Genomic DNA, 57671 nt, shown 5'->3' with positions numbered 1-57671 from the left:
GATGCCCGCGCCCATGAACGTCGCGATCTGCGCGACGTCGAGCCCCATCGACTCGGCGTATAGGGGCCCGATCAGGCGAAACGACGAGTTGGTCAGGCCGATCGTCACGCAGCCGATCGTGGCGAGCGGCGAGATCGCCCAGACGACCTTGAGCTTGAAGCGGACCTCGTCGGGCGGTTCGGGAACCGACCGGTCGGCCAGCGAGACGGGAACCAGCGACAGCGCGAAGAACATCGCGACGATCGCGAACAGCTCGAACCCGCCGGCCCCGAACAGCGGCAGCAGGTACTGCGCCCCGGTCACCGCGCCGAGATCGATCAGCCGGTAGATGCTGAGGATCCGCGCCCGGTCCGAACTCTCCGCGTTCGAGTTGATCCAGCTTTCCATCACGGTGAACAGGCCGGAAAAGCAGAACCCCATCATGAACCGCAGGGCGATCCACACCCACGGATCGATGATCAGGACCAGGCACAGGGTTCCCGCGGAGGCGACCGCAGCGAGCGCCGCGAAGACGCGGATGTGTCCGACGGCCTTGACGAGCCGCGGGGCATACACGCATGCAACTATGAAGCCGCCGAAATATGCGGTTCCCATCAGGCCGATGAGCCAGGGCTCGAATCCGGCGATGGAGCCGCGCAGGGCGATCATCGTGCCCTGCACGCCGTTGCCGGCGAGCAGGATGCCGGCGGTGGCCAGAAGCGGGGCGAGCGGGCGCAGCGGAGTCATCGAAAGAGGCTTATAGCAGAGCCATTGGCGACCGCTATCTTGACGGGCGCATTCCAATGGCTATGCGCCTTGCTGTCGCCTCTCATCACCGTCGGCTCGGTCCGTGCCCGTTGGGGATGCCGCGTACCCCCCTCTCCATCTCTCCCCCACAAGGGGGGAGGGGAGTTAGACGCGGCCTCGGGCAGTCCCTCGGTCCGCCGATTGCCACGGATCCGCGGCAAGGGGCGCACGGCTTCTGCGCTCCCTCCCCCTTTGTGGGGGAGGGTCGGGGAGGGGGGTACGCGGCCTCACCGCCCGGCACGGGGTCACCGATGAGATACGTGAGCCTCGCGGGGCCTGATCCGCGGGCATGGATCGCGCTGCTCATGCCGACCTATCGCCCACCCGCGGACTTGACATTCCCGGACCCCTATGCGCCTCTCCGCCGCGATTTTCCCCGAAATCCGCGAGGACGAAATGCACGCTTACCGTACCCATTCCTGTGGCGAGCTTCGCGAGGCCGACACTGGCCGGACCGCCCGTCTGTCCGGTTGGGTGCATCGCGTTCGCGACCACGGCGGCGTGCTGTTCATCGACCTGCGCGACCACTACGGCATCACCCAGTGCGTCGCCGATCCCGACTCGCCGGCTTTCGCCGCTGCCGAGCGGCTGCGCGCCGAATCCGTCATCCGGATCGACGGCACCGTGCGCCACCGTCCCGAGGAGACGGTGAACCCCAACCTGCCGACCGGCGCGATCGAGGTCTTCGTAACGGAGATCGAGGTGCTGGGCGCTGCCGCCGAGCTGCCGCTGCCGGTGTTCGGCGAGCCGGAATATCCGGAGGAGACGCGCCTCAGGTACCGCTTCCTGGACCTGCGCCGGGAACGCCTCCACGCCAACATCGTCAAGCGCTCGCGGATCATCACCTCGTTGCGCAGCCGGATGGTCGAGAAGGGCTTCATCGAGTTCCAGACGCCGATCCTGACCGCCTCCAGCCCCGAGGGTGCGCGCGACTACCTGGTGCCGTCCCGCGTCCACCCCGGCAAGTTCTATGCGCTGCCGCAGGCACCGCAGCAGTTCAAGCAGCTCACCATGATCGCCGGCTTCGACCGGTACTTCCAGATCGCGCCCTGCTTCCGCGACGAGGACGCCCGCTCCGACAGGTCGCCCGGCGAGTTCTACCAGCTCGACATCGAGATGAGCTTCGTCACCCAGGACGATGTGTTCGAGGCGGTCGAGCCGGTGCTGCGCGGCGTTTTCGAGGAATTCGGCGGCGACAGGCCGGTGACGAAGGAGTTCCCGCGCATCCCCTATGCGGAGGCGATGCGCAAGTACGGCACCGACAAGCCGGACCTGCGCAATCCGATCGAGATGCAGGAGGCGAGCGAGACGTTCCGCGGGTCGGGCTTCAAGGTCTTCGCCGGGATCCTTGAAAAGGATCCGGCAGCCGAGGTCTGGGCGATCCCCGCAAAGGGCGGCGGCAGCCGCGCCTTCTGCGACCGCATGAACTCCTGGGCGCAGGGCGAGGGCCAGCCGGGGCTCGGCTACATCATGTTCCGGGACGGTGAGGGCGCCGGCCCGATCGCCAAGAACATCGGCCCCGAGCGCACCGGCGCGGTTCGCCGCCAGCTCGGCCTTGCCGACGGCGACGCAGCGTTCTTCGTGGCCGGCAATCCGAAGTCCTTTGTCGACTTCGCCGGGGCCGCGCGCCGCAAGGTCGGCGAAGAACTCGGCCTGATCGACAAGCACCGCTTCGACTTCTGCTGGATCGTTGACTTCCCGATGTTCGAGTGGGACGAGGACGCCAAGAAGGTCGACTTCTCGCACAACCCGTTCTCGATGCCGCAGGGTGGCCTGGAAGCGCTCGAGACGATGGATCCGCTCGAGATCAAGGCGTTCCAGTACGACATCGTCTGCAATGGCATCGAGCTCTCGTCCGGCGCCATCCGGAACCACAAGCCGGACATCATGCGCAAGGCGTTCGCGATCGCCGGCTATGGCGACGACGTTCTGGAGGAGAAATTCGGCGGCATGCTGCGCGCCCTCCAGTACGGCGCCCCGCCGCATGGCGGCATTGCGCCGGGCATCGACCGCATCGTCATGCTGCTGTGCGGCGAGGAGAACTTGCGCGAAGTGGTGATGTTCCCGATGAACCAGCAGGCACAGGACCTGATGATGGGCGCACCCTCGGAGGTCTCCAACCAGCAGCTTCGCGAACTCCACATCCGTCTGGCGCCGCCGCCGAAGGGGTGACGCCAGTTCGCTGTATTCCGCCGGACATGGTTGCGGTTTAATCGGGCGAACGGAAGCGGGAGGAAACCTTGGCCGATCTGTCCGATGAACTGCGCAGCGGGGCGCTCGTCTATCATCGGCTGCCGCGTCCGGGCAAACTCGAGATCCGCGCGACCAAGCCGCTCGGCAACAACCGGGACCTGGCGCTCGCTTACTCGCCGGGCGTCGCCGCGGCCTGCGAGGCGATCGAACTCGATCCCTCCGAGGCCGCCAACCTGACGGCGCGTCAGAATCTCGTGGCCGTCATATCGAACGGAACCGCAGTCCTCGGTTTGGGTGCGATCGGCCCGCTCGCCTCCAAGCCTGTCATGGAGGGCAAGGCGGTCCTGTTCAAGAAATTCGCCGGTATCGACGTCTTCGACATCGAGATCGACGCATCCAGCGTCGAGCGCATGGTCGACGTCATTTCCGCGCTGGAGCCGACCTTCGGCGGCATCAACCTGGAGGACATCCGGGCGCCGGAGTGCTTCGAGGTCGAGGCGCGGCTGCGCGAGAGGATGAACATCCCCGTCTTCCACGACGACCAGCACGGCACCGCGATCATTGTGTCGGCGGCCGTCCGCAACGCCCTGAAGCTCGCCGGCAAGAAGCCGGGGGAGGTCAAGGTGGTGACCTCGGGCGCCGGCGCCGCGGCGCTCGCCTGCCTCAACCTTCTCGTCGAGACCGGCGTGCGGCGCGAGAACATCTGGGTCTGCGACATCGACGGCGTGGTCTACTCCGGCCGGCAGACCAACATGGATCCCTGGAAGGCGAAATTTGCACAGGAGACGGAGGCTCGGACACTGGCCGACGTGATCGCCGGCGCCGACATCTTCCTGGGGCTGTCGGTCGGCGGCGTTCTGAAGCCGGAGATGGTCGTGCAGATGGCGGAGAAGCCGCTGATCATGGCGCTCGCCAATCCGGTTCCCGAGATCATGCCGGAAGCCGCTCTGGAGGCGCGCCCGGACGCCATGATGTGCACAGGCCGATCCGACTACCCCAACCAGGTCAACAACGTCCTGTGCTTTCCGTTCATCTTCCGCGGCGCGCTCGACGTCGGCGCAACGGACATCAACGAGGCGATGAAGCTCGCCGCCGCCACCGCGATCGCCGATCTGGCGCACGAGCCGTCCTCGGACGTCGCCGCCCGGGCGGTGGGCGGCGAGGCTCGCCTGTTCGGCGCCGACAACCTGATTCCCAACCCCTTCGATCCGCGACTGATCCTGCGCATCGCGCCCGCGGTCGCGCGCGCCGCGATGGAGACCGGCGTCGCCGCGCGACCGATCGACGATTTCGACGCGTACGACGAGCGGCTCAACCGGTTCGTGTTCCGCTCCGGCTTCGTCATGAAGCCGATCTTCGCCATGGCCAAGGACGCCCCCAAACGGGTGATTTATGCCGAGGGCGAGGACGAACGAATCCTCCGCGCCGCCCAGGTCTCGCTGGAGGAGGGCATCGGCCAGCCGATTCTTGTCGGCCGGCCGGGCGTGGTGGAGACTAGGCTCGCCCGCTACGGCCTGTCGATCCGACCGGGCGTCGACTTCGAGATCATCAATCCGGAAGACGACCCGCGCTACCGCGACTATGTCGAGACCCTGCTCGACCTGACCGGCCGCAAGGGCGTCACCCCCGATCTTGCCCGCACCCACGTACGCACCAACGCCACCGTGATCGCGGCTTTGGCGCTACATCGCGGCGAGGCGGACGCGATGGTCTGCGGCGTCGAGGGGCGCTACGAGAGCCACCTGCACTGGGTCCGCGACATCATCGGGACGGCTCCGGGCGTCCAGGACTATTCGGCGCTCAGCCTGCTCATCCTGCCGCGCGGCGCCTACTTCATCGCCGACACCTACGTGACCTACGATCCGACCGCCGAGGAGATCGCCAACACTGTCCGGCTCGCTGCCGCCCATATCGGCCGCTTCGGGATCGAGCCGAAGTTCGCGCTGCTGTCGCATTCCAATTTCGGCAGCGCCGACACGCCGAACGCCCTGAAGATGCGCCACGCGCTCCGGATTCTTGAGGAAAGCGACCCGGAGATCATGGTCGAGGGCGAGATGCACGGCGACGTCGCACTGGACGAGGCGCTGCGCAACCGGGTTTTCCCGCGCTCCCGGCTGAAGGGGGAGGCCAACGTCTTCATCATGCCCAGCCTTCCCGCCGCCAATATTGCCTATCAGCTTCTGAAGGGCCTTGCCGACGCACTGCCGGTCGGGCCGATCTTGATCGGCGGCGCAAAACCGGCGCATATCCTCACGCCGTCGGTCACCGCGCGTGGCGTCGTCAACATGACGGCAATCGCCGTCGCCGAGGCGCAACAGGCCTGACCCGCTGCATCCGCAGCCGCTCGAGGAGAATCTTGGTTTGAATATTCGCGTTGCCGGCCAGTATGTCAGGGCCTGGCTCAAGGACTGGCGCCAGTTCGGCCACCGGCAGCTCGCACGGGACTGCCCGATCTGCGGCTACCACGGGCTGTTCGTCGCCGCAGGCCATCCGCCGCGCTGGAATGCCCGCTGTCCCAACTGCGACAGCCGCGAGCGGCACCGGCTGGCCTGTCTCTACTACGACCAGGCCGGCATCGGGCCCGGCAAGGGGCTGAAGATCCTGCATTTCGCGCCCGAGGACTTCTTCCTGAACCGGATGCGGGGCGACCCGGACTACATCGCCACCGATCCGAAAATGCCCGGCGTCGAGCGCCGCGAGGACATGACGGCGCTGTCCTTCGAACCGGGCACGTTCGACATCGCCATCGCGCATCACGTGCTCGAACACATCCCGGACGACCGCAAGGCGATGTCGGAACTGTTCCGCGTCCTGAAGCCCGGCGGCAGTGCGATCCTGTCGGTGCCGCAGAACTTTTCCCGCATCGACACCTGGGAGGACGACGCGATCACCGGCGAGAAGGCCAGGGTGGCCGCCTTCGGCGCCCGCGACCACAAGCGCTTCTACGGCCGCGACTTCGAGAAGCGGCTGGCGCAGGCCGGCTTCGAGGTCGACGTGTTCCGGATGCCGCCGGCCGACGAGGTCAGGTACGGCCTGCTGCGCGACGAGGCGATCTACATCGCCCGCCGCCCGCAATAGGAGAGGGCGCTCGTCCGTTCCACATGGCCGTGACGCGTCAAAGCCCCGTTCCGCTGTCCTGCTTCATCATCGCGATGAACGAGGCCGACAGGATCGCCCCGGTCATCGAGAGCGTCAGGGGCTGGGTAGACGAGATCGTCGTGATCGATTCCGGCTCGACCGACGGAACGCAGGCGATCGCGGAGAAGCTCGGCGCGCGCGTGATCCATCACGACTGGCCCGGCTACGGACCGCAGAAGCGCTACGGTGAGGAGCAGTGCCGGCACGACTGGCTGCTGAACCTCGATGCCGACGAGGTCCTATCCGACGACCTGTGCCGCGAGATCATCTCGCTGTTCGACGGCGGCGCGCCGCCGCATCCGTTCTACCGGTTCCGCATCGAGCTGGTCTATCCGGGCGATACGCGGCCGCGTCTCTGGGCCGACTACCACAACTATGTCCGCCTGTACGACCGCCGCGCCGGCCGGTTCGCCGAAAGCCTGGTGCACGATACGGTGCAGACGGGGCATGTCGGGCCCGTCCAGCTTCGCGGGTCGGCATGGCACTATTCGTACCGCTCGTTCAGCTATCTTGTCGAAAAGCTGAATTCCTACGGTGACCTTCAGGCGAAGAGCATCCGCAAGCAGAGCCGGCTGGCGCTGACCCTGCGCCTGCCGTTCGAGTTCCCGTTCGCCTTCTTCAAGTACTACGTCGTGCGCCGCCACTTCACCGGCGGTCGCAAGGGCTTCACCTTCGCGATGATAAACTCGTTCTTCCGGTTCCTGCGCGTCGCCAAGCTGCTGGAAGCGTCGGGAAATCGGGCCGGCCGCGACTGACCGCGCCGTCTGCGGCCGCGCCCCGGCTTCGTGCGCCGGGAAATTCGGGATAGAGTCCTCCGGTATCGGTCCGCAGCAGGGATTTGCGACGCATGGATGGTAGCTGGACGAGCGCGATCGACATCTACTGCGAGCGTCTCGGCCCCGGCTTCTGGGCCGAGCCGGTCAACGCGATCAGCAACCTTGCGTTCCTGCTCGCTGCCGCCGCGGCGTTCGTCCGCTGGCGCAGGAGGGCCCACGCCGACTGGCCGGCGCTGGTGCTGATCGGCGTCCTGACGGCCATCGGCATCGGGTCGTTCCTGTTCCACACCTACGCCAACCGCTGGTCCGTGCTGGCCGACGTCATCCCCATCTCGATCTTCATCTACGTCTACTTCTTCTTCGCCATGCGGCGCTTCTTCGGCTTGTCCGTGTGGGCTGCGCTTGCCGTCACGGTCGCCTTCCTCGTCGCCTCCTTTGCGATCGATGCGGTGCTGCCGAGAGGCTTTCTCAACGGATCGGGAAGCTACCTTCCGGCCGTCGCGGCGATCCTGGTGGTCGGCGTGCTGCTGCTGGGACGCTGGCCGTCGCTGGCGCGCACCGTCCTGCTCGGCGGCGGGATCCTGGTCGTGTCGATCACCGCCCGCAGCATCGACATGGCGGTATGCGCATCGTTTCCGCTGGGTACGCACTTTGTCTGGCACGTGTTGAACGGGGTCACGCTCTACGTGCTGCTCGTCGCCCTGATGGCCTCGCGCACCGGCCGTCCGGCACTTTAGTCAGCCCGGCAGATCCTTGAAGGCTGACAGCGCACGCCGGCGCGTCTCGCCGAGATCGGCGATCGGCTGCGGATAGTCGCCTCCGGAACCGGACGCCCCGGCCTTCCACGGCTTGTGGATCATCCTGTCGGGAACACCTTCGAGCTCGGGCACCCAGGTGCGGACGTATCTGCCCTCGGGATCGAACTTCTCGCCCTGCAGCACCGGATTGAAGATCCGGAAGTAGGGCGCCGCATCGGCGCCGGAGCCCGCCACCCACTGCCAGCTCGCAGGATTGTTGGCCGCGTCGGCGTCGACCAGCGTGTCCCAGAACCATGCTTCGCCCTCCCGCCAGTCGATCATCAGGTTCTTGATCAGGAAGGACGCCGCGACCATCCGCACCCGGTTGTGCATCCAGCCGCTGTGCCAGAGCTGCCGCATGCCTGCATCGACCATCGGGATGCCGGTGCGGCCGCGCTGCCAGGCCTCCAGCGACGTCCTGTCGTCGCGCCAGGCAAACGCGTCGAACTTCTTCTGGAAATTGACGGAGGCGAGGTCGGGGTTGTGAAACAGCAGGTGCCACGAGAATTCCCGCCAGCCGAGTTCCGTCAGGAACTTCTCGGCATCGTTCCCGGGCTCGCCGGACCGGACGGCGTGCCAGACCTGGAAGGGACTGATCTCGCCGAAGCGGAGGTGCGGCGACAGCATCGAGGTGGCGTGGCAGTCGGGGCGGTCGCGGTTGGCGGCATAACCCTCCAGTCCGCCGTCGAGAAAATCTTCGAGGCGGTCGCGCGCGCCTTCTTCGCCGGGCCTCCAGGTCTCGGCCAGCCCGCCCGACCAGTCCGGACGCGTGGGCCGGAGTTTCCAGTCGGCGAGCACGTCCGTGTCGAGCGGGAAGGCACGCCGGTTCCTGATGTCCGGGGCGCCGAGCGGCTTTCTCGGCTCGCCCTGGTCGAGCGCGGCCTTCCAGAATGGCGAGAAGACCCGGTAGTGCGGACCGGAGGCGGGCCGGAGCGTCCACGGCTCGTGGAGAAGAGTGGCCGCAAACGTCTCTACCGCGCAGCCGTGTTCCGTCAGCGTCGTCTCCACGTCGCGATCGATAGCCGCCTCGGCGCTGCCGTAGCGTCGGTTCCAGTAGACGGCGCCGGCATTCGCGGCAATCGCCGCCGCCGGCACGACCTCCCGCGATCTTCCGCGTCGCAGAACAAGCGGCACGCCAAGCGCAGCGAGGGCATCGCCCAGCCTTTCCAGCGAGCCGTGCAGCCACCAGCGGCTCGCAGCGCCGAGCGGTCGGATACCGTCGCTTTCGTCGTCGAGGACATACAGGGCCACCACCGCCCCGTCGCGGAGGGTCGCGGCGTGGAGTGCCGGATTGTCGCGGATCCGCAGATCGTCGCGCAGCCAGACGAGCGTCGTCTCTTTCTGGCCTGGTTTTCCTGCGGAGATCATGGCCGAGGCGGGTGGTCGGTCGCGGGAGGGGCGCTCATGCCGCATTCTACGCGATCGGCGCTTTCGCGGATCGCCGGCTCCCGCCGTTTTTCGGGTTCAGTTCGTCTGGAGTTCCTGCGGCTTGATGACCGGCATCGAGCCGGCGTTCGGTTCCGGCGGCTCCACGTCGATTTCACCGTCGCCGCTCGGGGGCGGTGCGATGACGTCCTCGCAGTCGTCGACGATTGCAGGCGTCTCCGGCTCGCCCACCTCGTCCGACGGTTCGAACGCCCCCGGATTGCAGGGATACATCTGTTCGGGAATGCGGGTCTCGGGCGGATCGGTGATGCTGGGCACGCCCGGAACCTCCGGAACCTCGAGTCGCGGGTCCGGTGCACCCGTGCCGACGCCGTCCTGCTGCGCCATCAGAAGGGTTGCTCCAGCCGTCTGGCTGACCGCCGCCGTGCCGTGGGTCAGCATCATGGCTCCTGCGATCACCCCGGTAACGACATGCTTGCGATACATCAGCCTTGCTCCTCGGTTGGTTCCCATTGTCGACGTTTGAGACGCCGGCTGGTTCCAAATTCCCTAAGGTAAGGCTATCAGCAGGCGCGGAACGGACCGGATCGCGGCATCGGCCCTTCTGCGGGGCAAACGATACTTTCTGGCGCGCGGGGATAATGCAGATGCAACGCGACGAGCGGCGACTGATTGAAGCTATGGGGGCGGTTTCGGGTGATCGACACTATTTTCGACAGGACGAGCCCGCGTGAGCGGTCATTTTTCCGAGGCCGCGGGTCCGGCAGCGCCGAAGGTGCTGCTTATCGGCTTCTCGAACACCGCCATGCCGACCGGCTACGCCACGGTGCTCAAGTACGACTTTGCTCGCGAATGTCCCGGCGGCGAGATCGTCCGGGTCGGTCTCGGCGCGCTGCAGCCCTTCGCTATTCCTCCCTTCGTGCGACTTGCCGACCGCCAGCACGGCCCCTTCAGCCACGTTCTGTTCGAGGTCAACACATCGGCCTTCGCCATCCATCCCTACCGCACCGAAGCGATTGCCCGGGAACTGCTGGCGGACATGGTGCTCACCACGCGAGAGATCGGCGCCGGCCCTGCCTTCCTGGTGCTCTACCGCGATTTCGGGGGAAAGGTCGTGGTCGACTTCAACGCCATCACGCGGGCCTTCTGCGCAGAGTACGGGATCCCGGTGCTCGACCTCGCCGAGGGACTGATCGCCGAGGTGGGTGAGCATTTTGTTCGGTCGCTTGTCCGCGACGGCGTTCATACCACGACGCACGGAACGCGTTTCCAGGCCGAGCGGGCACTGCCTTTCCTGCTGGAGTTCGTGAACGCGCCCTTGCGCCCGGGTGCATCGCCTGCCGGTAAGCCCGTCCGTCGCAGGTTCCTCGACTTGGCCGATCTGCTGCCGGAACTGCGGCATGAGCGCGTTTCGCTGAGCAATCTGGAACTGGATCTGGTGCTGCTGGGCGACGGACAGACGGCATCCCTCGACCTGGGTCGGGAGCGGCTCCTGGAAGGGATCGTCCATCTCTATCATCTTGGCGGCGGCCGCGCCGACATCCGGCTGGACGACCGGGAAGCGGCGACGGTGCTCACCTCCATCGACCGGTTCAGCTACTACACCCGCATCGGGGTCCAGGGCTTCAACGCGTTTCGTGGTGAGCGGGCCAGCAAAGTGCGCATCGATGGCGTACGCGCCGCGCGCGACGTGGCGCTCGACCGGACGCCCAGAGACGGAGAGGCAAGCCCTTCGGTCCGGCAAAGGCTCGGTCCGCTGCTGATTGCCGAACGCGACGACTGAGCGGACTGGGGGTGGGAGGTACGTCGACCGGCCGCTGCCGGCGCGCCACTACGACTCCGGAACGTCCTCCCCGAGCATCTTCCTGGCGGCCTGCCGCATGTGTCGGCCGAACCGCTTCGCCATCTTGGCAGGCACATGAACCCGCACCGGCTCGGCGTTCTTTCCGTCCGTGCTGACGGTGAACGTCACGGTCAGCCCGTCGCCTTCCTCGGTCATTGCCACCTGCTGCACGACGGGGGCGGTGGCCGTCCCGCTTCCCTGGGGATTGTTGTCTTCCGGCACGAACGATCTCCTGTATCTGATAGTCGAACGCCTCAGATGACCGCCTGCGGCAGCGGTAGTGGCAACGGGCCGTCGCCTGACCCTCGGGTTGGACCCTGGCTTGCGAAACCCTGCATCGTCGACAGCCTATGTCGTCTGTGCCCGTGTCCTTATCAAGGCGGGACGGTGTCCTTGTCGGGCGCGAACGCGACGTGCCGCGGCGCCGTGCGGACCCCGGCGCCGTGACGGAGGCGTCACGGCACTATGAACGTGAATCCGACCCGGTCGGACGGGTTCGGATAGGATCCGTCGCGCAGGTCCAGTTCATAGGTCCGCACCTGAAACCACTTGTATATGTCGGGACAGTTCACCGCGAGCCCTGCCCATTGGGCCATCACGTCTGCTCCATCCGATTCGAACCAGTCGACGGACACGCTTGCGATAAATTTGGATGTGTCGAGGTTGCGGGTGGGTTTGATGCAGTAGATGCCGGGATGAGGGCTCGTCACCTTGTCCACCCCCTTGCTGCGCAACACGCCTCCGACGGGGGAATAGTACAGGGCGATCCGGGCGTGCCGGACGTTCGCACGCTCGCCACGGTCCTGGCGGGCCGGAACGTCGATCTGACGCCCCTTGTCCTTGGCGATGCCCGGCGCGGAAAACAGCAGCAACGCCGCAGCCGCCGCCAGTCCGATCAGTCCATTCCAGCTCATGATCTTCCCTTCGGTCCTAAGCTTTCAGACGAATTGCACCGGAACGGCGACACCGCTGCTCGTCGATCGTGCCCCTCATGCCGTTCCTTCACTATCGATCCACCGGACGGCCCGCCGGGCCGGATGACGCGACGTCCCCGGCCGACACACCCGTCCCGGGGCGGTGTCTGCAGTCTGCCGCCCGCGGACCGGGCCCGGACCCTAGCTTCCGTAGGGTCCGGATGGCAACCGGGGGACGGGAACAGAAATCTCTACGATGATCAGATCACCGGTCCGGGACCAGCGCCCGCCGCCCCGCCATTTTGCGCGTGGGTTTGGGGGGTAGGCGTTGGCATTTGAGCGGTGCGGCTGCTCGCAAAGTGGCGATTCGGCCCTATGTATCTGGTTGCCAGTTTGTGGGTCGGGCGAACGCCCTCTGCGTTTACGGCGATTTTCAAAACATTTTGACTGGTTCGTAAAAACGCGGGTAAGGAATGGGGAAGTACCGTAAGCGACATGGTCTACAGTGCTCATTCAGAATGGGGAGGTAGCCGAATGGCAAGCGCACTCAACACACTGATCGAAGCTGCCAAGAAAGTGCATGCGACCTCCGAACAGCGCGAGGAACAGCGTCGCAGTTTCGCGTATGGCAATACCGGTATTGAGAATTCCCGGATAACGCGGGCGATGGTCGATGAGCAAGCGGAGCTTCTAGCAAGGATCGACTCGCAATCGAAGTAGCGTCGATCCATCTCCATGGCCGAGGACGACTCAAAAGAGCAACGTCACAGCCTAGCGCTGGATGCAGAATTAGTCACCGATCCGCAAGCGAAAGCGGAGGCGGAGGCCAGAAATGGCCTTCGCCAGTTCGATATTGCAGAGCAAATAGCGCAGCAAGCGATAGAGCGCGGCCGATTTCGCCTCCGGCTATCGGCCCTTCTGGCGCTACACCGGGCTGCTCTGCGAGACATTAGTGCATATGCCGGCAACTTTCGACCCGCAGGTGTCGAAATCGAGGGAAGCAAGCACCAACCTCCAGGTGCGCACCTCGTGCCCGAACTTGTGGAAGAGATGTGCGACTACGTCAACGAGCAATGGGATACAACTTCCGCCTTACATCTTTCTGCATATGTGATGTGGCGATTGAATTGGATACATCCATTTGCAGATGGAAATGGACGAACATCGAGGGCTCTTTCTTACGTCGTGCTTTGTGTAAGGTTGGGATACTTACTGCCGGGATCTCCAACTATCCCGGAGCAAATAGTTCAAGACCGGAGTCCATATTTTGAGGCACTCGATGCCGCGGACGCCGCTTATGCCGAAGGGAAAATCGACGTTTCGGCAATGGAAGAAATGCTATCGGGCATGCTGGCCGAGCAGCTGAAGAGCATCTATGAGCAGGCCGGTGGCCAAATCGAGGATGAGCAGTAGGCGTTTCTCCTCTATTCGGCTAGGGACGGTCTCGGATGACCTCAGCAATTGCTGGATCGACCGGTTTACGGAATGACATCAAACTGTCGGGTGCGCGATACCTAGGCTCGACCTTGGGTCCGGTGACGTCGCCGTTCGATGGTGACGGGATAACACCATAACTCTTGCTGAGGGTATTTCTCGGCGCGCCCGGAACGGAACGCCACCATCTTCCGCAAGGACTCTGGCGAGTTCTCAGCCTCGGCGGCAAAAATGAAGCCGATACCGAAACCCTATGATGAGAGCCTTCGTCACCGACGATGCGTTGCCCTCGAAAGAAAAAGGCCTCGGCGATTTCTCGCCAAGGCCTTGAAACTGTTGGCTCCCCGGGCCGGACTCGAACCAGCGACCCAGCGGTTAACAGCCGCTTGCTCTACCAACTGAGCTACCGGGGATCAGGCGACGCTCAGGCGTCACGCGATGCGCTATAGCAAACCTTGGTGCGGATGCAAAGGTGCATCGGTGCAAGATGCACATGTGATGCCGGAGCCGGTGGTGCGGGCGGCGATTGCTGGATTTGCGGCGGCGGTCGTATATGTCGGTCGCATGCAGCAGGAATCGCCCGGGCCCGCACCGGAAGGGCCGGCCAGTGTGCCGGCATACGTGAATGTCGCCGGACGGCGGTTCCGGGTTCCCGGATCCCGCCGCGCCAGGGTGGCGGCCGGCACGCTGTGCGTGGCGGGCGGACTGCTCGGGTTCCTGCCCGTGCTCGGCTTCTGGATGATTCCGCTGGGACTGCTGATCCTGTCGGTCGACCTGCCGGCGGTGCGGCGCCTGCGCCGGCGCCTCGAGGTATGGATCGGCCGCAGGTTCGGCGCCCGGCGGGGCGGCCCGGCGAGTGGCGCGGCTTCGGCCCGGGCGGCGGCCGCGCCGACTGCTGCCGACGACGACGCCGCGCGACCCGATCCGGGATGATGCCGCCGGTGCTCACCGCCGGCAAAAGCACGTCTCCCGGGCGGACGCACTCGCCTGCCATCCGGTGCCGGCGGCCTGCCGGCGGGGCCTGGCCGTCCATTGCAAAACCTGCGAGGGCATTGAAGACTGGACGGGGGCGGAGCGCGATTCCATCGGGGGTTGGTGTGCAGGAGGGCGGCGACAACATCGCCATCATACTGGTCTATGACTGGCACAAGACGATGCTGGTGCCGTTGCAGACCATTCTGGGATCGCGCGGCCATTCGACCGAACTGCTGCGCCTTGAGGACGTTCGCGCCGGTCGCCGGCCCGTCCGGGTTCCGGACCTGCTGATCACCGCCGATGCGGGCGCCGCGCGCTACCTGAACGAGACCTTTCCGGGCATCCCGCTGCTGCACGTCGGACACGGGTTGATCAGCAAGAACCAGCCCGGCCTGCACTATGGCCTCGTCGATTACATCTGCGTGGCGGGAGAGGAGACGGCGGCCCGTCTGACGGCCCGCGGCCACACGCCGCGCAGACGGTTCTTCGCCACCGGCCTGATCCAGTCCGACCCGTTGTTTCGGGGCGACGCCGAGCCGGTGCGGATTGCAGGTTGCGCGACCAACGTCGTCTACGCGCCGACGTGGAATCCCGCGCTCAGTTCCGCCGCCATGCTCGGCCCCCGGCTGGTGGAGAACATCCGCGGGGCTGACACCGGTATCGGCATCGGCATCAAGCCGCACCCGCATATCGCCGTTGCGCAGCCCGAACTGATCGATCTGTGGGCGCAACTTGCCGCCGGTCATCCCAATGTGGTCCTCCACGATCACGACGACGACCTGATGCCGATCCTTCTCGGCGCCGATCTGCTGGTGTCCGACGTGTCGAGCGCGGTGTTCCACTTCCTCGCGCTCGACCGGCCGATCGTCCTGGTGGACAATCCGGATCGGATCGCTCACCCGCAGGCCTATGATCCGGACGGCATCGAGTGGACCTGGCGCGACATCGGCCGGCGGGTCGACAGCGCCGAGGCGCTGGCCGATGCGGTGCTGGCGGAACTGGCCGACCCGGAGGTGCGGCGGCCCGTGCGCCTGGCCCGGAAGGCGCAGCTGTTCGGCACCCTGACCGACGGTCGCGCCCGCGACCGGGTGGCCGATGCGGTCGACGAGATCCTCGCCTTCGAGCGCCGCTGCGGGACGGGCTGATGGCGGGGCAGTCGATCTATGCCAAGGTTGTCGGCGACATCCTGCACGCCGGCCACGTCCGCTTCTTTCGGGCCGCTCGCGAACTCGGCTCGCACCTGACGGTCTGCGTGGTCGGCGACGAGCGGGTGGCCGCCTACAAGGGGCGCCCGCCGCTGCAGACGCAGGCCGAGCGGATGGAGGTGATCGGGGCGTGCCGATGGGTCGACGCGGTCATCGGCGACGGCCCGAAGGTCATCGACCGCGCCTTCATGGCCCGCCACGGATTCGACGTCTACGCCTTCGGCGCCTCCGATGAACGCGAACTGGCGGTGAAGCTGGCCGATTGCGCCGACCTGCCCGAGCACATGCGCGTGCGCATTGCCTACACGCCGGGCGTTTCCTCGTCCGCGCTGTGGCGACGGATCGCGGGCTCGCGCTGATGGAGTGGCGGGCAGGGCTCGTGGAGCGGCACCGATCGTTCATGGCGCGCCCGGTCATCCGGCAGTTCCAGCGCGACGGCGGCAAGGTGTTCCTGGCCACCGAAGGCCGCTGCGCCGCAACGATTGCCGCGCTGATCGGTGCGGGCCATCGCTGCTTTGCAGAGAAGTACGTGCAGGAGGTCGCCGGAAAATGGCCGGGCCTGCGCGGGCTTGCCCCGGACCTGAGGCTGCACGGCTTCGGCAGGCTGCAGACCAACAAGATCGGACGGGCCTGCGAGGTCTTCGATCTGCTCGAGGGGGTCGGCCGCGACGCCGAGATCGCGGTCCTGCGGAGGCTCGTCGCCGCCGGCCGCAGCGTTCCGCCTGTCTGCATCCAGATCAACTGCGGCGGCGAACCGCAGAAGGGCGGGTTCGCCTTCGCCGATGCCGATCGCGCCCTGGACGCCATGCGCGAGGCCGGGCTCGCGGTCGTCGGAGCGATGGCGATCCCGCCAGTCGACGAGGATCCGGCGCCCCATTTCAGGGCACTGCGGGCGTTCGCCGACCGCCACCGGCTGCGTGAATGCGTCATGGGGATGAGCCGCGACCACGAGGTCGCGATCGATCTCGGCGCCACCTGCATCCGCATCGGCCGCGCCATCCTGGCCGGCGCGATGACCGAGGGAGGGCCGGGGCGCACCCGCGATCCCCGCCGCGGATTCCACGAGGCGGCGGGCAGGGGGCCGGGAAGCGCCAGCCTCTGACTTGCCGTCGGGGCCGCCCGGGCCGGATGCATGTGTGAGATTTGGAGGCCACGCCCGGAATCGAACCGGGGTATACGGATTTGCAGTCCGCTGCGTCACCACTCCGCCACGTGGCCTTCGGGTCGCGATACTTATTTGCGGCCCGGTGGATTGGCAAGCCTGAACTTGCCGTTGCCCCGGCTGGCGTGGCGCCCGGCGTGGCGGCATCTGGTGCCGGAGGGTGCCGCAGCGTATCTTGTCTTTCGGGACGTTTGATATAGCGTGCCGGCGGATGCCGGACGGGCGCGACGGCGTGCCCGGCCGCACGACGACGCATCCGAAGAGTATCCAGGCCGCAACGCAAGCCTAAGGTGGGGCATGATTGATTTCGCTCTGGCACGTCGCAACATGGTCGAATCGCAGATCCGCACCAACGACGTCACCGACCGCGCGCTCGTCGCGGCGTTTCTCGAGATCCCGCGCGAACGCTTCGTCCCCGCGGCGATGCGCGATCTCGCCTACATCGACGAGGACATCACGGTGAAGGAGGGCGACCGGCCCGGCGAGAGGCGATTCCTGATGGAGCCGATGCCGTTCGCCCGCCTTGTGCAGCTCGCCGCGATACAGCCGGGCGATCTGGTCCTGGATGTCGGCTGCGGCACCGGTTACTCCACGGCGGTCCTCGCCCGCGTCGCCGAATCGGTGGTCGGCCTGGAGAGCGACCCGGATCTCGCCGAGAAGGCGGAACGGCAACTGGTCGATCTGGGCATCGGCAACGCGGCCGTGGTGACCGGCGACTTGGTCGAGGGATATGCCAGCCAGGGCCCCTACGACGTGATCGTCATGGAGGGCGCGGTCGAGCGGATTCCCGACGCGCTGTTCGCCCAGCTTCGCGACGGCGGACGACTTGTCGCACCCGTCGTCCACGGTCCCGTCGGCAAGGCGACCCTGTTCACCTCGATCGGCGGCGACATCAGTTCGCGCATTGCATTCGACGTCAATGTCGGCCGTCTCCCGGGCTTCGAGAGGACGCCGGAGTTCGTCTTCTGACCACCTTTTCGGGGTGGTTACTGTGTCCTTAATGCGGCACTATGCGGCAAATGCCGCTAGGGCCGGGTCACCGGCCTTCAGTTGATGTGATTCAGCGGCTAGTGTTCCGCCAACTCGCCAGCAGAGCGACCAACGGTTAACCATGGCTAAGTATGCGGCGTCGCGGAGTTTCATGACAGCGAACGAATCCGTCCGAATCGGCTGGGTCGGCGCGGGATGGCGGGCGTTCGCGCTGGCTGCCGCCGTGGCCGCGGGCCTGTATCCGAGCATCGCGAGCGCCGAGACCCTGATGTCGGCCATGGCGTCCGCATACACGAGCAACCCGGACCTCAACGCCCAGCGCGCCAGCTTGCGCGCCGTCGACGAGCAGGTCCCCCAGGCGCTGGCCGGATGGCGTCCGCAGATCTTTGCCACGGGGGTCGTCCAGCACACCCGCAACTACTCCGATCCGGGCGGGTCGAGCCGGTATTCCACCACCGGCGCGACCCTGTCGATCGTCCAGCCGTTGTTTCGCGGCTTCCAGACGGTGAACTCCACCAAGTCGGCCGAAGCGAACGTCCGCTCGAACCGCGAGGTGTTGCGCAACACCGAGCAGAACACGCTGTTCAGCGCCGTCCAGGCCTACATGGACGTGCTCACCAACCAGGCGATCGTCGAGCTGAACCGGCAGAACATCGAGGTTCTCGACGAGCAGCTGCGGGCGACCCGCGACCGGTTTCAGGTCGGCGAGGTGACCAACACGGACGTGGCCCAGGCCGAAGCCGCCCTCAGCGGCGCCTACACGCTGCTGAACGCGTCGGAATCCGACCTCCTGTCGTCGAAGGCGGTCTACCGCCAGGTGATCGGCCGGGACCCGGTCAATCTCGCTCCCGGCACGCCGACCAAGTCGATTCCCACCTCGCTGGACGACTCGATCAGGCTCGCCCACAGCGACCATCCGGCGATCATCGCCTCGATCTATGCTGAGGAGGCGGCCGCCTACAACGTCAAGGTGGCGGAGGGCACCCTGCTGCCGACCGTCGAGCTTCAGGGCAGCGTCAGCCACTTCATCAATCCGAACGGCGTGCTCGATACCCAGTCCTCGGGGCAGGTCGGCGTTCAGGTGACCGTGCCGATCTATCAGGGCGGCTTCGAGTATTCCCAGGTCCGCCAGGCCAAGGAAACGCGCACCCAGGCGCTCCTGCTGGTCGATTCCGCTCGCCAGCAGGTCCGCGCAGCCGTCGTGTCGGCGTGGGGCTCGCTGGAGGCGGCGACCGCCTCGATCACCTCCGCCCAGGCGCAGGTGAAGGCCGCGCAGATCGCCCTCAACGGCGTCCGCGAGGAGGCCAAGGTCGGTCAGCGTACCACGCTGGACGTGCTCGACGCCGAGCAGACGCTGCTTGATTCAAAGGTCTCGCTGGTCTTCGCCGAAAGCGACCGGGTCGTGGCCTCCTACGCCCTGCAGTCCGCGGTGGGCCGGCTCACGGCCAACTACCTGCGGCTCGCCGTCCAGGAATATCAGCCCGCGCAGCATTACGAGCAGGTCCGCGACAAGTGGTTCGGCCTGCGCACGCCCAGCGGCCAGTAACAGCGCGGCCAGTAACAGCGCAGGCAGCGGACCTGGAGCCGTGACGTCGGCCAGGGCCGTCGCGCGGATGGCGGCCGGGACCGGTTTCGCGGATCCGGTGAAATTCGCGCGGGGAAAAGCCCTGCCGCCCCGCGTTCTCCCATTGCCGCGAATCACCTGCTGACTCATGCTGGAGCCCGTCCCCGGGGACGGGCCGTCCCGTCGCTCGCGCCCGGGCGAGGCGACCGAACATCGGCGGGCTCCCGATTTGTGTAGCAGTACGAGGGGGTAGATATGAGCAGGCCGACCCCGGCTCCCGAGCCGACGATGGAGGAGATACTCGCCTCCATCCGGCGGATCATTTCCGAAAGCGACGACGGCGTGGGCCTGTCCGGATCGGCTGCGTCGCTGTCCGGCAGGGGGGATCCGGCACGGGCCGCCCAGGCGGCCGCCGCGTACGAGCAAGGCTCGGCTCCGCGCCCGCCGTTTCGCGACGAGGCGCCGGCTGGCCACGATTCCTATCTGGACCCGGATCACGACGTCCCGCCCCGAACGGCTGTGACCGGAGATGCCTATCCGGCCGGTAGCCCTGCACCCGCCGATGACATCTTCGAGCTGACCGACGACATGGTCGACGACGAGGTCGCGGGGGAGGGCGCTGGGGAGGGCGAGGACACCGTCGGCGGCCTGGACGGCACGGCATCGGCCGATCCGGTCGAAGAACCGTTCCAGGTGCCGCATTGGAACGAGACGCCCGACACGCCGGAAGAGACGGCCGCCGTATCTGCCGGGGCCGCCGAAGACCTCGGCGACGAGTCTGGTGCGCAAGGGGCTGCCGATCAGGAGCCGGCGCCCTATGACCCGCTTGACGACCGTTTCGGCGAGCCGGCTCCCGCCGCGGACGCCGCCCCCGGACCCTTCGCATCCGCGGCCCCGGCCTCCGTCGGCACCACGCCCCCCGCGGATCGTGCTGCGGCGGTGCAGGGTCTGCTGTCGGCCCGCTCGGACGCCATGATTTCCTCGGCGTTCGGTCGGCTGGCCGAGACGATGCCGCCCGCGACGGATGCGGCAACTGCGCCGCGGGCGCCGCGCACACTCGAGGATTTCGTCGGCGAGATGCTGCGACCGATGCTCAAGGAGTGGCTGGACGAAAATCTGCCGGTGATCGTCGAGCAGCTTGTGCAGCAGGAAATCGAACGCGTTTCGCGCGGCCGCCGCTGAAGCCGGCGCCGGGCCCGCGTACTGGCCCGAAGATCGCTACGACGTCGCCACGATGGAGTAGTGGTGTACGGTGCGGTCGAAGTCCTCCAGAGCGGCGACCGCTTCGGGTTCGACGACCGCGAGGTCCGGCGTGTCGCCTGCGAACGCTCTGATCGCGTCGAACGAGGCCCATCTGGTTTCGACCACGTACTCGACGCGGCCATTGTCTTCGCGCTCGAGCAGTTCGGCTCCGTGGAAGCCGTCTATGGCCTTCAGTTCGGGCAGGACGTTGCGCTCGAAATGGTCCCGGTAGGCGTTGCGCCGCTCGGGCAGGGCCCAACCTCTCCACCGCCGGACGATCATCGGCTCCTCCCGGATATCAGGCCTGGTCGCTCCGCGTCACGGATGCAGTCGCCAGCGTGTTGACTCGGCGCCCGGCTCGGGCTTTACGGTGCGCGGCCTCGCATACTGACCTTGTACTGGACACGCCATGCTCGACAAGACCTTCACCCCCTCAGAGGTGGAATCCCGGATTTACGAGTCCTGGGAGGAGGCTGGCGTATTCCGCGCGGGACGTCCCGACCGCGCGGCGGGCAAGCCCTACTGCATCGTCATCCCGCCGCCCAACGTCACGGGCAGCCTGCACATGGGTCACGCCCTCAACAACACCCTGCAGGACGTGCTGATCCGCTTCGAGCGCATGCGCGGCATGGACGCGCTGTGGCAGCCGGGCATGGACCATGCCGGCATCGCGACGCAGATGGTCGTCGAGCGACAGCTCGAGGAATCCGGTCTCCATCGCCGTGACATGGGGCGCGACGAGTTCATCCGTCGCGTCTGGTCGTGGAAGGGCCAGTCCGGCGGGACGATCATCAACCAGCTCAAGCGCCTCGGCGCCTCTTGCGACTGGAGCCGCGAGCGCTTCACCATGGACGAGGGCCTCTCCGAGGCCGTCCTCAAGGTCTTCGTCGAGCTTTACCGGGCCGGCCTGATCTACAAGGACAAGCGGCTCGTCAACTGGGACCCGAAGCTGTTGACCGCGATCTCCGACCTGGAGGTCCAGCCGGTCGAGACCAGGGGCCACCTCTGGCACCTGCGTTACCCGGTCAAGGATGAGCCCGGGCGTTACATCGTCGTCGCGACGACGCGGCCGGAGACCATGCTCGGCGACACCGCCGTCGCGGTCCACGCGGATGACGAGCGATATACCGACCTTGTCGGCAAGACCGTCGTTCTGCCGCTGGTCGGTCGCGAGATCCCGATCATCGCCGACGAATACGCCGATCCCGAGCAGGGATCCGGCGCCGTCAAGATCACGCCTGCCCACGATTTCAACGACTTCGAGGTCGGCAAGCGCCACGGCCTTGCGATGATCAACATCTTCGATGCCCATGCCCGCATAAGCGACGAGGCGCCGGAGAAATACCGGGGCCTGGACCGGTTCGAGGCGCGCAGGCAGATCGTTGCGGACCTGGAAGAGCAGGGACTGCTCGAGAAGATCGACGACCACGTCCTCATGGTGCCCTACGGCGACCGGTCGAACGTCGTCATCGAGCCGTGGCTCACCGACCAGTGGTACGTCGATGCTGCGACGCTCGCCAGGCCGGCCATCGAGGCCGTCGAGCGGGGCGAAACCGTGTTTGTCCCGCGCAACTGGGAGAAGACCTATTTCGAGTGGATGCGCAACATCCAGCCCTGGTGCATTTCCCGCCAGCTTTGGTGGGGGCACCAGATCCCGGCCTGGTATGCGCCCGACGGCGAGGTCTTCGTCGCCCACAGCGAGGAGGAGGCCTATGCGGCGGCGCGCGCCAGGTACGGCGACGATGTCACCCTGCAACGCGATCCCGACGTCCTCGACACATGGTTCTCCTCGGCGCTTTGGCCGTTCTCGACGCTCGGCTGGCCCGAGCAGACGCCGGAACTGAAGCGCTACTACAAGACCGACGTGCTGGTTACCGGCTTCGACATCATCTTCTTCTGGGTCGCCCGGATGATGATGATGGGCCTTTATTTCATGAAGGAGGTGCCGTTCCACACCGTCTACATCCATGCCCTGGTCCGCGACGAGAAGGGGCAGAAGATGTCGAAGTCGAAGGGCAACGTCATCGACCCGCTCGATCTCGTCGCCAAGTACGGCGCCGACGCCCTGCGCTTCACGCTGTCGGCCATGGCCGCCCAGGGCCGCGACATCAAGCTGTCGGAATCCCGTGTCGAGGGTTACCGCAACTTCGCGACCAAGCTGTGGAACGCGGCGCGCTTCTGCGAAATGAACGGCTGCGCGCGCGTCGACGGCTTCGATCCGGCCGCCGTCGGGGAAACGCTGAACCGCTGGATCGTCGGCGAGGTCGAGGCCGCTGCGCGTACCGTCACGGAGGGCATCGAGACCTACCGGTTCAACGAGGCAGCCGGCGGCGCCTACCGCTTCGTCTGGAACGTCTTCTGCGACTGGTACCTGGAACTGGCAAAGCCCGTCCTGGCGGGCGAGGACGGGCCGGCCAAGGAAGAGACCCGCGCGACGGCCGCCTGGGTTATCGACCAGATCCTGAAGATCCTGCATCCGTTCATGCCCTACGTCACCGAGGAACTGTGGGCGCGTCTCGGCGAGGGGCAGTCCGGCGACGAAATGCTGGCGCTGGCCGAATGGCCTAACTTCTCCGGCCTCGTCGACGCTGAGGCGAAGGCGGACATAGACTGGCTGATCGATCTGGTCACTGCCGTCCGGTCCGTGCGCTCCGAGATGAACGTCCCGGCCGGCGCTCGCCTGCCGCTCGTCCTGGTCGGCGCCACCGGAGAAACGGAAGCCCGTGCGGCCCGTTACGACGAGCCGTTGAAGCGGCTCGCCCGCCTCGAGGAGATCACCACGGCCGCTGCCGCGCCGGCCGGATCGGTTCAGACCGTCGTCGGAGACGCCACTCTGGCCCTGCCGATCGCCGACGTCGTCGACCTCGGCGCCGAGCGCGCGCGGCTGGAAAAGGAGCTCAGGAAGCTGACCGACGAGATCGGCAAGCTCGACGCCAAGCTCACCAACCAGAACTTCGTCTCGCGGGCGCCTGAGCATGTGGTCGAGGAGCAGCGCGAACGCCGCAACGATGCCGACGAGGCGCGCGCCAAGCTCTCCCAGGCGCTCGAACGGCTGGCGGGCGCGGCATAGGCAAGTCGCTCCCGCCGCTATAGGCCCCGTCGATCACCGGTCGAAGGGCCGGGCGGGGCTGGCCCCGCTCATCGCTGTCAGGTCGCGTCGCTCCTGACCGGTCTCGTGGTAGACCGTCGAGGAGGGGAAGGCGAACTCCGCTCCCGACGCCACGACGAGTTCCATGATCTGGAACAGGATCTGCTCCTGGACCTCCAGGAAGTCCGCGTAAGCTGATTTCTGGATGAAGGCGTAGATCTCGATATCGATCGAGTAGGCGCCGAGCCGGTGGAGGCGCACGCGAACCGTGTCTGCGTCCACGTCGGGGTGCTCGCGCAACAGCTTCCGCAGTCCATCCAGCACCGTGTGCAGGATCTCCGGCGTCGTCTCGTAGCGCAGGCTCACGTCGAAGCGCATGAAGGTCTTGTCGCGGCGGTTGAAGTTGATCAGTTCCTTGTTTGAAAACTCGGCATTGGGCACCGTGATCAGGGTGCGGTCGAGGGCGCGGATCCGGGTCGAGCGAAGGCCGATCTCCTCGACGGTGCCGACATGGCTGCCGAACTGGCAGAAGTCGCCGACCCGCACCGGCCGGTCGGCATACAGGATCAGCCCGCCGATCAGGTTCTCCAGCGTCGGCCGCGCCGCCAGACCGAGGGCGAGGCCGCCGACACCGAGACCGGCGACGACGCCGTAGACCGGCAGGCCCACCTCCGTCGCGCCGTAGAACAGCAGCGCGATGCCCGCCGCGATGCCCAGTATGCGGGCCCCGATCCGCAGCATGCTGGCGTCGATGCCGGCCGGATCGATCCGCGGCGAGGTGATCACCCATTCCGCGAACGTCAGGAATGCCAGGTAGACGAGCCACGATCCCGCCAGATATGAGACGGCGAAAAGCACCGTGTTTACAACGACGAACGGCCATCCGGTGATGTTGAGGTGGAGGTCGATGATGATGACGGCCAGCAGGGACAGCGCGATGACCGCGATCGGCAGGATCATGCGCCTGGCATAGCGCCGCGTCGCCAGCACCGATTCCGCCCGGCGGCGCAGCATCTGCCGCAGGGTCAGCACCATCCCCGCCCCGATGGCGAGAACCAGCGCCAGCCCGACCCATTGCCAAACGGTCTGCCCCTCGTACTGGTAGCGGGTCCAGTCCGGCAGGTCCTCGATCCAGAGGTACCACTTCGGCGGCAGCAGCTGACCGGGCGTCAGCGTGTAGAACTCGAAGAAGTCCTCGTTGGCGTCATTGCGCTCGAGATAGCCCCGGACGACGCCGTAGGTCTCCTTCGCGAGCGCCACGGTCTCGGCCGAGAACAGGAACTTCCCGGCATTCGGCCCCTCGTCGATCCGCACGATGGTGATGTCCGAATAGGGCAGCGTCCATTGCGTCAGCGGATGGCTCTTGGGCGCCGCCGAAACGGTCACGTAGTCGGGGATCTCGTTGTAGGGCGGCACCGGAAGGCGATCGAGGATCTCCTTGAGGAGCAGCACTGTCTCGGTGCCGACGCGCTCCCGGTTGACCGACGGAACCTCGCTCAGGTCGAGCGTGTCGACCGCCCGGCGCAGCCGCAGTTCGGCTTCCTTGACGAGCTCGGTCACCTCCGGGGCGGTGCCGAAGCCCGGCGTCTCGCGGTGGATCTCGTAGGCCTCGATCAGGTTGACATAGGCCTCCTGCACGTTCCGGCGCAGCGTCTGCAGGGTCGCCCGCGGGCTCGAGAGGTCGGGCGGCGACAGCAGGAACAGGTCGACCGAGTCGAGCGGCTGCTCCTGCGCCAGGGCGGGCTGTGGCGCCGTCACGGCTGCCGCAAAAACCGCAAGAAGTGCGGCTATCCACATGGTCGGGCGACCGCGCTGCCCCGCTCCGGACGGCCGTCGAAGGCGCGATGTTGCATGCCGGCAACGGGCCGTGAGGAATATGCCACGCATCAGTCGTTCTCCCTGCGATGCCCAGATTGCGCCACAAACGTGATGAATTTGCATGTGGTACATGGCTTTGGATCCGATCACCGTTGCCCAAAAGCGACAGTTCCGGGAAACACGGTTGCGACGGTCGGTCTGCCCGCGGGTGTGCCTTGTCTCCCGATCCGCGGGCGTGGCAGTGAACTTGGAGTCGCCACGTTAACAACTATTGCAGCGACTGGCGCCACACTTGAACGGTTCCGGCCCACGAACAAACGGTAACGACGGAAAAGATGGACGCACGCAGCTTCGACAAATCGCGCCTTCCCAGCCGCCACGTGACGGAGGGGCCTGAGCGCGCGCCGCATCGCTCCTACTACTACGCGATGGGGCTGTCGCCGGAGCAGATCCATCAGCCCTTCGTCGGCGTCGCCACCTGCTGGAACGAGGCCGCGCCCTGCAACATCTCGCTGATGCGCCAGGCGCAGTCGGTCAAGCAGGGCGTCGCCGCCGGCAACGGCACGCCGCGCGAGTTCTGCACCATCACCGTCACCGACGGCATCGCCATGGGCCACGAGGGCATGAAGGCCTCGCTGGCCTCGCGCGAGGTGATCGCCGACTCCGTCGAACTGACCATGCGCGGCCACGGCTACGACGCGCTCGTCGGCATGGCCGGCTGCGACAAGTCGCTGCCCGGCATGATGATGGCCATGCTGCGCCTCAACGTGCCGGCGATCTTCATCTACGGCGGCTCGATCCTGCCCGGCACCTTCAAGGGCCGCGACGTCACGGTGGTCGACGTGTTCGAGGCCGTCGGCCTGCACTCGGTCGGCAAGATGTCGGACGAGGACCTGGAACTGCTGGAACAGGTCGCGTGCCCGTCGGCGGGCGCCTGCGGCGGCCAGTTCACCGCCAACACGATGGCCATGGTGTCGGAGGCGATCGGCCTGGCGCTGCCCTATTCGGCCGGCGCGCCGGCGCCCTACGAGATCCGCGACCGGTTCTGCATGGCCGCCGGCGAGAAGGTGATGGAACTGGTCCGCCAGAACATCCGGCCGCGCGACATCGTCACCCGCAAGGCGCTCGAGAACGCCGCGACCGTCGTCGCCGCCTCCGGCGGCTCCACCAATGCCGGCCTGCACCTGCCCGCCATGGCGCACGAGTGCGGCATCGAGTTCAACCTGTTCGACGTCGCTGAAATCTTCCGCAAGACTCCCTATATCGCCGATCTGAAGCCCGGCGGACAGTACGTCGCCAAGGACCTGTTCGAGGCCGGCGGCGTGCCGCTCGTCATGAAGACGCTGCTCGACAACGGCTACCTGCACGGCGACTGCCTGACAGTCACCGGCCGCACGATCGCCGAGAACCTTGAGAAGGTGAAGTGGAATCCGGATCAGGTGGTCGTCCGCTCGGCCGACAATCCGATCACGCCGACCGGCGGCGTCGTCGGCCTGCGCGGCAACCTGGCCCCGGAAGGCGCGATCGTGAAGGTCGCCGGCATGAAGACGCTGAAGTTCTCCGGCCCGGCGCGCTGCTTCGACTCCGAGCAGGAGTGCTTCGAGGCGGTCAAGAAGCGCCAGTACGAGGACGGCGAGGTGCTGGTCATCCGCTATGTCGGCCCGAAGGGCGGCCCCGGCATGCCGGAGATGCTGTCGACGACGGCCGCGCTCTACGGCCAGGGCGCCGGCGAGAAGGTGGCCCTGATCACCGACGGCCGGTTCTCCGGCGGAACGCGCGGCTTCTGCATCGGCCATGTCGGGCCGGAAGCCTCGCTCGGCGGGCCGATCGGGCTTCTGGAGAACGGCGACGTCATCGAGATCGACGCGGTCGAGGGCACCCTGTCGGTCCAGCTCAGCGACGAGGAGCTCGAAGCCCGTCGCGCCAAGTGGCAGCCGCGCGAATCCAACTACCGCAGCGGCGCGGTCTGGAAGTTCGCCCAGCAGGTCGGGCCGGCGCGGGACGGCGCCGTGACCCATCCGGGCGGGAAGGCGGAAGTCATCAGCTATGCGGACCTTTAGTCTCGTCGCGGCAGGAGTGATGGTGACGGCGGCATTCGCCGCCCAGCCGGCGCGGGCGCTCGACCCGTCGCTGCCGCTCGCCCCCGACGCGTCGCCGATCGACGCGTTCCGGATGGGCGCGGAGCTCTACAGTTCCGGCGACCGGCGTTCGGCGTTCAACGCCTTCGAGTTCGCCGCCTCCAAGGGCCATGCGATCGCGCAGTGGAAGCTCGGCAAGATGTACGCCGACGGCGACGGCGTCGAGGAAGACGACTACAAGGCGTTCCAGATGTTCTCGGCGATCGCCGACCAGCACGCCGACGACAATCCCTACACCCCGTCGGCGCGCGTCGTCGCCGATGCCTTCGTCAATCTCGCCAACTACTACAAGACCGGCATCGCGAACGCCGGCATCCAGCCCGACGTCGGCCGCGCCCTCGGCCTGTTCACCCATGCGGCGACCTATTTCGGCGACGCCGACGCGCAGTACAATCTCGCCAAGATCTACCTGAACGGCGACGGCATCGAGCCCGATCCGGTCCGCGCGGTGCGCTGGCTCAGCCTTGCCGCCCGCAAGAACCATGTCGAGGCGCAGGCCGCGCTCGGCGAGGTCCTGGTGTTCGGCGAAGGCGTCCGGCCGCTGCCGGAGAAGGGCTACATGTGGATTGCGGTCGCCCGCGAGAACGCCACGCCGAAGAACCGCGACTGGATCCTCGCCCTCGACCACCGGGCCCGCCAGGTGCTGACCGACAAGCAGATCGAGGTCGGCACGGACCTCGCGGCCTCCTGGGTCGAGAAGCAGGGCAGCTAGCGGCCCCAACTCGAAAATTGCGCCTCCGGCCGCTCCTCACGCTGGACCCCGGCTCAGGGCCGGGGCGTACGCCCGTCGGATGATGAAACCCCTGCCCACAGCACCGACTACGTCCCGGACCTGATCCGGGACCCAGCGCAACACCCGGCGAAGCCGCCGCTGTCACTGCGTCTCCTCGACCCGCAAAAATGAGCCCTCATGGCAAGGAGCGGACGCAGCCCGCATCTCGAACCACGAGGGCGGGCCGCACCAGCAAGCGCCGTCAAGAACTGCGCCTTCGGCCGCTCCTCACGCTGGACCCGGGCTCAAGGCCGGGGCGTACGCCCGTGGGATGGTGAAACCCCTGCCCACAGCACCGATTACGTCCCGGACCTGATCCGGGACCCAGCGTAAAGCCAGGCGAAGCCGCCGCTCTTCCTTCGTATCCTGTGCAACGAGAATTGCGCGCAATGACCCGGTACGGCCGCCGCTGCACGCGGAGACCCTTCAGCCCTGAAGGTCCACCCAGACCGGAACGTGGTCCGACGGTTTCTCCCAGGCCCTGACATCCTTGTCGACGCCGGCGCCGCCGAGCAGGTCCGTCGCCTGAGGCGACAGCAGGATGTGATCGATGCGGATGCCGTTGTTCTTCTGCCAGGCCCCGCCCTGGTAGTCCCAGAACGTGTAGACGCCGGCTTCCGGGTGGCACGCCCGCAATGCGTCCGTCAGGCCGAGCGACTTCAGTTCGCGGAACTTCGACCGGCTTTCCGGCTGGAACAGCGCGTCGTCCACCCAGTTTTCCGGGTACCGCGCATCCTGCGGTTCGGGAATGACGTTGTAGTCGCCGGTCAGCACCAGCGGCTCCTCCAGCAGCATCCGGTCGCGGGCGTGCGCGATCAGCCGGTCCATCCAGGCGAGCTTGTAGGAAAACTTCTCCGTTCCGATCGGATTGCCGTTCGGCAGGTAGATCGAGGCCACTCGCACGATGCCGCCGTCGCTCGGGATTGCCGCCTCCACGTAGCGCGCCTGCTCGTCGCCGTCGTCTCCGGGAAGTCCGGTCAGCACGTCCTCGGGAGGCCGCTTCGACAGGATCGCGACCCCGTTGAAGCCTTTCTGGCCGTGGATCGTCAGGTTGTACCCCGACCCCTCCAGCGCTTCGGCCGGAAATGCGTCGTTGGGCGATTTGATTTCCTGCAGGCAGACCACGTCCGGAGAGGCGGCCTCGAGCCAGGCCTTGAGGTTCTCGATGCGCGCGCGCACGCCGTTGATGTTCCAGGTGGCGATCTTCATGGGTGTCCGTCCCCTGGAACGGCCTTTGCTGAGGAATTGACGCGACCGACCGGACCGTTGTGGTCAGATCGTGAACGAGGTGCCGCAGCCGCACGAGGCGGTCGCATGGGGGTTGCGGACCTGGAACGAGGCGCCGATCAGATCGTCGACGAAATCGATCTCCGATCCGGACATGTACATCAGCGACATCGAATCGATCAGCACGGTGGCGCCGTCCTTCTCGACGACGATGTCGTCGTCGGTCCGGGTGGCGTCGAGGTCGAATTCGTACTGGAATCCGGAACACCCGCCGCCGGAAACGCTGACGCGCAGGGCATTTTTCGACGGATCCTTTGCCAGAATCTGGTTGATCCGTCGCGCCGCGCGGTCTGTCACTGATACGGTGTTGTCTTGGGTATCCAGCATGTGCGATCTCCAGCGAAGCCCGGAAGGGCCCCGGATGCAGGCTTAAGGTATGATGCCGGCCTCATCTGTCAATCCGCGACGCGGTTCGGCAGGGCAAATGTTCAGTTCCGTTCAGTCCGCAAGGGCGCCCTATGCCTGCGATCCGGCGCACGGCCGTGGCCGCTTGCATCCGGAGCCCCCCAGTCCGACCCGCACCGGGTTCCAGCGAGACCGCGACCGGATCATCCATTCGACCGCGTTCCGCCGCCTGATGTACAAGACCCAGGTCTTCATCTACCACGAGGGCGACCACTTTCGCACGCGTCTGACGCACACGCTCGAGGTGTCGCAGCTGGCGCGCGCGCTGGCTCGCAGTCTCCGGGTCGACGAGGATCTCGCCGAAGCCGTGGCGCTTGCCCACGATCTCGGGCATCCGCCGTTCGGGCACGCTGGCGAGCGCGCCCTCAATCGCGCCATGGCCCCCTACAACGGCTTCGATCACAACGCTCAGAGCCTGCGGGCGGTCACGCGTCTGGAACACCGCTACGCGGAATTCGACGGACTGAACCTGACCTGGGAGGCCCTGGAAGGCATCGTCAAGCACAACGGTCCGCTTGTCGATGGCCGGGGCAGGGCGGTCGGGCCCTACCGCGACAGCGGCGTACCCTTGCCGATCCTCGATTACTGTCGCCTCCAGGACCTGGAGATCGCGCGATACGCCGGCGTCGAGGCCCAGGCAGCGGCGATTGCCGACGACATCGCCTACAACAGCCACGACGTCGACGACGGCCTTCGAGCCGGACTCTTCACGATCGCCGACGTCGAGGAGGGCGTGCCGTTCCTGGCCGGCATCGTCGCCGACGTGCGAATGCGCTATCCGGACATCGAGGACACGCGGCTCATTCACGAGACGACGCGGCGCGTCATCACCTGGATGGTCGAGGACGCGCTGGCGGAATCGCTGCGGCGGATCGAACGGCTGGCGCCGGGGTCGGTCGCGGACGTCCGGGCCGCCGATGCCCCGATCGTGGCCTTTTCGGATGCAATGACCGCCGCTATCGAGGAGTTGCGGGCCTTCCTGTTTGCCCGCATGTACCGCCACGGGCGCGTCATGGCGGTGATGTCGACGGCGGAGGCAGCCGTCGTCCGCATGTTCGAGGAACTGCTGGCGCGTCCCGAGCGAATGCCCCAGGACTGGGGCCATTCCGGCGACGTGGCCGACATCGGCCGCCGCGCACGGCTCGTTGCCGACTATATCGCCGGCATGACGGACCGCTTCGCCCTGAGCGAATACCAGCGTTTGTTTGACGAGACCCTGGATTTGCGTTAGTCGGCGCTGCCCCCGTGGCGGAATGATCGGACGCGGGCAATCAGGGACATGTCGAAGAGTATGGACGTATTCGGCGATTTCACCGGCCGGGTGGTCAAGGCCGTCGAAACACTGGTCGAAAATGGCAAGCTGCCGGCCGGCATCGATACCGCTCGCGTCGTGGTCGAGCCGCCGCGCGATCCTGCGCACGGCGACCTTGCCACCAACGCCGCGATGGTGCTGGCGAAGCCGGCCGGCGCCAGGCCGCGCGATCTGGCCGGATTGATCGCGGCCGAACTCGCAGCCTCCCACGACGTCGTCTCCGTGGACGTCGCCGGACCGGGTTTCGTCAACATCAGCCTGTCCGACGCGTACTGGCGCGGTCAGCTCGACGCCATCGTGCGGGCCGGCGCCGGTTTCGGCCGCAGCGCGGTGGGTGCCGGCGCACCGGTCAATGTCGAGTACGTCTCGGCGAACCCGACCGGGCCGCTGCATGTCGGACATTGCCGCGGCGCCGTATTCGGCGACGCGCTTGCCGGGCTGCTCGAGTTCACCGGCTTCGACGTCACCCGCGAATACTACATCAACGATGCCGGTTCCCAGGTCGACGTGCTGGCGCGCTCGGCGCACCTGCGCTACCGCGAGGCGCTCGGCGCCGACATCGGCGAGATCCCGGATGGCCTCTATCCCGGCGACTATCTGGTGCCGGTGGGGCAGGCGCTCGCCGACCGGTTCGGCGACAGCCTGCTTGCCATGCCGGAATCCGAATGGCTGCCGCTCGTCAGGGACATCGCCATCGACGCGATGATGGACCTCGTGCGCGAGGACCTCGACGCGCTCGGCATCCACCACGACGTCTTCTTCTCGGAGCGCTCGCTGACCACCGGCAACGGCGGCGCGGTCGCCGCGACCATTGCGGATCTTCGCGAACGGGGCCTGGTCTACCAGGGCCGGCTGCCGCCCCCGAAGGGCCAGTTGCCCGAGGACTGGGAGGACCGGGAGCAGACCCTGTTCCGGGCCACCGAGTTCGGCGACGACGTCGACCGGCCGCTGATGAAGTCGGACGGGTCCTACACCTACTTCGCCTCGGACATCGCCTATCATCGCGACAAGTACGAGCGCGGCTTCAGGTCGATGATCGACGTGCTCGGTGCCGATCACGGCGGCTACGTCAAGCGCATGCAGTCGGCGGTCAAGGCGGTCAGTCACGGCGAGGCGGACCTCGACGTCAAGCTCTGCCAGCTCGTCAAGCTGTTCCGGGGCGGGCAGCCCGTGAAGATGTCGAAACGCGCGGGCGATTTCGTGACTCTGCGCGACGTGGTCGAGGAAGTCGGCCGCGACGTGGTGCGATTCATCATGCTGACGCGGAAAAACGACGCCCCGCTCGACTTCGACTTCGAGAAGGTGACGGAGCAGTCCAAGGACAATCCGGTCTTCTACGTGCAGTATGCGCACGCCCGGGCGCATTCGGTGTTCCGCAACGCCGCGGAGGTCTTCCCGGACATTGAGTTTCCGCTGCAATCGCCTGGACTGGCTGGGCTTTCTGCCATTGCCGACCCGGCCGAGTTGGCGCTCGTGAAGACGCTGTCCGGGTTTCCGCGCCTGGTGGAGACGGCGGCGCTCGCACACGAGCCGCACCGCGTCGCCTTCTACCTGCACGATGTCGCAAGTGCTTTCCACGGCTTGTGGAATCGCGGCAAGGACTTGCCACAATTACGGTTTATTAACGCAGAAGATCGAGCTTCGACCGTAGCTCGACTCACATTGGTGCAAGCCGTCGCGTTGGTGCTGTCGTCCGGATTGGGCATGCTCGGGGTCGAGCCGCTCGAAGAAATGCGTTGAATCGCAGGCCCTGTCCGACAACAATGTTTCAACGACCCCGTCGCGACAACACAGCGAGTTAGGGCGATTTATGTCGGATGCGCGGTATCCCAAGCGTTCCGGGCCGGGGGATTACGACGACCTGGTCGATGCGCCGCGTGACGCGGCGTCTGGTCAATCCGGCGATCCGCTGGCCGAACTGGCCCGGCTGATCGACGAGGACCCGTTCGCCGATTTCCATCAGCGCAGGCGCGAGCCGTCGCTTGCCGAAGAGCAGACGCCCGCGCGCGGCGCGGTTCGGCAGCCGCCCGAGGAGGTCGAGCCGGAGCCCTACGCCGAGGCCGGCTACGACGCCGGCGCGTCCGACCCGCAGGCCCAGGCCTATCGCGAGGACGCCTACGCGCAGCCGCCCGCAACCGAGGACTACGACGCCCTCGAGGCGCCTATGTACCGGGAGCCGCGCGCCTACGATCCTGCTCCCGAGTATCCGGCCGCCGAAGATACGGCCCCCGAATACCCGGCCCCCGAGTATCCGGCGCCCGAATACCCGGCCGCCTACGACCGCCCGGAGGAGGACTACCCGCCGCAGGACGCCGCACCTGAGGAGCCGTCTGCATCCGAGGAGCCGTCGACCTACGAGACGCCCCGTTACGAGCCCGCGGCCTACAGAGTGGCCGAAGACGAGCCGCGCATCGACGAGCAGTCCTCCTTCGCCGCGCCGGTCCGCGATCCGCAGATCTACCGCGACCCCGGGGCCTACCCGGCCGACGAGGCCTACGACGCCGCCGAAGGCTACGACACCGACATCGCAGAGGGTGTCGGCTCCGACCGGCTCTATGCCGACCTCGCCGCCGCGACCCGGCGCGTCGAGCCGACCTTCGAGCGACCCGCGCCGGTCGCCGACGCCGCGGAGCCGCCGGCGCGCTACGATCCGGCAGCCGATCCCGACGCCGGCCTGGCCGCCGGCGCGGCCCGTGACGACGTCACCGAGTTCGACTTCGGCGATCTGTCCGGCCGCGACACCGCCGGGTCCGTGGTCGATCCGCGCGGTCTCGACGAAGCGGTCTACGCCGACGACATCTACGAGCGCACCGATCCGGTGTTCGACGACAGCGGCCACATCCCGCCCTATGACGGCGAGGGCCCCGACGAGCAGGGCGGCCGCGGCCGCGGCCTGTTCATCGTCGCCGGCCTGGTCGGGCTGGTGGTGATCGGCGGCGCCGGCGCGCTGGCCTATCGCGGCTTCGGCGGCGAGGAAGCGACCGGCCCGGCCCCGGTCATCCGCGCCGACAAGTCGCCCTCCAAGGTCAAGCCGGAGCCGTCCGACGCCGAGCAGGCGCCGCAGCAGGGCAAGCTGGTCTACGACCGGGTCTCCGGCGACGGCGGCAGCGAGGACGCCAGGCTGGTCTCCCGCGAGGAGCCGGTCGCCGACGTCGGCAACCGCCAGGTCCGCGTGATCGACCCGAACCAGGGCGAGGGCAACGGCCTGCGCGGAACCGCCGACGCGGGCGATGCATCCCTCGACAGCGAGGACCTGCCGAAGCGGGTCCGCACCGTCGTCGTCAAGCCCGACGGCACCATCGTCGGCGAGATCCAGCCGCCGAAGCCGGCCCAGCCGCTGCAGCCGAGCCAAGTCCAGCCGGCGCCGCTGCCAGACGACCCGGGCGCTGCGGCGCCCACGGCCGACACCGCTCCGGCAGGCGCTGCGCCGGCCGACAGCGCCGTGCCGCTGCCGACGCCGCGCCCGGCCGACCTGGCGATGAGCCAGCCGGCCCGCTCGGCGCCGACCCCGGCGCCCGCGGCACCCGCGCCGGCACCTGCCCAGACCAACCAGACCGGCAACCAGGCTGCCGGCGACAATTTCGTGCCGCCCAGCGCCCCGACTTCGCGGGCGAGCGGCGGCGCCCCGGTGGCGCTGCAGCCGGCGCCCGCCGCCAGCGGCCAGGCCGCGCCCGCCCAGACAACACCGGCACCGGCGCCGGCCACCCAGACGGCCAGCGCGCCGGCGACGACGACGTTCCCGGCCGGTTCCTATGTCGTCCAGGTGGCGGCGACCCGCGACGCCCAGGACGCCCAGTCGACCGCGGCCTCGATCACGCAGAACTATTCCGGTGCGCTGGGCGGCTACAAGCCGGCGGTCGAGCGCGCCGACCTCGGCGACCGCGGCATCTACTACCGCGTCGGGGTCGGGCCGATGCAGAGCCAGGGTGCCGCCAACTCGCTGTGCGCGAACCTGAAATCGGCCGGACTCGACTGCTTCGTGCGGCGCAACTGACGCTCCTGCTTTGCCCCGCAATCAACAGCGGGGGCACGGCGGGGCGATGAGAGTGTTGACCGGCCCGCGGGCGGCCGCTAAGCCGCCGTCATGGGAGCGAAAGCCTTCATTTCCGGGTGCGCCGGTCCGTCGCTGACCGCCGACGAGCGCGCCTTCTTCGCCGACGCCGGGCCGTGGGGGCTGATCCTGTTTGCCCGCAACTGCGTCGATGCCGGGCAGATCCGCCGGCTCACCGACGAGTTCCGCTCGGTCGTCGGCCGCGCCGACGCACCGGTGCTGATCGATCAGGAGGGCGGCCGCGTCCAGCGCCTGAAGCCGCCGCACTGGCCGGCGTACCCGCCGGTCGGCGCCATCGGCGACCTGTTCCGCCGCGATCCCGAGGCCGGCCTGCGCGCCGCCTGGCTGTCGGGCCGGCTGATAGGCGAGGACCTGCACGCCCTCGGGATCACCGTCGACTGCATTCCCTGCGTCGATATCCGCGTCCCCGGCGCCAGCAGCGTCATCGGCGACCGCTCCTACGGCAGCGAGCCGGAGGTCATCGCCGAACTCGCCCGGGTCACGGTCGTCGGCCTGGCCGCGGCGGGCGTCGCGCCGATCCTCAAGCACATCCCGGGCCACGGGCGGGCGCTGTCGGACAGCCATTTCGAGCTGCCGGTCGTCGACACCCCGGTCGCCGAGCTCGAAGACAGCGATTTCGAGCCGTTCCGCCGCCTGCGCGACCTCCCGATGGCGATGACCGCGCACGTCATCTACGCCGCGATCGACGCCGATGCGCCCGCCACCCTGTCGGCGCCGGTCATCGATGGTATCATTCGCGGGTCCATCGGTTTCGACGGGCTTGTGATGACCGACGACCTGTCCATGAAGGCCCTTGACGGCACGTTCGAGGACCGCGCGGCCCGGTCCTTCGCCGCAGGGTGCGACATGGCGCTTCACTGCAACGGCAGCATGCGCGAGATGGTGGCCGTCGCGTCGCGGTCGCCCGAACTCGCCGGTGCGGCCGCGCGGCGGGCGGAGGCCGCGCTCGTCTGGGCGGCGCGCGCGGAGACCGACATCGCCGATGCCCGTCGGGAATTCGCCGACCTGATGGAGGCCATGACGTCGGCCGGGGAGGCATAGTGGCCGGTCCGGAAGCCGAGCTGTGGGGAGAGCGCCCCGAGCGGCTTGGCCAGCCGGCGGACGGAGAGACGTTCCTGGTCGACGTCGAGGGCTTCGAGGGCCCGCTCGACCTGCTGCTGGCGCTGGCCCGTACCCAGAAGGTCGACCTGGCGCGGATCTCGATCCTGGCGCTCGCCGAGCAGTACGTCGCCTTCATCAACGAGGCCAGGCGCCTGCGCCTTGAACTGGCGGCCGACTACCTCGTCATGGCGGCCTGGCTCGCCTACCTGAAGTCCCGGCTGCTTTTGCCCCGTCAGGCCGACGACGAGGAGCCGACCGGCGAGGAGATGGCGGCGATCCTGGCCTTCCGGCTGCAGCGGCTGGAGGCGATGCGCGACGCGGCCGTCAAGCTCGTGAACCGCAACCGGCTGGGACGCGACGTCTTTGCCCGCGGGCTTCCGGAAGGCGTGCGGGTCGAGCGTCGCAGCGTCTATCACGCCTCCCTCTACGACCTGCTCAAGGCCTATGGCGAGCAGCGCAGCCGTCAGGCGGTGCGTCGCGTCGTGCTCGCGCCGCGCAAGGTACTGGCGCTCAAGGAGGCCCGCGAGATCCTGCAGCGTCTGGTCGGCGACATCGGCGCCTGGACGCCGCTCGCCGCCCTGATCGACGAATTCATCGACGACCCCGGGATGCGCCGCACCGCCACGGCCAGCACCTTTTCGGCAAGCCTGGAGCTGTGCCGCGAAGGCGTGCTGGAGTTGCGGCAGGAAAAGACATTCGGCCCTCTCTATATGAAGGCGCGGGACGCCACGGGGCGGGATCGGGACAAATGAGCGACAACGGCAACAACGTCGCGAACTTCACGCCGAGCGATCGACGCGAGCAGCTGAGGATGCTCGAGGCATTGCTGTTTGCGGCCTCCGAACCGCTCGATGTCGCGACGATGACCTCCCGGCTGCCCAAGGGTGCCGATATCGCCACGCTGCTGACGGAGCTCCAAGGCGCCTACGCGAACCGCGGCGTCAATCTGGTCAAGGTCGACGAGAAGTGGCGGTTCCGGACCGCGGAGGACCTGTCCTTCCTGCTGCGTCGCGACGCGGTCGACCAGCGGCAGCTGTCGCGCGCCGCGCTGGAGACGCTGGCGATCATCGCCTACCACCAGCCGACCACGCGGGCGGAGATCGAGGAGATCCGCGGCGTCAGCATCTCGAAGGGCGTTCTGGACGTTCTCATGGAGGCTGGCTGGATCCGGATGCGCGGCCGCCGGCGCACGCCGGGACGTCCGGTGACCTATGGGACGACACCTGAGTTTCTCGATCATTTCGGGCTGGAATCGCTGCGCGATCTGCCCGGCGTCGAGGAACTGAAGGGCGCCGGACTGCTCGATAGTCGACTGCCTGCGGGCTTCGAGGTGCCGACGCCGGCCGGCGAGGAGCTGACCGAGGACGAGGACCCCCTCGATCTCCTCGACGGAATGACTTCTGATGACGAAGCGACGTCCGAGGGTATCTCCGACGAGGAAACGGCTGGCGGGACCGACCGCTGATGCCTGCTACGATCGGTGACACGAAGACGACGAAGCCTGCACGGGATGCCTCGGCACCGGCTCCCAGAGATGTCGGTCCCAGGGATGTCGCTCGCTGGGGCCGGCGGGGGACGGCGGGAACCGCGATCGCCGCGCGGCTGTCGTTCGTCGATGTCTCGCATTCCTACGAGACCGTCGCCGCCGTCGACCGGGTGACGCTGGAGGTCGAGCCGGCAGAGTTCGTCTGTCTTCTGGGCCCGTCTGGGTGCGGCAAGACGACGCTGTTGAAGCTGGCGGCCGGGCTCGAGGTGCCCAACAGCGGCCGGATCCTGATCAACGAGCAGGAGGTCTCCGGTCCGCACCGCTTCGTCCCGCCGGAAAGGCGGGGCGTCGGCCTGATGTTCCAGGATTTCGCGCTGTTTCCCCACCTGTCGATCGTCCGCAACGTGATGTTCGGCCTGACGACGCTGTCCCGCGCCGATGCCCATCGCGAAGCGCTCAAGGCGCTCGGCCGGGTGGGACTGGAAAGCTATGCCGAACTCTATCCTCACGCGCTGTCCGGCGGCGAGCAGCAGCGCGTGGCGCTGGCCCGCGCGATTGCGCCGCGCCCGAGCGTGCTGCTGATGGACGAGCCGTTCTCGGGCCTCGACAGCCGCCTGCGCGACGAGGTGCGTGACGAGACGCTGGCGGTGCTCCGCGAGACCCGAGCGACCTGCATCATCGTGACCCACGACCCTGAGGAAGCCATGCGCATGGCCGACAGGATCGTGCTCATGCGCTCCGGGCAACTCGTCCAGGTCGGCACCGCATCCGACCTGTACCATGCGCCCGTGGACCTGCAGGCGGCGCGGTTTTTCACCGAGTTGAACGAGGTTCCGGCTGAAATCGAGCACGGCGAGGTGGTGACGCCCGTCGGCCGGTTCTCCCGTCAGGGCGTCGTCGGCGGCGAGAGCGTCACCGTCTGCGTGCGCCCGCACGGGGTCAGGCTTGCCGAGCCTGGCATCGGCGTTCCCGGGCGCTTGCTTGGGCGTCGGTTCCTCGGCGAGGTCGAGTTGCTGGACATCGCGGTGGAGGGGCTGGAGCAGCCGCTGAAGGCGCGGTCCAGGGACATGGCGCCGGTACCGATCGGATCGGAGGTCGGCGTGGTGATCGACGAGGCTGCGGTGCTGATGTTCCCCGCGCGGGAATACTGAATGAATGGGAGAAATTGGCGCTCGCTGGCGAATAAGGGCGTGTTGCCGGGCGGCTGCTACCTATATAATGTCCAGCCGAACCGAAACGCATCGAATTCGAGGAGAGCGTAAATGGCTCCCAGTTGGTTTCAGATCCTGATCGTCGTCGTACTGCTCGTGCTGCTGTTCGGACGCGGCAAGATCTCCGATCTCATGGGCGACGTCGCCAAGGGGATCAAGAGCTTCAAGAAGGGGATGAGCGAGGAGGACACCGCCTCCGAGGACAACTCCAAGACGATCGAGCATCAGGCCGCCGAGACGGTCAAGACGCCCGCCAAGGAGCCCGCCAAGAAGGCGAGCTGAGGTTCGGATTTTCTCCGGACTCTGACCGGCCGCGCACCCGGCGTGTGGTCTGGTTGAATGGTTGGGGGATGTCCCGGGGCACCGCCCTGCGGAGACGTGGATGTTCGATTTAGGTTGGAGCGAGTTGTTGGTGATCGCCGTGGTGGCGATCGTCGTGGTCGGGCCGCGTGAGCTGCCCGGGATGCTCCGGCAATTCGGCCGCTTCGCCAGTCAGGTGAGGGGCATGGCGGGCGACTTCCAGAAGCAGTTCAACGATGCGCTGAAGGAAGCCGATCTCGACGAGGTGCGTCAGAGCATCGAGGACGTCCGCCGGATCAATCCGCTCAACCAGATGAAGGACAGCTTGAATCCGCTGAAGGACGCCGGCAACAGCGTCCGCAAGGCAATCGAGGATCCCGGTGCGCCGGCGAAGTCCGGGGCGGGTGACAAGGACTCCGGCGCCGTAGCCGCAGTCTCCGAGCCGGCAAAACCTGCGGCCAGGCCGAACGGCGCCGCCCCCGAGACCCCGGCGGCCGGTGCAGCCGCCGCATCGAAGGCGGAGGCCGCCACGGAAGCCGCGACGGCGGCATCGGGCCAACCTTCGGCCGGAACCTCCAAGGGCCGGAAGACACCGTCGAAGCCCTCGACCGCGAAGCCTGCCGCCCCGAAGTCTGGCGCCCCGAAGTCTGGAGCCTCGAAGTCTGGCGCCGCGAAGCCCCGCGCCCCGAAATCGTCGACCTCCACATCGTCGACCTCCAAATCGACCGCCTCCCGATCATCGGCTTCGAAGTCCTCGGCTTCGACGTCGTCGGGCTCGAAGCCGGCCGCGTCCGGGACCGCCTCTGCCGGGACCACCGGCGCCGGATCGACGGCCTCCGGAACGGCGAAGACCCCGAAGCCGAAGACCGCAAGGACGGCAAAGTCCAGAACCGCGCCGAAACGCTCGGCACCTGCCAGTTCCGGGGCCGGCAAGCCGGCCGGCTCAGATACCACCGCGTGAAGTCCCTTAGATGACCCAGGAAGACATCGAGGCGACGAAAGCGCCGCTGGTCGAGCACCTGATCGAGTTGCGCAAACGGATGATGTGGGCGCTGATCGCGCTCGGCATCATGTTCGTGATCTGCTTCTTCTTCGCCGCGGAGATCTTCAACATCCTCTTGAAGCCCTACGAATGGGCGCGCGGCGGCAGCGTCGAAGGCCTCGAGCTGATCTACACGGCTCCGCAGGAATATTTCTTCACGCAGCTCAAGATTGCTTTGTTCGGCGGGTTCTTCCTGGCGTTCCCGGTGATCGCCGGGCAGCTCTACATGTTCGTCGCGCCGGGGCTCTACAAGAACGAGCGCGGCGCCTTCCTGCCGTTCCTGGTGGCCACGCCGATCCTGTTCCTGCTTGGCGCGTCGCTCGTCTATTTCGTGACCATGCCGCTGGTCATGAACTTCTTCCTGTCGATGGAACAGAGCGGGCCGGGCGTTGCGCGGATCCAGCTGGTCGCGAAGGTCAGCGAATATCTCGGGCTGATCATGACCCTGATGTTCGCATTCGGCCTGTGCTTCCAGCTGCCGGTGCTGCTGACGCTGCTCGGCCGGGCGGGCCTTGTGTCGTCGGACACGCTGAAGAAGAAGCGGAAATACGCGATCGTCATCACCTTTGCGGTCGCCGCGTTCCTGACGCCCCCCGATCCGATCAGCCAGATCGGGCTTGCGCTGCCGACCCTGCTTCTCTACGAACTGTCGATCATTTCGGTCAGGATGGTGGAGAAGCAGCGCGCCAGGCGGGAGGCCGAGCGCGAGGCGGAAGACGAGGCCTGACCGGGCGTTTCTTTCACGCGCCGGCCGTGCCGGCTGGCCCGTCCAGACACTCGAAATCTCCGATGTTCGACCTCAACTGGATTCGCGAGAACCGTGACGCTTTCGACGCCGCGCTGATGAAGCGCTCCGGCGAATATGCCGGTACGGCCGACAAGCTGATCGCCCTCGACGACACCCGCAAGACCCTGGTGACCGAGCTGCAGGCCCTGCAGGAGCGCCGCAATGCCGCGTCGAAGGAGGTCGGCAAGGCGAAGGGGTCGGGCGACGAGGAACGCGCCCAGGCGCTGATCGCCGAGGTCGCCGGGATCAAGGAGCGGATGCCCGCCGCCGAGGCGGAGTTGAAGGAAGCCGAGGAAAAGCTCCACAAGGAGCTGTCCTGGATCCCCAACCTGCCGCTCGACGACGTGCCGGTCGGCGCCGACGAGGCCGCCAATGTCGAGCTCCGCAAGGTCGGAACCCCGAGGACGTTCGACTTCGAGCCGAAGCAGCATTTCGAGATCGGCGAGGCGCTCGGCCAGATGGATTTCGAGACTGCCGCAAAGCTCTCCGGCGCCCGCTTCGTCGTCCTGAAGGGCCAGATTGCTCGCCTCGAACGTGCGCTCGGCGCCTTCATGCTCGACCTGCACACCGCCGAGCACGGCTACACCGAGGTCGCCCCGCCGCTGCTGGTCAAGGACGACGTCATGTTCGGCACCGGGCAGCTGCCGAAGTTTGAGGATGATCAGTTCGCTGCAGTTTCCTCTATAGTACCGAAGCCAATAGAAAGGCGACTAGACTTTTTGAGAGAACAATATTCACATATCCCTGCCCATAATCAGCGAGTAGTAGATCGAATTGATGAGATTAAATCTTTTGTAAATAATATGGCGACTGGAGAGCGGGAGATCCTCCTTAAGGATGCAGCGTTAAATGCAATTCAGCTGTTTGAGTCCGTAGATGCTGCTAAAGATGATTTGTATAGGGATGCGCTTGATTTTCAGTTGAAGTATGTCGAGGCGATATCAACAAGGCGCTGGCTGATCCCGACGGCCGAAGTCCCGCTGACCAATCTCATCCGCGACTCCATCGTCGACGAGGACCAACTCCCGATGCGGGTCACCGCCTGGACGCCGTGTTTCCGGGCCGAGGCCGGGGCAGCCGGACGCGATACGCGCGGGATGATCCGCCAGCACCAGTTCTCCAAGGTCGAGCTCGTCTCCGTCACCACGCCGGAGCAGTCGCTCGACGAACTGGAGCGGATGACCGGTTGCGCGGAGGAGGTGCTGAAGCGCCTCGATCTGCCGTACCGGGTGCTGGCCCTGTCGACCGGCGACATGGGTTTCTCCGCGCGCAAGACCTACGACATCGAGGTCTGGCTGCCGGGGCAGGGCGCCTATCGCGAGATCTCCAGCTGCTCGGTCTGCGGCGACTTCCAGGCCCGCCGCATGAACGCGCGCTACCGGCCGGGCGAGGGCAAGGGCGTCCGTCATGTCCACACGCTGAACGGCTCCGGCGTCGCCGCCGGCCGGGCGCTGATCGCGGTGCTGGAGAACTACCAGCAGGCAGACGGGACCGTGGTCGTTCCCGAGGTGCTCAGGCCCTACATGGGCGGCGCCGCGGTGATCGGCGGATAGCACTGCGCTGGCACATGCACGGCACGTGCATGGCATACTGACGGCACAGCGACGGCAGTCCGTGTGACAGTCGCCAACGAACCAGGACGGGTAGTCGAGACCAATGCGAATCCTGCTCACCAACGACGACGGAATCCACGCGCCGGGCTTGAAGGTCCTCGAGAAGATCGCCCGCGAACTCACTGACGACGTTTGGATTGTCGCGCCCGAGACCGACCAGAGCGGCTCCTCGCATTCCCTCACGCTCAGCGACCCCTTGCGCCTGCGCGAGGTCGCCGACCGCCACTTCGCCGTGAAGGGCACCCCGACCGACTGCGTGATCATGGGGGTCCGCCACATCATGCTGGAAAACCCACCGGATCTGGTACTTTCCGGGGTCAACCGCGGCCAGAACCTGGCCGACGACGTCACCTATTCCGGCACCATCGCCGGCGCCTTCGAAGGCTCGATCCTCGGCGTCCGCTCGATTGCCCTCAGCCAGGCGTTCCGCGATCCCGAGGTGCTGCACTGGGAAACCGCGGAGGCCCATGGCCCGAAGGTGATTCGCCAGTTGCTGAAGGCGGATCTTGATCCCTCCGTGGTCCTGAACGTGAACTTCCCGCCCTGCGCACCCGACGCCGTCGCCGGCCTCGAAGTCGCCCAGCAGGGCAAGCGCGACCAGTCGATGCTGCGCGTCGAAGAGCGGCTCGACGGACGCGGATTCCCTTACTACTGGCTGGGTTTCGAACGCCGCCGGTCGAGCCCCAAGCGCGGCACCGACCTGCGCGCGGTCTACGACGGCTGCATCGCGGTGACCCCGCTCACCCTCAACCTGACCGACACCGTGGCGCATGCCCGGCTCCTGGAGAAGCTGGCGGTCGGAGAGAAAGTCTGACGCCGATGATTGGCGACGGAGACGATTTCGGCGGGCTGGACGAGGGCCGTATTTCCGTTGCGCGGCTGATCATGGGACTGCGATCGCAGGGAATTCGCGACCCTCGCGTTCTGAAGGCGATCGAGACCGTGCCGCGCAACCGGTTCCTGGAAACCAGCTACGCGGAACTCGCCTACGAGGACCGGTCGCTGCCGATCCAGTGCGGCCAGACCATCAGCCAGCCTTTCGTCGTCGCCTACATGACCGAGACCCTGAAGGTCACCGACCGCGACAAGGTACTCGAGGTCGGCACGGGTTCCGGATATCAGGCCGCGGTACTGGCAAAGCTTTGCCGCCGGGTCTACACGATCGAGCGGTACCGCACCTTGCACAAAGTGGCGGAGGAGCGGTTCCGGGACCTTGGAATTTCCAATGTCACCGCCATGGTCGGCGACGGCATGAAGGGCTGGCCGGCCCAGGCTCCGTTCGACAAGATCATCGTTACCGCCGCAGCCGAGGACATTCCGCAGGACCTTGTCGACCAGCTCAAGATCGGCGGGATCATGGTCATTCCGGTCGGGCCGGTCGGCGGCGTGCAGTTCCTCCATCGCATTGTCCGCACCGAAGACGGTTACCGCGACGACACGCTGATCGGCGTTCGTTTCGTTCCGCTGGTCCCGGGCAAGGCCGAGCAGCTCTGACGCTGCCCGGAAGCAACAAAATCTTGCTTCCCGTAAGAAACGAGCTGGCGCCTTAAGCCAATATTTACCTCAACGCCCGTTTACTACGTGCAATTCCTGTAGTGCGGCGTGAGTGGTGAGATGTCCAGCTTGATCAACCGAATTCGTTCAGCCCCGTTGACGAGAGTGGTAATCGTTGGTGCTGTCGGTGCCTTGGCGGCAGGGTGCAGCTCCGACACCTCCCGGTTCGCCGGATCCTTCTTCGGCGGCGCCGATCCGGAGTACACCGGATCCGTCCCTCCGACACCGACCCAGCCGGTCACGTCCGCGGCCCTAGGCGATCCGCGGGCCCAGTCGGCATACAACCAGCTGGGTTCGGTCCCGTCGGGCTCCGGCAACGGCACGACGGTGATCGTCGGACCCGGCGAGACCGTCTACTCGATCTCCCAGCGCTACGGGGTGCCCGCCAACGCTCTGATGAGCGTCAACGGCCTCGGCAGCGCCAGTGCGGTACAGCCCGGCCAGACCCTGATCATTCCCGTGTTCTCGCAGGCCCAGAACGGCTGGGTCCGACCGGATCCCGCATCCACCGGCGTCAAGGTCGCCGGTCCGGCGCCGATCAGCGCGGCACCGGTCGCCGCTGCATCCGGGAGCAGTTCCGCCAGCGTGCCGGCAGGCGGCGCAATGCACACGGTGACCTCGGGCCAGACTGTCTATTCCCTCGGCCGGATGTATGGTGTGAGCCCGAACGCGATCATCGAGGCCAACAATCTTCAGGCGCCCTACGGCGTCCGCATCGGCCAGAAGGTCCGCATTCCCGGCGCGACGACCGCGAAGTCGGCCTCGTCCACCGTGCAGCAGGCGGCAAACAACGAGGCGGCCACCACGAGTGCCGGCTCCGAAGCCAACGACGCCGCCGCCACCGGTTCGGGGGATGTTCAGTCCGCCGAACTCCCGGCACCTGAAAAGGTCGCATACGCGCCGCAGAACGACGCCGACGCCGGCACCGATACGCGCGCAGAGATCCCGCAGCCGGCGGCCCTGTCGGCGGGGAACTTCCGCTGGCCGGTGCGTGGCCGGGTCATCTCGTCCTACGGCGAGAAGAACGACGGCGGCACCAATGACGGCATCAATGTCTCCGTCCCGGAGGGCACCTCCGTCCGTGCCTCCGAGAACGGCGTCGTCGCCTATGCGGGCAACGAGTTGAAGGGGTACGGAAACCTTGTCCTGATCCGCCATTCCGACGATTGGGTGACGGCCTACGCCCACAACAGCGAGCTTCTGGTGAAGCGCGGCGACGTCGTCTCGCGCGGCCAGGTCATCGCCAAGGCGGGGCAGACCGGGTCTGTTTCGACCCCTCAGATGCACTTCGAACTGCGCAAGGGATCCCAGCCGGTCGACCCGCTGAAGTACCTCGCAGCGGAATAATCCGGCATCCGGTGCATTGACCAGCGGCGCGTCCGACGGGCGCGCCGTTTCGATTCGTGGGAACGAGTCGGATGCTATTCCGACTGCTTCAAAGGTACGCCGAGGCGGCCTGCCAGATCCTGGATGAACTGCCATGCGACGCGGCCTGAACGGCTGCCGCGTGTGGTCGACCACTCCAGGGCGTCGCGCCGCATCTGGTCCAGGTCGGTGTCCAGCCCGAAGTGGTCGGCATACGCCCGGACCATGTCGAGAAATTCGTCCTGGCTGCACCGATGGAAGCCGAGCCAGAGACCGAACCGGTCGCTGAGCGAGACCTTTTCCTCGACGGCCTCCGACGGATTGATCGCCGTGGACCGCTCATTCTCCATCATGTCGCGCGGCAGCAGGTGCCGGCGATTGGACGTTGCATAGAAGATCGTGTTGTCCGGGCGCCCCTCGATGCCGCCTTCGAGCGCCGCCTTCAGCGACTTGTATGAGGTGTCGTCGAAATCGAACGACAGATCGTCGCAGAAGATCAGGAAACGGTGCGACACATTGCGGGCGAGCGCCATGAGGACTGGAAGGGTCTCGATGTCCTCGCGATGAATCTCCACGAGTTTCAGGGGGCCGACGCCGTCCGGCGCGGTATTGCGATTAACCGTCGCATGGGCGGCCTTGATCAGCGAGCTCTTGCCCATGCCGCGCGCGCCCCAGAGCAGGGCATTGTTTGCAGGCAGACCGCGCGCAAATCGTTCAGTGTTCTCGACAAGGGTATCGCGGGCGCGGTCGATTCCCTTCAGCAGGACCATATCGATGCGGTTGACGGCGGGAACGGGCTGCAGCCCGGGCGGAGTGGCACGCCACACGAACGCGTCGTTTGCATCGAGATCCGCCGGCGCGGGAGGTGCGGGCGACAGCCGTTCGAGGCTGACGGCGATGCGGGCCAACAGCTCGCCAATCTCTTGGGGGCCGTCCGACGGCCGGTTGTTTTCCGACATCACGACAATCAGTTCTCCGGTGTCTCGCTGCCGCCCGGACGGCGCCGTCCGGGCGCGCGGACCGTACCATGGACGCGGTTCCGGTCAATCGCGTGCAGACCCCGTCAACGCTCCCTATATCTGCAATTGCTTCGGGGTACCGGTTCTGGTTTGCAAAGCGCGGGGCGGTCGCTATAGTCCGCGCGCTTCGGACGGCGCCGGGCAACTGGCGCCGATTGTATTCTTGTATCACAGGAGGAAACGATGTTCGTGACGCCGGCTTACGCTCAGGGGGCAGCGCCAAGCGGCGATTTCCTGATTTCGCTTCTTCCTTTCGTTCTGATCTTCGTCGTCCTGTATTTCCTCATCCTGCGCCCACAGCAGCGCCGGGTGAAACAACAGCAGGAAATGATCGCCTCGCTGCGGCGTGGCGACACGGTGGTGACCGCGGGCGGCATCATCGGCAAGATCTCCAAGGTGATAGACGAACGGGAAATCCAGGTCGAAGTCGCCGAAGGCGTACGGGTGCGTGTCGCGCGCTCGATGATTTCGGAAGTCCGCGCCAAGGGCGAACCGGTAAAGGACGAGAGCTGACAGGACGTCGAACGTCCCGCTTTCGCAGGCAATAGTCTCACATGCTGCATTTCGCCCGCTGGACTGTCATCCTGGTCATCGCAATCTGCCTGGCCGGAATCCTGGCAACGGTCCCGAACTTCTTCTCCAAGCAGGAAGCCGAATCCTGGCCGTCCTGGATCCCGCACCGCCAGCTCGTGCTCGGCCTCGATCTTCAGGGGGGGTCGCACATCCTGCTGGGCGTCGACGTCGAGGCGGTGGTCACCGAGCGGCTGGATACACTGCGCGACGATGTCCGCCAGATCCTTCGCGACGAGCGCATTGGCTATACCGGCCTGGCCGTGCAGGGACAGACGGTTCAGGTGCGCGTGCGCGACCCCCAGCAGGTGGATGCCGCCGAACAGGCATTGCAGGATCTTTCGGTGCCGATCGGGTCCGTCCTCACCGGCTCCACTGCCCGAGACGTTGCGATCACGGCAAACCAAGACGGACTAATCACCCTTGAGCTGACCGAGCAGGGGCTGCAGCAGCGCATAAGCTCCGCCGTCGAGCAGTCGATCGAGATCGTCCGCCGGCGCATCGACGAACTGGGCACGACGGAGCCGACCATACAGCGCCAGGGGGCGGACCGCATTCTCGTGCAGGTTCCGGGTCTGGACGATCCAGCTCGACTGAAGGCGCTGATCGGGCAGACGGCGAAGCTGACGTTCCGGATGGTCGATATGTCGATGCCGGCGAGCGAGGCGCTCAACGGCCGTCCGCCGCCCGAGTCCGAGGTGCTGTACTCGCAGGATGACCCGCCGGTTCCCTATCTGATCGAGAAGCGGATCGTCGTCAGCGGCGAGGACCTGGTCGATGCGCAGCCGGGCTTCGATCAGCGCACCAACGAGCCGATCGTCTCGTTCCGGTTCAATTCGTCCGGTGCGCGCCGGTTCGCCGTCGCCACCCAACAGAATGTCGGCCGCCCCTTCGCCATCGTCCTGGACAACGAGGTGATAAGCGCGCCGGTCATCCGCGAACCCATCCTCGGCGGTTCGGGACAGATCAGCGGCGACTTCACCGTCGACGGCGCCAACGACCTGGCGATCCTGCTGCGGGCCGGCGCGCTTCCGGCTCCTCTAACAATCCTCGAGGAACGAACGGTCGGACCGGGCCTGGGAGCCGATTCCATCCAGTCGGGCAAGATCGCGGCGATAATCGGCACGGCCCTGGTGGTCGTCTTCATGATCGCCGTCTACGGGCTGTTCGGAGTGTTCGCCGATATCGCCCTGTTCCTGAACATCGCGCTCATCATCGGCATCCTTTCGATGCTCGGGGCGACGCTCACTCTGCCGGGCATCGCAGGCATCGTCCTGACGGTGGGCATGGCGGTCGATGCCAACGTGCTGATCTACGAGCGCATCCGCGAGGAGCAGAAGTCGGGCAAGAGTGCGATCGCATCGATCGACTCGGGATACCGGCGAGCGCTGGGGACGATCATGGACGCCAACATCACGACGTTCATCGCCGCCATTATCCTGTTCTACCTGGGATCCGGCCCGATCCGCGGCTTCGCGATCACGCTTGCCATCGGCATCGTCACCACTGTCTTCACCGCCTATCTGGTCAATCGTCTGATCGTCGCCGAATGGGTGCGCCGACGGCGCCCTTCCACGGTACCGATCTAGGAGCGGTCTCGTCATGCTTTTGCGGCTAGTTCCTGAGGATACCCATATCGGGTTCATGCGGCTCCGGCGTTTCACGCTGCCGCTGTCGGCTGCCCTGTCGGTCCTGTCCATCGTCCTGTTCTTCGTCGTCGGTCTGAACTTCGGCATCGATTTCAAGGGCGGCTCGCTGATCGAGATCCAGACCAAGGACGGACCGGCCGATGTGGCCGACCTGCGCGAACGGATCGGCGCTCTCGGCCTGGGAGACGTGCAGATCCAGGAGTTCGGCGCGCCGGACGAGGTATTGATCCGCGTCGTCGAGCAGGAAGGCGGCGAACATGCCCAGCAGGCCGTAATCGCCAAGATCCGGTCGGAACTGGGCGATACGGTCGAATACCGCCGCGTCGAGATCGTCGGTCCCACGGTGAGCGCCGAACTTGCGCGAACGGGCACCATTGCCGTGCTCGTCGCGATATTCGCCATCCTGGTCTACATCTGGTTCCGGTTCGAATGGCAGTTCGCCGTCGGAGCCGTCATCGCGACGGTCCACGACGTGGTCCTGACCATCGGGCTCTTCGCCGTACTGCAGCTCGATTTCGCCCTGTCGAGCATCGCCGCGATCCTGACCATCGTCGGCTACTCGCTGAACGACACCGTCGTGGTCTACGACCGCGTCCGCGAAAACACGCGGCGCTATCGCAAGATGCCGATGCCCGAACTGCTCGACCTGAGCGTCAACCAGACGCTGTCGCGCACGATCATGACCTCGCTGACCACTTTGCTGGCGCTCGTCGCGCTCTATCTGTTCGGTGGTGAAGTCATCCGCAGTTTCGTGTTCGCCATGATTTGGGGCATCCTTGTCGGTACATATTCCTCCATATACGTGGCTGCCCCGGTGCTGCTCTTCCTCGGCGCAAGCCGCGACGGAGGTGCCGCGTCTACGGCCGCGACGGCGGAATCCACCGGCTGAGAGGACAGGCGCTCCGGCGCCGTTCACAGCGATGCAGATGCGCGACGCACATTTTCCGGGACGTGCGCCGATCGAAGCATACGGGAATGGCGGATTCCGTTTCGCCGGCATGTCGCACCGCGGGTCGATCCTGATCCTGCTGAACGCCATTTACGCGTGGCCCGTCTCGGAGCCGGGGCAGATCGGCGTGGAGGCATTGTCTCGGGCGATGGCGGCCGACGACCGCCCGGAACTCCTGCTGATCGGGACCGGTCGCCAGCTCGTGCCGGCCGCACCGGATCTGCGCGACGCCGTCCGCGACCACGGGATCCGCATCGAGACCATGGACACGGGGGCTGCGGTCAGAACCTACAACGTGCTGCTGGCGGAAGAGCGTTCCGTCGGCGCCGCCTTGATCGCAGTCGACTGAGCGGGCGATGACCGACACCGCCTCACGGGATTGTTTTGCCCATTGTGAAGAGCTTGTTCGCCGCGGCGACAAGGACCGCTTCCTGGCAACCCTGTTCGCGCCGGCCGACAAGCGCAGCTACATCTTCGCGCTCTACGCGTTCAATCTCGAGATCGCGCGCATCCGCGACGCGGTCAGCGACGCACTGCCGGGGGAAATGCGCCTGCAATGGTGGCGCGACGCGTTGCACGGATGCGGCCACGGCGAGGTGATGCGGCACCCGGTCGCCGCGGCTCTGCTCGAGACTGTCGAGCGCTGCGAGCTGTCGGCGCAGCCGTTCCTGGACCTGATCGAGGCGCGCAGTTTCGACATCTACGACGACGCGATGCCGACAGTGACGCATCTCGAGGCCTACTCGAAAGCCACCTCGTCAGTGCCGATGGAGATTGCCGCAGCCATCCTCGGCGCGGCGCACTGCACGGCGACCTCGACCATGATTGACCATGGCGGCATCGCCTACGCGATCACCGGTCTGCTGCGCGCCATGCCGTTCCACGCCTCCTCCGGCCAGATCTTCCTGCCGGAGGACGTGCTCAGGCGCCACGGCGCCGACTACCGGGACATTCTCGCCGGCAAGGATACGCCGCAACTCCGCGCAGCACTGGCGGATTTGCGCGGGCTTGCACGGTCGCATCTGGAGGACGCCGGAAACTACATCAGCGCCATTCTCCCGCAGGCCATTCCCGCTGTTCTGCCGATCGCGCTGGTGAGGCCCTATCTGGACCGCATGGAACGGCCGGACTACGCACCGTTCGCCGAAATGTGCGTCGTGCCGCAATGGCGGCGGCAATGGATCCTGTGGCGGGCGGCGCGCCAGGCGGCCTGCTGCTGCGCGTAGCGCTATTCGGCGGCCTGCCGACGGCCGAGCCAGCCGTCGATGTCGGCGAGGGCTCGGGCCGACATCGCCGCCTTCCGAGCCCGGGTCTTTTCCTTGCCGCGCAACCGCTTGCCGGGAACTTTCGGCACTTCGATCGGCGGAAACAGTCCGAAGTTGACGTTCATCGGCTGGAAGCTGCGGCCGGCGTCGTCGGCCGACAGGTGGCCGCCCGTGATATGACGGAGAAGGGCACCGAGTGCTGTGGTTTCGGGTGGCGGCACGGAGTTCAGGCCGAGCCGTTCGGCGGCGGCGAACCGCCCGGCCAGCAGTCCGATCGCTGCGGATTCGACGTAGCCCTCGACGCCGGTGATCTGGCCGGCGAAGCGAAGCCGGGGCATCGCCTTCAGCCTCAGTGACCCGTCCAGCAGCCGCGGGCTGTTCAGGAAGGTATTTCGGTGCAGGCCGCCGAGGCGGGCGAACTCGGCGTTCTCCAGCCCCGGGATCGTCCGGAAGATCTCGGCCTGGACGCCGTATTTCAGCTTCGTCTGGAAGCCGACCATGTTGTAGAGCGTGCCCAGCGCGTTGTCCTGGCGAAGCTGGACGATGGCGTAGGACTTCACCTCCGGATCGTGCGGATTGGTCAGGCCGACCGGCTTCATCGGCCCGTGCCTAAGCGTTTCGCGTCCGCGCTCCGCCATCACCTCGATCGGCAGGCATCCGTCGAAGTACGGCGTGTCCTTTTCCCAGTCGCGAAATTCAGCCTTTTCACCGCCGAGAAGGGCGTCGACGAAGGCGTCGTACTGCTCCTTGTTCATCGGGCAGTTGATGTAGTCGGCACCGGTGCCGCCGGGGCCCGCCTTGTCGTAGCGCGACTGGAACCAGGCCTTCGAGAAGTCGATCGTCTCCTTGTAGACGATCGGCGCGATCGCATCGAAGAATGCGAGCGAATCCTCGTCGGTCAGGCCGCGCACGGCCTCGGACAAGGCCTGCGAGGTCAGAGGGCCGGTGGCCACGATCACGCTGTCCCAGTCGCCGGGAGGAATGCCGTCCACCTCGCCGCGGCGGATCTCGATCAGGGGATGACGGGTCAGGGCGTCGGTTACGGCGTCGGAGAACCCGACCCGGTCGACAGCGAGCGCCCCGCCTGCCGGCACCTTATGGGCATCGCCGGAAGACATGATCAGCGAGGCGCAGCGGCGCATTTCCGCATGCAGCAGTCCGACCGCGTTGGTCTCGGCATCGTCGGAACGGAAGGAATTGGAGCAGACCAGTTCGGCACACCCTTCGGTCAGGTGCGCTTCGGTCATGCGAAGCGGCCGCATTTCGTGCAGCACCACGGGAACGCCTGTCTCGGCGACCTGCCAGGCGGCCTCCGATCCTGCCAGACCGGCGCCGATGACGTGTATTGGAAAAAGCGTGTTCATGCCGGCTATCTATTGCAGGCTGCCCGATGTGCAAAGGGCCGCGACATGCGCGGCCCTTCGCTGCACCGGAATGCGTATTACGCTGCGTCGCGGTCGTGCTTGCCTTCCTGAATTTCCTCGGCAATCTTTTCGCAGAACGCATCGAGATCGCCGGGGTTGCGGCTGGTAACCACGCCGTTGTCGACGACCACTTCGGCGTCGATCCAGTTCCCGCCGGCGTTGATCAGGTCCGTCCGGATGGACTTGTAGGACGTGACGTCCCGACCGTCGACGATGCCGGCTTCGATCAGCAGCCAAGGGGCATGGCAGATCGCGGCGACCACCTTGTCCTGATCGAACATTGCCCGGATGAGTGCGATGGCGGCATCGTTGACCCGCAGCAGATCGGGATTGATCTGGCCGCCGGGCAGCACGATCGCGTGGTACTCTTCGGGATTGACGTCGTCGAGCAGGACGTCGACCTGGACCGGGGAGCCCCAATCCGTCTTGTCCCATCCCTTGATCGAACCGGCTTCCGGCGAAACGACGTGCACCGTCGCTCCCGCTTCGGCCAGCTTGTGAACCGGCACCTCCAGCTCCGACTGTTCGAAGCCGTGTGTCGCGAGCACGATGACTTTCTTCTTGCTGATGTCACGCATGGTTTTTGTCTCCGTATCTGTTTGCTGGTAGGCAAACGAACGGAGAGGCCGCACGTTCCTCGCGTATTTTGAACTTCCGGAGATCCCGAGGCGTCAGCCGCCGGAGCTTGCGGCCGCCCTCCACGTGGCTCCGTTTATCGCCTCGAGGACGAGAACCAGATCTCTCCCCGGTTGCGATGCGTCGCTGCCCGCGGCCGGAAGGACTATTCGTGCCTTCGCGCCGGTATTGCCGCTGATTCCGATCTTTTCGGTCCGGAACCGCGAAGCCCAAACATAGGGATAGAGATTCTGGATGCTGGTGTCGGGCAGCGCTGCCAGCGTTGCTCCGTCCCAATGTGAGACGGCATTGCCCTCGGCGTCGATCAGTCGCACGTCGATAATGTACGCAGCACCTGTGTCGGGGCCCGCATCCACATACGCATCGAGGGTCACCCCGCCGTCGCTGGACACCACGACGTTGGAAAGGGCGATATGGTGTTTGTGAAAGGTCACGCGCGCATGCAGCGGCGAGACGACCGCACCGAAGAGGATGTTGTAGCTTCCGACCGTGAAGAGCACCGCAAAGGCGGCGAGCAGCGCCCCGCCGACGCGCGCGCTTCTGGTGGGAAGCGGGCCGCTGAGCAGCCAGTTTGCCCAGCCGTTTCTCCACGCCCAGTCGGTGCGCCCCACCATATTGTCGAGAGAAATCCGTCCGCCGCCGGCGAGATACACAGCTCCACTCATGGCGACGCCCGACACCGCCATTGTCCATTCGTCGAGACAGGTCGACCCCATCCAGCCGAAGATCAGCATCAACGCGACGTTCAGGCCGATCGAGGCGAATGCCGCCAGCCGCGTGACAAAGCCGAAAATCAGGAACAGTCCGACAAGCAGCTCGGCGATCGTCCAGAACCACACGGACAACACGATCAGATCCGGATACTGCAGGGCCCATTCGAGCGGCGCCTGTATCCAGAGCGTGCCCGGCAGCGCGTGCGTCAGCTTGCCGGCGACGAAACCGGCCGACTGGAAGTCGAGCTTGAGCGCGTGGTCGATGCCGGCGGTATCCTGGTAATCGTAGATCAGTCGGCGGCTCGCACCTCCCCAGAAGATGAAGCCCTGCACGAAGCGCGTGCCCAGCAGCACGATTGCCAGCAGCGAAAAGCAAGCCGCCGGCGAAAGCTGTTCCTCTTCGATCGAATATGCCGTTGCCATGTGCCCCGTTCCCTATGGTCAGGTAGGCGAGCATGGAGGCGGCCGCAGCCGCGCGCAATCGGCAGGTGCGCCTGGGCGGACTTTAGTTCGCGGTACCGTAGTAAAGCGCGTTCAGGATCTGGCCGGCGACTCGTGGCGCGACTCCGGTCGTGCTTCCGTCCGAGATGAAGTGCCCGGCGGAATTCGAGAACACCACCACCCCCAGCCTCTCGGCCGGCATCAGGTCCATCTGCGTCGTGAAGCCCGTCAGACCGCCGTTCTTGGAAACAATCGCCGGCCGCTGCGTCTCCGGATCGGCGGGGGCGACTGCCCAGGCGAGCCCCGAGCGCTCCTGGCCGGGCGCGCAGCTTGCCAGCGAAGGATCCGGCCCGGTGCAGGCGTATGGCTTCTGTGCGAAACGGAACGCCCGGTCTATGTCCGAATTCTCGTGACCGAACTGGTGGCGCATCGCGGACCGGGCAAACTTGCCCATGTCGGAGAGGCTCGTCTTCAGCGCTCCTGCCGGTGCCCAGACGGGAACGACATTGCTCACGCCGGCGCCCGGCTCGACCACGACGCGTATCGGATCGACATAGCCCGATCCCGGCTCGACAACGCCGACGAAAACCACCCGACCGTCGACGACATATGCCCTGGCCGTAGCGTTCGTCCCCCCGATGCGGCCGCCGACGATGGTCACGTCGGGCGTCCGCGTGTATCCAGCGCCTCCGTTGAAAACGGTCACGCCGATGAGCTTGCCGTTGCGAACGACAGGCACAGCGTCTGCCTCGGTCGACGATCCTCCGTTCGTAAACTGTATTCTCGCGGCTTCGACATACCCGCTGCCGCCGTCCTGTACGGCCAGTCCGGAAACCGCGTGGTCGTCGAGGATCGCTATGGCTTTGGCGCCGGTGCCTCCGCCGCCGATGATCCTGACCTTCGGCGTCGACGCATAGGCGCTGCCGCGGGCCAGCAGCACGATCTGCTGCACGCTTCCGTTGACGATTTCGGCGCGGCCAAGGGCCTGATCATAGCCCAGGGCACGCTGGCCAAGCTTGGATGTCGGAACAAAGAGATACGTGTCGGCCATGCCGAGCGGCTCAAGCAGATTGCTCTCGATCTGCGCATACCAGGCCCAGAAATCCCGGTTGGTCAGCCTTCCTCCGTCGCTGGCGATCAGCAGGCCCAGCAGCCCGATTCCGAAGTCGGAATAGAAGTAGGGTGCGGGCAGCCGGGTTCTCTCCGGCGGCTGCGGGGGCTTCAGCTTCGTGGGCTGGTAGTTCATCGGCACCGTATTGGCGAAGTACGACGCAAAGTCCCGGCCTGTGTATTCCCTGATCGGCGGGCGCTCGGAGGGGAGGCAGGTAGGATTTGAGCCGTTCTGGCAGACATGCGGAATGTCGATGATGCCGCCCGTGAAATCGCCGAGTTCCTTCAGGGTCACCCGGGACATCTTCGGCCTGAGGTCGCCAAGCTGGGCCTGGAAGCTCGCCAGTTTCTGCCCGAATTCGATCCTACCTTCGGCTATGTACTGCGCGAACAGGTTGGTGGTGAAAACCTTGGTGACCGAACCGATTTCGAACAGCGTATCCGCCGCAAATGGCACCGCCGGCTGATCCGGCGTTCCCACGATCGCCTTGCCGTACGTGAAGATCCTTGGCTCACGGCCCTTCTTCAGGATGACCACGCCGACGCCGACGGCTTCGCCCGACGTCACGGCCGGTTTGGCATAGGTCCTCGCGATGCGTTGCAACGACGTGGCGCCCGCTGCCTGGGCAATCGAAATCACGAGCGGGATGCTCAGCAATACTGCGAGAAGCCGGCGGTTCATGGAGTGCGTGGCCTTTCCCACACCCTATCCGAGGAATATTCCGCGCATGAAATACCAATTCGAAAACCGCAGCAACGCCCCGGCACTTCGGCCTTGCGAAGAGTATCGCCACTCCGGCAAAGGGCGGATTTACTCTGCTGCCTCCGTCCTCGTCCCGGGACGCCTTTCGAACAGTTCCTTGAGGAACTGGCCGGTGTAGCTCCGGGTTTCCGCGGCGATATCCTCCGGCGTGCCCTGTGCGACGATCTCGCCGCCGCCGTCGCCGCCTTCCGGTCCGATGTCGATGATCCAGTCGGCCGTCTTGATGACCTCCAGATTGTGCTCGATCACCGCGACCGTGTTGCCCTGGTCGACGAGGGAGTGCAGCACCTCGAGCAGTTTCCTCACGTCGTGGAAGTGCAGGCCCGTCGTCGGCTCGTCGAGAATGTAGAGCGTGCGTCCCGTGGCCCGACGCGACAATTCCTTGGCAAGCTTTATCCGCTGCGCCTCGCCCCCGGAGAGCGTGGTGGCCTGCTGGCCGACGTGGATGTAGCCGAGGCCGACGCGCTGCAGCGTCTCCATCTTCTCGCGGATCGACGGCACCGCGTCGAACAGGTCGCGTGCCTCGTCGACCGTCATGTCGAGCACGTCGGCAATGGATTTGCCCTTGAACAGTACTTCCAGTGTCTCGCGGTTGTAGCGACGGCCCTTGCAGACGTCGCAGGTCACGTAGACGTCCGGCAGGAAGTGCATCTCGATCTTGATGACGCCGTCGCCCTGGCAGGCCTCGCAGCGGCCGCCCTTGACGTTGAAGGAGAACCGGCCGGGCGCATAGCCGCGCGCCTTGGCTTCCGGCAGCCCGGCGAACCATTCCCGGATCGGCGTGAACGCGCCGGTGTAGGTGGCGGGGTTGGAGCGCGGCGTGCGGCCGATCGGCGACTGGTCGATATCGATGATCTTGTCGATATGCTCCAGTCCGTCGATCCGGTCGTGTGCACCCGGATGCTCGCGAGCGTTGTTGAGTTTGCGGGCGATCGCCTTGTAGACCGTGTCGATCAGCAGCGAGGACTTGCCGCCGCCGGAAACTCCCGTGACGCAGGTAAAGGTGCCGAGGGGAACTTCGGCGGTCACGTTCTTCAGGTTGTTCTCGCGGGCCCCGACCACGCGGATGCGCCTGTGGGCGGATATCTCGCGGCGTTCGTCGGGCAGCGGTATCTGCTCGAAACCGGTCAGGTAGCGACCCGTCAGGCTTGCCGGATTGGCCATGATCTCTTCCGGCGTACCCCGCGCGACGATCTGGCCGCCGTGTATGCCTGCCGCCGGACCGACGTCGATGACATAGTCTGCAGAGCGGATCGCATCCTCGTCATGCTCGACGACGATCACGGTGTTGCCCAGGTCCCGCAGGTGCCGGAGCGTCCCGAGCAGGCGGGCGTTGTCGCGCTGGTGCAGCCCGATCGACGGTTCGTCGAGCACGT

Annotated in this window: 50 protein-coding genes, 2 tRNA genes and 2 pseudogenes (2 of these 54 only partly in view); 37 read left to right on the top strand and 17 right to left on the bottom strand. The window is 66.4% G+C overall.

All coding sequences use genetic code 11. From position 1 onward, the window contains the following. On the bottom strand, window positions 1–726 hold the 5' portion of the coding sequence (locus V3328_RS17770; protein ID WP_340331035.1) for an MFS transporter. 513 nt of this gene lie to the left of the window's left edge; 726 of the gene's 1239 nt are visible here — the first part of the coding sequence; its start codon is at window positions 724–726; the stop codon falls past the left edge of the window. A gap of 456 nt (window positions 727–1182) precedes the next feature. Here V3328_RS17770 and aspS point away from each other — a divergent pair, with 456 nt between their 5' ends. The 5 genes from aspS to V3328_RS17745 all read left to right on the top strand — a co-directional run bounded on the left by aspS (window position 1183) and on the right by V3328_RS17745 (window position 7630). Next, on the top strand, window positions 1183–2958 hold the full coding sequence (gene aspS / locus V3328_RS17765) for an aspartate--tRNA ligase (RefSeq protein WP_340331034.1): 1776 nt from the start codon (window positions 1183–1185) through the stop codon (window positions 2956–2958). A gap of 68 nt (window positions 2959–3026) precedes the next feature. Then, window positions 3027–5303 carry an NADP-dependent malic enzyme gene (locus V3328_RS17760; RefSeq protein ID WP_340331033.1) on the top strand — a complete coding sequence of 759 codons (2277 nt, stop codon included), beginning with the start codon at window positions 3027–3029 and terminating at the stop codon, window positions 5301–5303. A 37-nt stretch (window positions 5304–5340) separates the two neighbouring features. Continuing rightward, window positions 5341–6057 carry a class I SAM-dependent methyltransferase gene (locus tag V3328_RS17755; protein WP_340331032.1) on the top strand — a complete coding sequence of 239 codons (717 nt, stop codon included), beginning with the start codon at window positions 5341–5343 and terminating at the stop codon, window positions 6055–6057. Window positions 6058–6080: 23 nt separating this feature from the next. Continuing rightward, on the top strand, window positions 6081–6872 hold the full coding sequence (locus V3328_RS17750) for a glycosyltransferase family 2 protein (protein WP_340331031.1): 792 nt from the start codon (window positions 6081–6083) through the stop codon (window positions 6870–6872). Window positions 6873–6964: 92 nt separating this feature from the next. After that, window positions 6965–7630 carry a ceramidase domain-containing protein gene (locus V3328_RS17745; protein WP_340331030.1) on the top strand — a complete coding sequence of 222 codons (666 nt, stop codon included), beginning with the start codon at window positions 6965–6967 and terminating at the stop codon, window positions 7628–7630. On the opposite strand, the gene V3328_RS17740 is transcribed toward V3328_RS17745, so the two are convergent. After that, window positions 7631–9058, bottom strand: a complete 1428-nt coding sequence (locus V3328_RS17740; protein WP_340331029.1) for a cryptochrome/photolyase family protein — start codon at window positions 9056–9058, stop codon at window positions 7631–7633. 96 nt (window positions 9059–9154) lie between these two features. Further along, entirely contained in the window at window positions 9155–9562 is a 408-nt protein-coding gene (locus V3328_RS17735) for a hypothetical protein (RefSeq protein ID WP_340331028.1), read from the bottom strand. 244 nt (window positions 9563–9806) lie between these two features. Between V3328_RS17735 and V3328_RS17730 the strand changes: the two genes are divergently transcribed. After that, window positions 9807–10859 (top strand): hypothetical protein, encoded by a 1053-nt coding sequence (locus V3328_RS17730; RefSeq protein ID WP_340331027.1) that lies wholly within the window; start codon window positions 9807–9809, stop codon window positions 10857–10859. Between the two features lie 48 nt (window positions 10860–10907). Here the strand turns inward: V3328_RS17730 and V3328_RS17725 are convergent, their stop codons facing one another. Both V3328_RS17725 and V3328_RS17720 read right to left on the bottom strand, forming a co-directional pair. Next, window positions 10908–11141 carry a hypothetical protein gene (locus tag V3328_RS17725; RefSeq protein ID WP_340331026.1) on the bottom strand — a complete coding sequence of 78 codons (234 nt, stop codon included), beginning with the start codon at window positions 11139–11141 and terminating at the stop codon, window positions 10908–10910. Window positions 11142–11374: 233 nt separating this feature from the next. Next, window positions 11375–11833, bottom strand: a complete 459-nt coding sequence (locus V3328_RS17720) for a hypothetical protein (RefSeq protein ID WP_340331025.1) — start codon at window positions 11831–11833, stop codon at window positions 11375–11377. A gap of 534 nt (window positions 11834–12367) precedes the next feature. Between V3328_RS17720 and V3328_RS17715 the strand changes: the two genes are divergently transcribed. Then, entirely contained in the window at window positions 12368–12553 is a 186-nt protein-coding gene (locus V3328_RS17715) for a hypothetical protein (RefSeq protein ID WP_340331024.1), read from the top strand. 15 nt (window positions 12554–12568) lie between these two features. Further along, window positions 12569–13246 carry a Fic family protein gene (locus V3328_RS17710; RefSeq protein ID WP_340331023.1) on the top strand — a complete coding sequence of 226 codons (678 nt, stop codon included), beginning with the start codon at window positions 12569–12571 and terminating at the stop codon, window positions 13244–13246. 358 nt (window positions 13247–13604) lie between these two features. On the opposite strand, the gene V3328_RS17705 is transcribed toward V3328_RS17710, so the two are convergent. Beyond that, window positions 13605–13680 (bottom strand) — tRNA-Asn (locus V3328_RS17705). Window positions 13681–13831: 151 nt separating this feature from the next. On the opposite strand from V3328_RS17705, the pseudogene V3328_RS17700 reads away from it, so the two are divergent. The 4 genes and pseudogenes from V3328_RS17700 to V3328_RS17685 form a co-directional block, all read left to right on the top strand. Further along, a pseudogene (locus tag V3328_RS17700) lies at window positions 13832–14107 on the top strand (hypothetical protein); the annotation flags it as partial. A 257-nt stretch (window positions 14108–14364) separates the two neighbouring features. Then, a complete protein-coding gene (locus V3328_RS17695; protein WP_340331022.1) occupies window positions 14365–15387 on the top strand; it encodes a CDP-glycerol glycerophosphotransferase family protein in 1023 nt (340 codons plus the stop codon). Next, window positions 15387–15806, top strand: coding sequence for an FAD synthase family protein (locus V3328_RS17690; RefSeq protein ID WP_340331021.1), 420 nt, complete (start codon window positions 15387–15389; stop codon window positions 15804–15806). Before V3328_RS17695 ends, V3328_RS17690 begins: the two co-directional genes overlap by 1 nt. After that, complete coding sequence (locus V3328_RS17685) at window positions 15806–16549, top strand: alanine racemase (protein WP_340331020.1); 744 nt, start codon at window positions 15806–15808, stop codon at window positions 16547–16549. The genes V3328_RS17690 and V3328_RS17685 overlap by 1 nt, the downstream gene beginning before the upstream one ends. A 42-nt stretch (window positions 16550–16591) precedes the next feature. Here the strand turns inward: V3328_RS17685 and V3328_RS17680 are convergent. After that, window positions 16592–16665: transfer RNA gene (locus tag V3328_RS17680), tRNA-Cys, on the bottom strand. 241 nt (window positions 16666–16906) lie between these two features. On the opposite strand from V3328_RS17680, the gene V3328_RS17675 reads away from it, so the two are divergent. The 3 genes from V3328_RS17675 (at window position 16907) to V3328_RS17665 (ending at window position 20345) form a co-directional block, all read left to right on the top strand. After that, the gene (locus tag V3328_RS17675; RefSeq protein ID WP_340331019.1) at window positions 16907–17578 is read left to right on the top strand and encodes a protein-L-isoaspartate O-methyltransferase family protein; all 672 of its coding nucleotides are present in this window, start codon (window positions 16907–16909) and stop codon (window positions 17576–17578) included. Window positions 17579–17750: 172 nt separating this feature from the next. Then, a complete protein-coding gene (locus V3328_RS17670) occupies window positions 17751–19145 on the top strand; it encodes a TolC family outer membrane protein (RefSeq protein ID WP_340331018.1) in 1395 nt (464 codons plus the stop codon). Between the two features lie 306 nt (window positions 19146–19451). Beyond that, window positions 19452–20345, top strand: coding sequence for a DUF2497 domain-containing protein (locus V3328_RS17665; protein ID WP_340331017.1), 894 nt, complete (start codon window positions 19452–19454; stop codon window positions 20343–20345). Between the two features lie 36 nt (window positions 20346–20381). On the opposite strand, the gene V3328_RS17660 is transcribed toward V3328_RS17665, so the two are convergent. Further along, entirely contained in the window at window positions 20382–20687 is a 306-nt protein-coding gene (locus V3328_RS17660) for an antibiotic biosynthesis monooxygenase family protein (RefSeq protein ID WP_340331016.1), read from the bottom strand. Window positions 20688–20814: 127 nt separating this feature from the next. On the opposite strand from V3328_RS17660, the gene V3328_RS17655 reads away from it, so the two are divergent. Continuing rightward, the gene (locus V3328_RS17655; protein ID WP_340331015.1) at window positions 20815–23475 is read left to right on the top strand and encodes a valine--tRNA ligase; all 2661 of its coding nucleotides are present in this window, start codon (window positions 20815–20817) and stop codon (window positions 23473–23475) included. Between the two features lie 33 nt (window positions 23476–23508). On the opposite strand, the gene V3328_RS17650 is transcribed toward V3328_RS17655, so the two are convergent. Further along, window positions 23509–25251, bottom strand: a complete 1743-nt coding sequence (locus tag V3328_RS17650) for a mechanosensitive ion channel family protein (RefSeq protein WP_340331014.1) — start codon at window positions 25249–25251, stop codon at window positions 23509–23511. 395 nt (window positions 25252–25646) lie between these two features. On the opposite strand from V3328_RS17650, the gene ilvD reads away from it, so the two are divergent. Further along, a complete protein-coding gene (gene ilvD, locus V3328_RS17645) occupies window positions 25647–27371 on the top strand; it encodes a dihydroxy-acid dehydratase (RefSeq protein ID WP_340331013.1) in 1725 nt (574 codons plus the stop codon). Then, window positions 27358–28161, top strand: a complete 804-nt coding sequence (locus V3328_RS17640) for a tetratricopeptide repeat protein (RefSeq protein ID WP_340331012.1) — start codon at window positions 27358–27360, stop codon at window positions 28159–28161. Before ilvD ends, V3328_RS17640 begins: the two co-directional genes overlap by 14 nt. A 486-nt stretch (window positions 28162–28647) precedes the next feature. On the opposite strand, the gene xth is transcribed toward V3328_RS17640, so the two are convergent. Together xth and erpA are read right to left on the bottom strand one after the other, a co-directional pair. Beyond that, a complete protein-coding gene (gene xth, locus V3328_RS17635; RefSeq protein WP_340331011.1) occupies window positions 28648–29430 on the bottom strand; it encodes an exodeoxyribonuclease III in 783 nt (260 codons plus the stop codon). A gap of 63 nt (window positions 29431–29493) precedes the next feature. Then, window positions 29494–29835: an iron-sulfur cluster insertion protein ErpA gene (gene erpA, locus V3328_RS17630; protein ID WP_340331010.1), complete on the bottom strand. Its 342-nt coding sequence runs from the start codon at window positions 29833–29835 to the stop codon at window positions 29494–29496. Window positions 29836–29932: 97 nt separating this feature from the next. On the opposite strand from erpA, the gene V3328_RS17625 reads away from it, so the two are divergent. From V3328_RS17625 to V3328_RS17555, 14 genes and pseudogenes are all read left to right on the top strand, one after another. After that, window positions 29933–31144 carry a deoxyguanosinetriphosphate triphosphohydrolase gene (locus tag V3328_RS17625; protein ID WP_340331009.1) on the top strand — a complete coding sequence of 404 codons (1212 nt, stop codon included), beginning with the start codon at window positions 29933–29935 and terminating at the stop codon, window positions 31142–31144. 60 nt (window positions 31145–31204) lie between these two features. After that, a complete protein-coding gene (argS, locus tag V3328_RS17620; RefSeq protein ID WP_340331189.1) occupies window positions 31205–32965 on the top strand; it encodes an arginine--tRNA ligase in 1761 nt (586 codons plus the stop codon). A 70-nt stretch (window positions 32966–33035) separates the two neighbouring features. Further along, entirely contained in the window at window positions 33036–35219 is a 2184-nt protein-coding gene (locus V3328_RS17615) for an SPOR domain-containing protein (RefSeq protein ID WP_340331008.1), read from the top strand. A 90-nt stretch (window positions 35220–35309) separates the two neighbouring features. Then, entirely contained in the window at window positions 35310–36338 is a 1029-nt protein-coding gene (gene nagZ / locus V3328_RS17610; RefSeq protein WP_340331007.1) for a beta-N-acetylhexosaminidase, read from the top strand. Further along, entirely contained in the window at window positions 36338–37150 is an 813-nt protein-coding gene (locus V3328_RS17605) for a segregation and condensation protein A (protein WP_378758863.1), read from the top strand. The genes nagZ and V3328_RS17605 overlap by 1 nt, the downstream gene beginning before the upstream one ends. Next, window positions 37147–37863 carry an SMC-Scp complex subunit ScpB gene (gene scpB, locus V3328_RS17600; RefSeq protein ID WP_340331006.1) on the top strand — a complete coding sequence of 239 codons (717 nt, stop codon included), beginning with the start codon at window positions 37147–37149 and terminating at the stop codon, window positions 37861–37863. The genes V3328_RS17605 and scpB overlap by 4 nt, the downstream gene beginning before the upstream one ends. Next, window positions 37863–39035, top strand: coding sequence for an ABC transporter ATP-binding protein (locus V3328_RS17595; RefSeq protein WP_340331005.1), 1173 nt, complete (start codon window positions 37863–37865; stop codon window positions 39033–39035). Before scpB ends, V3328_RS17595 begins: the two co-directional genes overlap by 1 nt. 111 nt (window positions 39036–39146) lie before the next feature. Next, window positions 39147–39377 (top strand): twin-arginine translocase TatA/TatE family subunit, encoded by a 231-nt coding sequence (locus V3328_RS17590; RefSeq protein WP_340331004.1) that lies wholly within the window; start codon window positions 39147–39149, stop codon window positions 39375–39377. Between the two features lie 100 nt (window positions 39378–39477). Then, window positions 39478–39657, top strand: a pseudogene (gene tatB, locus V3328_RS17585) (Sec-independent protein translocase protein TatB); the annotation flags it as partial. 709 nt (window positions 39658–40366) lie between these two features. Beyond that, on the top strand, window positions 40367–41164 hold the full coding sequence (gene tatC / locus V3328_RS17575; protein ID WP_340331003.1) for a twin-arginine translocase subunit TatC: 798 nt from the start codon (window positions 40367–40369) through the stop codon (window positions 41162–41164). Between the two features lie 62 nt (window positions 41165–41226). Continuing rightward, window positions 41227–42777 (top strand): serine--tRNA ligase, encoded by a 1551-nt coding sequence (gene serS / locus V3328_RS17570; protein WP_340331002.1) that lies wholly within the window; start codon window positions 41227–41229, stop codon window positions 42775–42777. A gap of 103 nt (window positions 42778–42880) precedes the next feature. Beyond that, window positions 42881–43651, top strand: a complete 771-nt coding sequence (gene surE / locus V3328_RS17565; RefSeq protein ID WP_340331001.1) for a 5'/3'-nucleotidase SurE — start codon at window positions 42881–42883, stop codon at window positions 43649–43651. Window positions 43652–43656: 5 nt separating this feature from the next. After that, window positions 43657–44331 carry a protein-L-isoaspartate(D-aspartate) O-methyltransferase gene (locus V3328_RS17560; RefSeq protein ID WP_340331000.1) on the top strand — a complete coding sequence of 225 codons (675 nt, stop codon included), beginning with the start codon at window positions 43657–43659 and terminating at the stop codon, window positions 44329–44331. Between the two features lie 192 nt (window positions 44332–44523). Next, window positions 44524–45738, top strand: coding sequence for a peptidoglycan DD-metalloendopeptidase family protein (locus tag V3328_RS17555; protein ID WP_340330999.1), 1215 nt, complete (start codon window positions 44524–44526; stop codon window positions 45736–45738). A gap of 74 nt (window positions 45739–45812) precedes the next feature. Here the strand turns inward: V3328_RS17555 and V3328_RS17550 are convergent, their stop codons facing one another. After that, window positions 45813–46715, bottom strand: coding sequence for an ATP-binding protein (locus tag V3328_RS17550; protein ID WP_340330998.1), 903 nt, complete (start codon window positions 46713–46715; stop codon window positions 45813–45815). 243 nt (window positions 46716–46958) lie between these two features. On the opposite strand from V3328_RS17550, the gene yajC reads away from it, so the two are divergent. The 5 genes from yajC to V3328_RS17525 are packed head-to-tail and all read left to right on the top strand — an operon-like array spanning window position 46959 to window position 51169. Then, the gene (gene yajC, locus V3328_RS17545; RefSeq protein ID WP_340330997.1) at window positions 46959–47288 is read left to right on the top strand and encodes a preprotein translocase subunit YajC; all 330 of its coding nucleotides are present in this window, start codon (window positions 46959–46961) and stop codon (window positions 47286–47288) included. 41 nt (window positions 47289–47329) lie between these two features. Further along, the gene (gene secD / locus V3328_RS17540) at window positions 47330–48934 is read left to right on the top strand and encodes a protein translocase subunit SecD (protein WP_340330996.1); all 1605 of its coding nucleotides are present in this window, start codon (window positions 47330–47332) and stop codon (window positions 48932–48934) included. Between the two features lie 13 nt (window positions 48935–48947). Further along, a complete protein-coding gene (secF, locus tag V3328_RS17535; RefSeq protein WP_340330995.1) occupies window positions 48948–49883 on the top strand; it encodes a protein translocase subunit SecF in 936 nt (311 codons plus the stop codon). A 37-nt stretch (window positions 49884–49920) separates the two neighbouring features. After that, entirely contained in the window at window positions 49921–50292 is a 372-nt protein-coding gene (locus tag V3328_RS17530) for an Mth938-like domain-containing protein (protein ID WP_340330994.1), read from the top strand. A 7-nt stretch (window positions 50293–50299) separates the two neighbouring features. Beyond that, window positions 50300–51169, top strand: coding sequence for a phytoene/squalene synthase family protein (locus V3328_RS17525; RefSeq protein WP_340330993.1), 870 nt, complete (start codon window positions 50300–50302; stop codon window positions 51167–51169). A gap of 2 nt (window positions 51170–51171) precedes the next feature. On the opposite strand, the gene trmFO is transcribed toward V3328_RS17525, so the two are convergent. The 5 genes from trmFO to uvrA form a co-directional block, all read right to left on the bottom strand. Further along, window positions 51172–52572 (bottom strand): methylenetetrahydrofolate--tRNA-(uracil(54)-C(5))-methyltransferase (FADH(2)-oxidizing) TrmFO, encoded by a 1401-nt coding sequence (gene trmFO, locus V3328_RS17520; protein WP_340330992.1) that lies wholly within the window; start codon window positions 52570–52572, stop codon window positions 51172–51174. Between the two features lie 77 nt (window positions 52573–52649). Then, complete coding sequence (locus tag V3328_RS17515) at window positions 52650–53210, bottom strand: type 1 glutamine amidotransferase domain-containing protein (RefSeq protein WP_340330991.1); 561 nt, start codon at window positions 53208–53210, stop codon at window positions 52650–52652. A 93-nt stretch (window positions 53211–53303) separates the two neighbouring features. Then, on the bottom strand, window positions 53304–54404 hold the full coding sequence (locus V3328_RS17510) for a TQO small subunit DoxD (RefSeq protein WP_340330990.1): 1101 nt from the start codon (window positions 54402–54404) through the stop codon (window positions 53304–53306). 82 nt (window positions 54405–54486) lie between these two features. After that, window positions 54487–56214: a serine hydrolase domain-containing protein gene (locus V3328_RS17505; RefSeq protein ID WP_340330989.1), complete on the bottom strand. Its 1728-nt coding sequence runs from the start codon at window positions 56212–56214 to the stop codon at window positions 54487–54489. Window positions 56215–56343: 129 nt separating this feature from the next. Next, on the bottom strand, window positions 56344–57671 hold the end of the coding sequence (uvrA, locus tag V3328_RS17500; protein WP_340330988.1) for an excinuclease ABC subunit UvrA. 1549 nt of this gene lie beyond the right edge of the window; 1328 of the gene's 2877 nt are visible here — the last part of the coding sequence; the start codon falls outside the window, past its right edge; its stop codon occupies window positions 56344–56346.

Source organism: Microbaculum marinum (assembly GCF_037855135.1).
GTDB lineage: Bacteria > Pseudomonadota > Alphaproteobacteria > Rhizobiales > Tepidamorphaceae > Microbaculum > Microbaculum marinum.
The sequence above is the reverse complement of the archived record's forward strand: the minus strand, read 5'-3'. Positions and strand labels throughout refer to the sequence as shown.

Excerpts from the sequence above, each read along its gene's own strand:
- secD (WP_340330996.1), top strand. The coding sequence starts at position 47,330 with ATGCTGCATTTCGCCCGCTGGACTGTCATCCTGGTCATCGCAATCTGC.
- V3328_RS17615 (WP_340331008.1), top strand. The coding sequence starts at position 33,036 with ATGTCGGATGCGCGGTATCCCAAGCGTTCCGGGCCGGGGGATTACGAC.
- V3328_RS17745 (WP_340331030.1), top strand. The coding sequence starts at position 6,965 with ATGGATGGTAGCTGGACGAGCGCGATCGACATCTACTGCGAGCGTCTC.
- V3328_RS17720 (WP_340331025.1), bottom strand. The coding sequence starts at position 11,833 with ATGAGCTGGAATGGACTGATCGGACTGGCGGCGGCTGCGGCGTTGCTG.
- argS (WP_340331189.1), top strand. The coding sequence starts at position 31,205 with ATGGACGTATTCGGCGATTTCACCGGCCGGGTGGTCAAGGCCGTCGAA.
- tatC (WP_340331003.1), top strand. The coding sequence starts at position 40,367 with ATGACCCAGGAAGACATCGAGGCGACGAAAGCGCCGCTGGTCGAGCAC.
- scpB (WP_340331006.1), top strand. The coding sequence starts at position 37,147 with ATGAGCGACAACGGCAACAACGTCGCGAACTTCACGCCGAGCGATCGA.
- xth (WP_340331011.1), bottom strand. The coding sequence starts at position 29,430 with ATGAAGATCGCCACCTGGAACATCAACGGCGTGCGCGCGCGCATCGAG.
- V3328_RS17690 (WP_340331021.1), top strand. The coding sequence starts at position 15,387 with ATGGCGGGGCAGTCGATCTATGCCAAGGTTGTCGGCGACATCCTGCAC.
- V3328_RS17640 (WP_340331012.1), top strand. The coding sequence starts at position 27,358 with ATGCGGACCTTTAGTCTCGTCGCGGCAGGAGTGATGGTGACGGCGGCA.
- V3328_RS17710 (WP_340331023.1), top strand. The coding sequence starts at position 12,569 with ATGGCCGAGGACGACTCAAAAGAGCAACGTCACAGCCTAGCGCTGGAT.
- ilvD (WP_340331013.1), top strand. The coding sequence starts at position 25,647 with ATGGACGCACGCAGCTTCGACAAATCGCGCCTTCCCAGCCGCCACGTG.
- V3328_RS17665 (WP_340331017.1), top strand. The coding sequence starts at position 19,452 with ATGGAGGAGATACTCGCCTCCATCCGGCGGATCATTTCCGAAAGCGAC.
- nagZ (WP_340331007.1), top strand. The coding sequence starts at position 35,310 with ATGGGAGCGAAAGCCTTCATTTCCGGGTGCGCCGGTCCGTCGCTGACC.
- erpA (WP_340331010.1), bottom strand. The coding sequence starts at position 29,835 with ATGCTGGATACCCAAGACAACACCGTATCAGTGACAGACCGCGCGGCG.
- V3328_RS17590 (WP_340331004.1), top strand. The coding sequence starts at position 39,147 with ATGGCTCCCAGTTGGTTTCAGATCCTGATCGTCGTCGTACTGCTCGTG.
- V3328_RS17670 (WP_340331018.1), top strand. The coding sequence starts at position 17,751 with ATGACAGCGAACGAATCCGTCCGAATCGGCTGGGTCGGCGCGGGATGG.
- V3328_RS17505 (WP_340330989.1), bottom strand. The coding sequence starts at position 56,214 with ATGAACCGCCGGCTTCTCGCAGTATTGCTGAGCATCCCGCTCGTGATT.
- V3328_RS17660 (WP_340331016.1), bottom strand. The coding sequence starts at position 20,687 with ATGATCGTCCGGCGGTGGAGAGGTTGGGCCCTGCCCGAGCGGCGCAAC.
- surE (WP_340331001.1), top strand. The coding sequence starts at position 42,881 with ATGCGAATCCTGCTCACCAACGACGACGGAATCCACGCGCCGGGCTTG.
- V3328_RS17515 (WP_340330991.1), bottom strand. The coding sequence starts at position 53,210 with ATGCGTGACATCAGCAAGAAGAAAGTCATCGTGCTCGCGACACACGGC.
- V3328_RS17750 (WP_340331031.1), top strand. The coding sequence starts at position 6,081 with ATGGCCGTGACGCGTCAAAGCCCCGTTCCGCTGTCCTGCTTCATCATC.
- V3328_RS17740 (WP_340331029.1), bottom strand. The coding sequence starts at position 9,058 with ATGATCTCCGCAGGAAAACCAGGCCAGAAAGAGACGACGCTCGTCTGG.
- V3328_RS17510 (WP_340330990.1), bottom strand. The coding sequence starts at position 54,404 with ATGGCAACGGCATATTCGATCGAAGAGGAACAGCTTTCGCCGGCGGCT.
- aspS (WP_340331034.1), top strand. The coding sequence starts at position 1,183 with ATGCACGCTTACCGTACCCATTCCTGTGGCGAGCTTCGCGAGGCCGAC.
- V3328_RS17550 (WP_340330998.1), bottom strand. The coding sequence starts at position 46,715 with ATGTCGGAAAACAACCGGCCGTCGGACGGCCCCCAAGAGATTGGCGAG.
- V3328_RS17525 (WP_340330993.1), top strand. The coding sequence starts at position 50,300 with ATGACCGACACCGCCTCACGGGATTGTTTTGCCCATTGTGAAGAGCTT.
- V3328_RS17595 (WP_340331005.1), top strand. The coding sequence starts at position 37,863 with ATGCCTGCTACGATCGGTGACACGAAGACGACGAAGCCTGCACGGGAT.
- V3328_RS17735 (WP_340331028.1), bottom strand. The coding sequence starts at position 9,562 with ATGTATCGCAAGCATGTCGTTACCGGGGTGATCGCAGGAGCCATGATG.
- yajC (WP_340330997.1), top strand. The coding sequence starts at position 46,959 with ATGTTCGTGACGCCGGCTTACGCTCAGGGGGCAGCGCCAAGCGGCGAT.
- V3328_RS17675 (WP_340331019.1), top strand. The coding sequence starts at position 16,907 with ATGATTGATTTCGCTCTGGCACGTCGCAACATGGTCGAATCGCAGATC.
- V3328_RS17560 (WP_340331000.1), top strand. The coding sequence starts at position 43,657 with ATGATTGGCGACGGAGACGATTTCGGCGGGCTGGACGAGGGCCGTATT.
- trmFO (WP_340330992.1), bottom strand. The coding sequence starts at position 52,572 with ATGAACACGCTTTTTCCAATACACGTCATCGGCGCCGGTCTGGCAGGA.
- V3328_RS17625 (WP_340331009.1), top strand. The coding sequence starts at position 29,933 with ATGTTCAGTTCCGTTCAGTCCGCAAGGGCGCCCTATGCCTGCGATCCG.
- V3328_RS17685 (WP_340331020.1), top strand. The coding sequence starts at position 15,806 with ATGGAGTGGCGGGCAGGGCTCGTGGAGCGGCACCGATCGTTCATGGCG.
- V3328_RS17655 (WP_340331015.1), top strand. The coding sequence starts at position 20,815 with ATGCTCGACAAGACCTTCACCCCCTCAGAGGTGGAATCCCGGATTTAC.
- V3328_RS17715 (WP_340331024.1), top strand. The coding sequence starts at position 12,368 with ATGGCAAGCGCACTCAACACACTGATCGAAGCTGCCAAGAAAGTGCAT.
- secF (WP_340330995.1), top strand. The coding sequence starts at position 48,948 with ATGCTTTTGCGGCTAGTTCCTGAGGATACCCATATCGGGTTCATGCGG.
- V3328_RS17530 (WP_340330994.1), top strand. The coding sequence starts at position 49,921 with ATGCGCGACGCACATTTTCCGGGACGTGCGCCGATCGAAGCATACGGG.
- serS (WP_340331002.1), top strand. The coding sequence starts at position 41,227 with ATGTTCGACCTCAACTGGATTCGCGAGAACCGTGACGCTTTCGACGCC.